This window comes from Grimontia marina, assembly GCF_900060185.1.
GTDB lineage: Bacteria > Pseudomonadota > Gammaproteobacteria > Enterobacterales > Vibrionaceae > Enterovibrio > Enterovibrio marinus.
Map to the genome: position 1 here is coordinate 1 of NZ_FIZY01000024.1, position 57,671 is coordinate 57,671.

Below are 57,671 nucleotides of genomic sequence, written 5' to 3' on the forward strand. Positions count from 1 at the left end.
GAACTGAGTGCCGTCGACTGAAAGTAAACTTAGGCCAAACCATTTGTCATCGCTATCTTCCTGCTGGGTCCAATGGGCTGCTGTCAGTTTAAAAAGCGCTTCCAAAGGTTGGGCGGTGAGGCGCTTTCTCGCTTGAGGGATAGCACTTGGTGCAACAGAATCCCCTAAGTGGTTGGAAAGCTTGAGGTCTAATTTATCTAAAACTTCCGTGATGGGTTTATCCCGATACAAGCCAATACCGACAATCAACCAAACGACAAGTTCGGCGGGTAACTTACGCCGTCTCATACTGGCTTTGTTGGTCGAATCAAGGGCTTGCTCTATCCATTCGAGCGGGAGTTCTTTTTGGAAGAGGGCCATTGATTCGGGTGCAGCAAACGTATCGACATCAATCAGCCAGTGAGCCAACATAAAAAATACCCTCAGCAATTAGTGTACTGAGGGTATTGTTAACCATCTGTAGGATCGTTCAACTGATCAATGCCTTAACTGATCGGTGTTAGCTTACCAGCCGCTTTTTCTCTTTGAGGAAAAAGTTACTTAACGAACTCTTCGCCCAGTTGGATATCTTTACGCAGTGTATCCAGCATGCTGTCCAGTGCGTTTTGCTCGAAAGCACTCAGTGGGCCGTGATCCAGGATCTCTTCCACACCGTTTTTGCCCAGACGCACTGGTTGAGCGAAAAAGCGTGCATATTTGCCATCGCCTTCCACATAAGCACACTCGACAACGTCTTGTTCGCCTTGAGCTGCACGAACCAGCGCCAGACCAAAGCGACACGCTGCTTGCCCCATAGACAGGGTCGCAGAACCGCCACCCGCTTTCGCTTCGACGACTTCAGTACCCGCATCTTGGATACGTGGCGTCAGTGCAGCCACTTCTTCTTCAGTGAACTCAACACCCTCAACCTGAGACAGCAGCGGCAGGATGGTGACACCAGAGTGACCACCGATAACCGGTACACGAACATCGCTTGGATCTTTACCTTTCAGCTCAGCCACAAAGGTTTCAGAACGGATGATATCCAACGTGGTCACACCGAAAAGGCGGTTCTTATCGTAAACACCCTTTGCTTTCAGCACTTCTGCTGCGATAGCAACAGTGGTGTTCACTGGGTTAGTTATAATACCGATCAGTGCTTTCGGGCATACATCAGCAATTCTTTCACTCAGAGAACGAACGATACCTGCGTTCACGTTGAACAGATCAGAGCGATCCATACCTGGCTTACGCGCTACACCAGCCGAGATCAGAACAACGTCAGCACCTTCCAGCGCAGGCGTTGGATCTTCACCGCTGTAACCTTTGATCGATACTGGGGTAGGGATGTGGCTAAGATCGACCGCAACACCTGGTGTTACAGGTGCAATGTCATACAGAGCCAAATCAGAACCCGCAGGCAGACGGTTTTTCAAAAGCAGGGCTAAAGCTTGACCAATGCCACCAGCGGCGCCAATCACAGCAACTTTCATCTCGTTCTCCTTATTTACGATTTTATTATTTCAGACCTTGGATACGAGGCAAGTCAGCAATAAGGTGGTTTACTTAAATCCACTGACAACCCCGCATGCATAACGGACCTCTGCGCATGATACGTTCCCATCATAGATAACCACAAGCTTATCAACCTGAGGATAAGCCGCGCTTCTCATTTTTATCTTCAAAGCCATCAAGGCCTGTTGAAAGGTGATAGGTGCGTCACTTTACCGCTGATTTTATTGCTCACGAGTGAATCACTATGCAAGAATGCGCCATCCTGAGACGGGGAAGAAAGAAGATATATGCGCAATTCAGATAAACAAGATCAATTGGTGAAGGCTTTTAAAGCCATCCTGAAAGAAGAAAAGTTCAGCTCTCAAGGCGAAATCGTAGATGCTCTGAAAGCGCAAGGCTTTGAGAACATTAATCAATCTAAAGTCTCTCGCATGCTGACGAAGTTTGGCGCTGTGCGCACCCGAAACGCAAAAATGGAAATGGTGTACTGCCTGCCGGTAGAACTTGGCGTACCCACCACAAGCAGCCCACTGAAAGAGTTGGTGATGGATATCGATTACAACGACGCATTGGTTGTTATCCACACAGGTCCAGGTGCAGCGCAGCTTATCGCGCGCCTGCTGGACTCTCTGGGTAAAGCAGAAGGTATTCTTGGCGTGGTTGCCGGTGACGATACCATCTTCATCACTCCAACGCGCTCTACCACCACTGTGCGACTGTTTGAAGCCGTTTGCGGACTTTTCGATTACTCCCGCTAATTCAAACTGAAAGTCCTTCAAAATTGGCAGGATAATTATCCGATAATCCTGCCAGCTTCCTTATCCAACTATTCACACCCTGAGACATTATTTTGTCTCACTAATGAGGCTGCCCCGCTTTTATCTCCCCCTACGCCTCAATTCGATGCGAAAGACCATGACAAAATATTTCACTAGTTTTAAATTTTGGAAACAGGTTTGTTATCATCCATAATCAAAGAATTCTAAATACACACAATAAATTGAGTCTTACACAAGACCTTACAAAGCAGTACTCGTCATTAGGTGAAGACAATAAAGGCGTATAAAACGCGCTGTGGAGATAGCCCGCTTTGTTGCGGGTTATCCGCATCTGATGTCAGGTTTTTTTACACTTTTACTTGCCGATTAAAGGACAATGGCATGACGAAGACGACCGAGACACCGCAAGAAGCGCAGGATATTGTCGCTCAAGCGGACACCGGAGCCCGCGCTCCGTCAGGTTTACCAGGAAAAATCCTCTGGTTTGTTCCCTTGTGCTGGTCTATTTTCCAGCTCTGGTATGCCTCACCATTTACTGTCGCGCTCAATGATACCGAGGCACGATCGATTCACTTGGCGTTTGCTATCTTTCTGGCATTCACCGCTTACCCCGCTCTGAAAAACTCTCCACGAGACCGTATTCCTCTCCAGGATTGGATTTTTGCGGCCGCAGGAAGCTTCTCAGCCGGGTACCTCTTCCTTTTCTATACCGAACTCGCTTCCCGCGCTGGTGCTCCAACAAGCTTTGATATCGTTGTTGCAGTCACAGGTATGATTTTGCTGCTGGAAGCAACACGACGTGCCCTTGGCCCACCGTTGATGGTCGTCGCGCTGGTATTTCTTATCTATACCTTCGCAGGCCCCTACATGCCCGATGTTATCGCGCACAAAGGAGCAAGCCTGAACAAAGCCATGTCCCATATGTGGCTGACCACTGAAGGTGTATTTGGTGTCGCACTGGGTGTGTCAACGTCTTTTGTCTTCCTGTTTGTACTCTTCGGTGCCTTGCTTGATCGTGCCGGTGCAGGTGGCTACTTCATCAAAGTGGCTTTCTCTATGCTCGGTCATATGCGTGGAGGTCCGGCAAAAGCTGCAGTTGTGGCTTCTGGTCTGTCGGGCCTTATCTCAGGTTCATCTATCGCAAACGTCGTGACGACCGGGGTTTTCACCATTCCACTGATGAAACGTGTCGGTTTCCCGGGAACCAAAGCGGGTGCGGTAGAGGTTGCAGCGTCAACCAATGGCCAACTTACACCACCTATCATGGGGGCAGCGGCCTTCCTGATGGTGGAATACGTCGGCATTCCTTACATTGAAGTGATTAAAGCGGCGATTTTACCTGCCATCATTTCTTACATTGCGCTTATCTATATTGTCCACCTCGAAGCCTGTAAGGCGGGAATGACAGGTCTGCCGCGTCGCCACCAATCGACACTGGTGCAGTTTCTGCTGAGCTTCCTGACTATTGTGATTGGCATCTGTGTGCTTAGCTTTGCGGTCTACTATGGCATTGGCTGGACGAAAAATGTGTTCGGTGCAGCGGCGAGCCCAATCATTGCTGTAGCGATTTTCATTGCCTACGTCGCGTTGGTTCGCTATTCAGCGCAATACAAGAAAGAGGCTGTAGAAGACCCAGCAGATACCGATCTCTCTGAGCTCCCTGATCCAGGTCCAACCGCACGTTCAGGTCTTTACTACCTACTCCCAATCGTGGTGCTGGTATGGTGTCTGATGGTTGAACGCTTCTCACCAGGCCTGTCCGCATTTTGGGCAACCCTTTTCATGATGTTCATCGTGGTGACCCAACGCCCGCTGTTTGCTTTCTTCCATGGCGAGTCTAACTTCGGCGAAGAAATCAAAAACGGTTTCATCGACTTGGCAGAAGGCTTTGTCGCCGGTGCACGTAACATGATTGGTATCGGTGTAGCGACTGCTGCAGCGGGCATTGTGGTAGGTGTGGTCACACTGACGGGTATTGGTTTGGTGATGACTGACTTCGTTGAGTTCATCTCCGGCGGTAACATCATGCTGATGCTGCTGTTCACCGCAATCATCAGCCTGATCTTGGGTATGGGTCTACCAACCACAGCAAACTATATCGTGGTATCTACCCTGATGGCCCCAGTTATTGTGACGTTAGGTGCACAAGAAGGTCTTATCATCCCACTAATCGCCGTTCATCTGTTCGTGTTCTACTTCGGTATTCTGGCAGATGATACCCCACCGGTAGGTCTTGCAGCCTTCGCAGCGGCGGCGATTGCGAAATCTGACCCAATCAAAACCGGTATCCAGGGTTTCACCTACGATATTCGTACCGCGATCCTGCCGTTTATGTTCATTTTCAACACCCAACTGTTGTTAATGGACATCGAAGGTCCAGTGCATCTTTTACTGACTATTGGCTCAGCCGTGATCGCCATGCTCGCCTTCTCAGCCGCGACGCAAGGTTGGTGGTTCACCAAGAACAAATGGTGGGAGACACTGCTGCTGGTGCTGATCACTTTCTCACTGTTCCGTCCAGGTTACTGGTGGGATCAAGTTTATCCCGCAACCAATGATTACCCAGGTTCTTCTATTATCGAAGTGGCAGAAAAGCTGCCCGATGGCCAAACGCTTAACCTACAAGTTCGTGGTGAAACCATCGACGGTGATATCGTCACCAAACACGTTCACTTGCCCATTGACTATGCACAGGCAGAAGGTCTGGCCCGAGTCATGTCTACTGGCCTGGAACTGCGTGATGAAGAAGGCGCGAAACTGGTCGATATGGTTCAGTGGGGTAGCCCGGCATCAGATGCCGGTATCGATTTCGACTGGGAAATCGTTCAGGTGAGTACACCCGCGGAGCGGCCGTCAAAAGAGTGGGTATTCGTCCCTACCTTGCTTCTTCTTGCGGCTATGGCCTGGAACCAGCGCCGCCGCATCAAAAGATCAGAACAACAAACAGCGTAATCAGTCCGGGGCATTACGCCCCGGTCACTACCAAACAAGAGAGTAGACGATATGTATAAACACATTCTGGTCCCTGTTGATTTGAATGATGAAAGCTTTGCTGATAAAGCAGTAGAGCACGCTGTTTGGCTGGCAGGACAAACCGGTGCTACTTTGCACCTGTTGACTGCGCTGCCGGGAATTCATAACTCCATGGTACAGTCATACTTCCCGGAAGATGCAGCCCGCCAGATGAAACAGGACGTACGTAACAACCTTAAAGCCTTTGCTGAGCGCATTGTGCCGGAAGGCATCTCGTATGATTTGTCTGTAGCTGAAGGCAAGCCTTACAAGGCCATCGTCAAAACCGCTGACAGCCTTGGCTGCGATTTAATCGTGATGCCAAGCCACAAGCGCTCTAAAGCCAACAAGCTTATCATTGGCTCAGTAGCATCCAAGGTGCTGGAGCAATCAAAAGTCAACGTGTTGATCATGAAGCCTCAAGGCTGATAGCGATACCAAGATCTAAAAAGGGCGGTATCGATACCGCCCTTTTTCTTTATCTGAATGAGAGTTACTTATCGCGCTGGTCATAGCCCCATCGCGGCACCAAGACCTGCTCAACCCCAAGATGATCGAGAATACGTGCCACCATAAAGTCCACCAGATCATCGATAGACTTTGGTTGGTGATAAAACCCCGGTGCAGCAGGCATGATGGTCACGCCCATTTGCGATAACTTCAGCATATTCTCTAGGTGAAGAGTGGAGAATGGCGTTTCACGCACCACCAATAGTAGTTGGCCACGCTCTTTCAGCACCACATCTGCAGCGCGTTCTGCCAGATTATCCGACATGCCATGGGCAATCGCAGCTAGCGAGCCAGCCGAACAGGGGCACACCACCATTTTCTTAGGTGCCGCAGAGCCCGATGCAACGGGCGAGAACCAATCCTCTTTGCTACATACGATCAACTTGTCAGTCGGCGCATTGAGATGTTTTACCAAGGCTTCTTTCGCCGCGTCGGGACCAGATGGCAGTTTTATACCATGCTCGGTGGCGAACACCACGCGTGCGGCGGATGACACCAGCAAATAGACTTCATAGTCTGCCGCCAGCAAGCACTCCAGCAGGCGAAGTCCATAGGGCGCGCCTGATGCACCACTCCAAGCCAGTGTAATGCGTTTGTCGCTCATTGAAGTTGCCATGTGTTCCTTATTGTTGTTCCAACTTGGCTTTCAGTTTGTCGTGAATGCCACCAAAACCACCGTTACTCATCACCAGTATAACGTCGTCTACCTTGGCCCCACTGGCAATGCCTGAAACCAGTGCATCAATCTCGTCAAAGGTTTGCGCTGGTGCTTTGCACGCTTCCGCTACCTCTTTGACAGACCATTCGATATGCTCCGGCTGGAAAAGCAATACCTCATCGGCAGCATCCAGTGACGGTGCAATCTCGTCTTTATGTACGCCAAGCTTCATGGTGTTGGATCTCGGCTCCAACACCGCAAGGATACGACGCTCACCCACTTTGGCACGTAGGCCTTCCAGTGTGGTTTTAATTGCAGTTGGGTGATGGGCGAAATCGTCATAGACAGTCACACCGTTAAAGTCGCCTTTGTGCTCCAGACGCCGTTTGGTGTTGATGAAACGCCCCAAGGCTTCACAAGCCAGATCCGGTGTGACACCGACGTGACGTACAGCAGCAATAGCCATCAATGCATTACTGACATTGTGATCGCCAATCAGATCCCACTTAACCGTACCGACCGACTCGCCTTCAAAACACACATCAAATTTACTACCATCAGCTACGCGTTTCTCGGCTTTCCAAGTACCGTCTTCACCGGCAAACTCCAGCTCGCTCCAGCAACCCATCTCCAGCGTCGATTTAATGTTTTCATCATTCGAAGGCACAATGATGCGGCCGATTCCCGGCACTGTCCGCACCAAATGATGGAATTGACGTTTAATCGCATTCAGATCGTCGAAGATGTCAGCATGATCGAACTCAAGATTGTTCATGACCAGCGTGCGTGGATGGTAATGCACGAACTTAGAGCGCTTATCGAAAAAAGCACTGTCGTATTCATCCGCTTCGACCACAAAGAACATGGTTTCACCCAAACGGGCAGATACGCCAAAGTTACCCGGTACGCCACCAATCAAAAAGCCTGGCTGATAGCCGCAATCTTCCAAAACCCAAGCCAGCATACTCGCTGTCGTGGTTTTACCATGCGTACCTGCTACCGCCAGTACCCAGCGATCTTTAAGCAGGAACTCCAACAGCCATTGGGGGCCGGAAGTGTAATTGAGGTTTTTATTCAGCACATATTCCACGCACGGATTGCCGCGGCTCATAGCATTTCCAACCACCACCAGATCCGGTGCCGGATCAAGCTGAGAAGGATCGTAGCCCTGAATGATCTCTATACCCTGAGATTCCAACAGTGTGCTCATTGGCGGGTAAACATTGGCGTCACAACCTGTCACTTTATGACCCAGTTGTCTCGCCAGAATGGCTGCGCCGCCCATAAAGGTGCCGCAAATCCCTAAAATGTGTATATGCATAAGGTTCCGTCAGCTTAAAACCGTCGTTCTGCATCTCCAAGGATCACAGTTCCCGACATGTCCAAATTACTTCGATACGAATAAAAAGTTCTACACTATAAAATGTGTAACAAGTTGATTTTTTGTCCGGTTGTGACGTTACGTTTTTGGCAAAAACTTTTGCCTGCCGTCCAAGCGATGCACCGAACACTTCGAATCAACCGGGAAAGTAAAGGCCTTATTGCACTCCGCTTGTGACTTTGCTTCCCAGCATCTTACCCAAGAAACCAATAACAGACATCAAAAGGATCTGGAATGTCCGATATGCGTACACTTGGCGAGTTCATTGTTGAAAAACAACATGAATATCCTAGCGCCAGTGGAGAACTCAGCTCACTACTCTCCTCTATCCGACTGGCCGCCAAAATCGTTAACCGTGAAATCAACAAAGCCGGTTTGGCTGATATCACTGGCGCATTTGGTGGCGAGAACGTCCAAGGCGAAGAACAACAAAAACTGGACGTCTACGCGAACGAAAAATTCAAAGCTGCCATGGCGGCACGCGATCAAGTGTGTGGTGTAGCCAGTGAGGAAGAAGATGACGCGGTTATCTTCGACACCGAACTTGGCCGCAACGCCAAGTATGTCATCTTGATGGATCCACTCGATGGCTCCTCCAACATTGACGTTAATGTCTCCGTTGGCACCATCTTCTCCATCTACCGCCGTGTTTCCCCTATCGGCCAACCGGCCACCATGGAAGATTTCCTCCAACCGGGTAACCGGCAGGTGGCGGCGGGTTACATCATCTACGGTTCCTCTACCATGTTGGTTTACACCACAGGTAACGGCGTACACGGCTTCACCTACGATCCATCCATCGGCGCGTTCTGCTTATCCCATGAGAACATGACCATCCCGCAAGATGGTAAAATCTACTCCATCAACGAAGGGAACTACATTCGCTTCCCACTTGGGGTGAAGAAGTACATCAAATACTGCCAGGAAAACGAGCCAACTGACGGCCGTCCTTACACTTCGCGCTACATCGGCTCATTGGTGTCCGATTTCCACCGTAATATGCTCAAAGGCGGTTTGTACTTATACCCAAGCACAGCGGCTTACCCAAGCGGAAAACTGCGCCTGCTTTATGAGTGCAACCCAATGGCTTTTATCATTGAGCAAGCGGGCGGGAAGGCGTCAGATGGTGCGCAACGCATCATGGATATCAAACCCACCGAGCTCCACCAGCGAGTACCGTTTTTTGTGGGTTCCACCCACATGGTTGAGAAAGTCGAAGAGTTTCTTGAGAACTTCCCAGACGAAGAGTAAGTGTCTAAAAAGAAAGCCCGGTTTCAATACCGGGCTTTTTGTTTTTGGGTTACTTGATACTGAACTGGTAAAGCAGGTCGACCGCATTGTCTGCGCCGGAAACCGCCTCGACATAAAGATCTGACAGTAACCGGTAGCGCACTGTGAATTCCGGCAAACTGGTAAAGATACCCACACCATATTTCACCTGAAGTCCTGGCAGAATGTAGCCAGAGACCTCTACTTTCTCGTCATTACCGCTGCCCGAGGTATCTACCGACAGATCCTGTACACCAAACGCTTCACCGATTTGTCCCACCAGCTTACCACTCTGAGAAAGACCGAGGCCGATCAACATCGACGTCATGGCGTTGCCGTCAGATTCGCTGTCCAGATTCCGTCCACGCGTCAAGTAAGACAAGGCGTTTGCCTGAGGCATGGCCGGATCTGAGAACACCTGCACTTCCGGCGCATCCGCAGGGCCGGTCACTCGGATACCTGCTTCGACGCCATCTTCAATAGCGTCTGGATTGCGGATCGCCTCCACTTGCAGGTAAGGCTGTTCAGGCGGACCATTGAACAAGATCTGACCTTTTTTGATTTGGAGATCCTGACCAAATGAACGATATGTTCCCTCTTCCAGATTGATCTCGCCGTTAACGCTTGGTCCTTTACGGTTACTGGCAACGTCAAGCTTACCGACTAAATTGGTTCTCAGGCCAAAGGCTTCAAGGCGGACATCATCACCAATATTGACGGCGATATTGGCATTGACTGTGATGGGGTTCGTCTCTTCTTCAGAAACGGGTTTGAGATCATCGTTAAGGATCACTACGTCACTGGAAACATGCACCGCCGATTCTGGCAAGTTCTCTACAACAATGCGTCCCCAAGGCACTGACACATTACCTTTTACATTCACTGATTTTGGTGAGGCATTCAGCGTCATGTCAGGGCTCACCTCCAGCGCAACCATTGGTGGAACCACTACCTTCAGCCTCTGCCCCTTTACATTCAGCGATGCAAGCCAGGCGTTAAGATCTTTCCAGTCAGCTTTACCAGTGATCACTAAGTCGCCATCCGGCGTTTTGATATCACCATTGATACGACCATTTGTACCATTGAGCAGCGCAGTGATCCTACCATCACTTACTTCCACAGGCGCAACAAGGCTCTGTAATTTCAGGCCACTCAGCTCAATGCTGCCATTGGCAGTTGGCGCCTCCAGATCGCCATTGAGGATGACATTACCGCTGAGCATCCCCGCCAACTTGGTATCTTCGCCCAGCGCGGGGGCCAGGATATCGAGGTCAATATTATCAATGTCGAAGGTACTTTTGAGGGTCCTTTTCTGGCTTTCAAGATTACCCATGACTGCTTTGAGAGTCACCTTGCCGTTGTCAGTCAATGCCAGCAATACATCGGCGTTCAAAGTGTTATCAGCAAGTGTTGCATCCAGATTGACCGCGTCCCATGAAATGGTCAGCGGCGCCTCAAGCTGTTCCGTCACCTTACCCTTTGACAAATCCACGGATGCTTTCAACTCTGGTAAAGCATTGGGTTTCCACGCCACATTGGCTTTGGCATTTACCGTCCCTTCAATCGTGGTCGTGACAGGTAGAAAGGACTGCACCACATCGAGATTAAAATCGACGATAGAAAGCTGTGCTTCCCCACTGTCAGCCACTTTCGCTGGCTTATCCAGACAGATTTGGCTTTGGTTTTGCGTCCAGCAGAATGCGCCGATATCGACCACACCGGATTTGAAATTCACGCTCAGCGGCACATCATTCACCAGCTTCCAAGGTCCGATAGGTGTTTTTACAGCGGAAGAATACAGGGTTCCCTTCCAGCCTTTTTCCCTGTCTAAACTGCCTCGAACGGAAAGGTTTGCACTGACAGGCTTACCATCAACCTTTAGGTTTACTGTTTGATCTTTTTCATCCCCAGACGCACGAAGAGCGAGCGTTTTCACTTCTACGCCTTCTGCTTTCACGCCATTCACATCAACAATTAGACCGCCACCAATCACGGGAAGTGGAGTGACAGAACCTCGGATGCTGATATCCTGCACAGTCACCAACTCTTCCCAACGCAAAGCATTGGCATTGACTTGCAGTGCAGCTTCCGGCTTTTCCAGCGTACCTGAAAGACCGATATTACCTTTAATACTGCCGCCAGCCTGCGGTACCGAAGCGGAGAGCTTGGGAAGGTTGAGATTGAGTTTCAGCGCCAGCGCTTTATCCACCTTGCCCGACACATCAATCTGGTTTGGGCCATGGCGGAGGGAAAGTCCTTTGGTTTCAAACAGCAGGTCGCCTTTGCCTTTTACATCAGAAGCGTTGAGCTGGCCGCTTAGATCCAATGCCTGATCGCGGATGATGCCCTCAATGTCGAGTTCTGGCAGTCGCACTAACCAACCGCCCTGCTCGTTAATCTCACCACTGTTTTGCACTTCACCTGAAAGCTTACCTTCCGCTTCAGGCCACTGAAGTCCAGGCTGAATATCAGAAAAAGCCAGTCGGGTTTGCCATTTGACCTGCTTGGTCCAGTCGACGCTCGCCCAACCATCAATACCGCCACCAAGTGTTTTCAATGAGATATCCCCCAGCATCACTTTGCCGAGATCACCCGTTAGCTTAGTCGACAAGTCGATAACCGGAATCGCTTCACCCGTGGCTTGGGTTTTTACCGAAGCGCTGTACTTTTTCAGGCTACCGCTGGCATTGATAGCCGTTGATGTCAGCTTGTATTCCGCGTTACTGTCAACCGGCCACTGCAGGTTCTTGCTGGTCAGCAGCAAGTTAAACGGTAGGTTGGGATCAAGCACATCCAGCTTGCCGGAAAGCGCGGCCAGCAATACACCTTTAAGGTTGGCTTTAATCGCTAAATCGCGAAGGTCCCCCTTCGCATCCAGCGTCAGTGAGTGTCCTTGAAGCGGTTCCATTCTTACCTTGGCATTTGCAGCAAGGTTCAGCGGATAATCATCTTTCAGCGAGATATCACCATTGAGTGAAACCTTGCCCTGCTCTGCGTCGAGGCGTACATCTTCAAGTACGATGTCAGGACCACCCGCTTTTCCTTTCACAAAGAACTCGTGAATCACCTGTTTTTGCGGCAACATGAGTAGTACATCTTTCAGCGCAAACCCCTCAATCACAACATTGAGTGGGATATTCACGGCAGGCAATTCAATCGGCGTGCCACTTGTAGAAGTGGCTTCTGGTTTCGCCGGTTTCTCTTCGCTTTGGGCAAGTTCGACCTTGATACCTTTCCATTCGGTAGGCTTTAACGTCACTGTGTTGCCCTGCATCTGGGCGGCGGTAGTCAGGCTGTCCCAATGCACCTTGGTGCCGAGAATATCGAGGGAGATATCAGAGAGTGCCACACCGCTGAGAAACAGTGGCACTGGCGTCTTAATTTCGGTCAGTGGCTCAGACGGCGGCGATGCCGGCGCAGGTTCAGTTTCACCAACCACCACTTTAATGCCATCCCCCGTCAGCGACTCCACACATAGAGCTGGGCCGCTCAGGCACTTACTGTTGATATCAAGAGAGAGGGATTTACCTGACAGCGAAAAGCCGTCCATGCTGAAGGCTACGCCTTCCAGCGCAAATCCGTTCAACAGCGCCCCACGGCTTTTTTCTATTGTTAACTCCGGCAGAGCTTCTTGCGCCCCCCAAACCGCAAGCTTAACGCCGGCGGGTGTCAGCAACACCGCAAACACTCCAGCAACAACCAGAAACAACAACAATACGATAGCGATAACGAATAGCTTAAACCAACGCATCATAGTTCTGGCCCAAGACTAAAATGGATCATGAAATCATCGTCTTGGTTCTCAAAACCGTGGGCAATATCAAATCGGATAGGGCCTACTGGCGATTCCCATCTCACGCCCACACCAGCTGAGGTTTTCCATTCCGGATCGCTGCTTGTCCAGGCGTCACCGCCGTCGACAAACAGCGCGCCCCACCAGTTTCCGGTCACGCGGTAGTTATATTCCAGCGAGCCCGTTGTCATGTAGGCACCGCCTTCGAGCTTGCCTTCACTGTCACGGGGTGAAATCGATTCATAACTATAACCACGGATGCTGTTATCACCACCAGCGAAGAAGCGAAGAGATGGCGGCACGCGCTCAAATTCAGTGGTAAAAATACCGCCCGCATTCACGCGAGTCAGGAAGCGGTTGTCGCTGTTCAGACTGCGGATCCACGCAGTTTGCCCGACCGCGCGGAAGAGACTGATGTCTGAGAGCAACGCCGGATCACCTGCTTCAAAGGTAATAGATTGCTTATCACCCCAATATGGCATCGCACCGCCACGGCTTCGCACCCGGGAGAAGTTTACCCCCGGTAAAATCAGGTTAGAGATGTTCGAGACACTGCCCTGGGTATAGTCCGAGTAGAGCCAGCGAAGGTAAAGCGCACGCTGCCAGCCAGTGTCATACTTCCAGTGGCGGGAAATGGAAGAGGTTAACTCAAGGCTGGTTGTGTCATTATTATCGAGGTTTTCAAGGCCAACCTGCACCTGATAGTACTCGCGCTGCACATCCTCCAGCGGAATCTTATAGGTTGATTCCAGTGTTTGCTTAGGCTTGGAAACGTATAAGTCCGTGTTCAAACTATGGCCACGACTGTTAAACCAGGGCTTCTTCCATCCGATTTTGACGCGCGGCCCCACGTCGGTGGAATAACCAATACCGGTTTCAAACTGATTTCGAGGGGAGGGCTCAAGGTTCACCGAAATCGGCACACGATCGTCGCGAAGATCATCAATCCCCGCTTCAACGAGCACCGAGGAAAACCAGCCAGTGTTGGATAGGGATTGGTTAAACGCGCCAAGGTCAGACACGAGATACGGGTCGCCTTCTTTAAACGTCAACATACTGTCGAGGCGTTCTTCGTTGATTTGGCTATTGTGGTATATAACTTGACCAAAGTGATAACGTGTCCCACTGCTAAAATGCAGGCGAATAAAGGCCTGATAGCGTCCTGGAGCCACCTCCAGTCTTGAGAGGGTATATTCAGCATCGAAGTAACCGCGACGCACAGCAAGGCTCTGAATCGACGATTTGAGGGCATCATATTGCCCCTGATTAAGTACATCGCCCACTTTTGGCGCTGTTTTCAGAAGTTCGGTAAACGCCTCATCAGTTTTGGCATCCCCCATCAGTTCGACATCCACTTCTGCAATACGCACAGGTTCACCGGATGCGATATCCAACACCACAGTGGCATCGTCGACTGACTTTTTATCTTCGAGCTTATAGCTAATCGTTGGGTCGTAATATCCCAGAGCCTGCAGCGCTTTTTCTATTTCGTCTGTAACGCGGGACTGAAACCGGAAAGTCAGCCGTCGCTCGCTATCAGGGATGGCGTCTAGGTAAACGGAAACATTTTTCTCCAGGGCATCATCCAGCCCTTTGATTTCAAAGTCCACATCAGCGATTGCCACCCCAGGCACCCATATTGCTGTGACTAAAACCCAAGGTATTAATCGTTTCTTAATCATCAACCGTATACTTTTCTCTCACCCTGAGAGCCTGTTAAAAATAGAATAGTGACAGTATGACCGTCCATGTGTTCGGTTGTTCTGTTGCAAATATGCATCAAAGCAAGGAAAGATGTCCTCAACGGATCACTTTGAATGCACTGCAGAGTCGTCATCTTACGCAAGTACCTTATGAGGATTCGGGCATCAGTGAAAGAACAAGCCCATTGTGCCGTTCTTTAGTTTTCCTGCCTGTTCAGTTATGTTTGTGGACACCTAACAAAAAACAGGCGCAATCCAGACACGACAAGGAGTCGATTTATGCTTATCAACCAAAAGCAACTCTCCATCACCGCGGATCAGGCGTTGCCAGATCGACTCGAGGAAATTATTCCGGCTGAAGCGCATGCCGTCAATGGCTCAATGTTGAGTAAAGAGGCACCTGAAGGCCAAGCTCAAATTCTTTTGGGCATGGGTTGTTTCTGGGGCGCAGAGCGGCTGTTCTGGAAACTTGATGGCGTAAAATCCACGTCAGTCGGCTACAGCGGTGGCTTTACCGTGAACCCCACATACAGAGACGTATGCAGCGCCCAGACGGGTCACACCGAAGTGGTGCAGGTCGTTTTCGACCCTTCACGTATTTCACTGGAAGAAATCCTGACACAATTTTGGCAGAGCCACGATCCAACGCAAGGTATGCGTCAGGGAAATGACAAGGGTACCCAGTACCGATCGGCAATCTATTATTTCGGTGATGACCAGAAAGCCGCAGCACTAGCCAGTCGAGATGCTTATCAGGCTGCTTTGGACGCAGAAGGTAAAGCGGAGATCACTACAGAGATCGCTCATGCTGGTCCCTACTATTTTGCCGAAACCTATCATCAGCAGTATCTGGAGAAGAATCCAAACGGTTACTGTGGCATTGGAGGTACTGGTGTTTGCCTGCCTCCTTGGGAAAGATAATCCACCGGAAAAAGCAGCACTTTAAACGAAAAACGCCCGTCAAATGACGGGCGTTCTTGTATGTTCTTTTGATTAAGTCAGGCGGCAACTGCCATGGCCTTGATTTCATTGTTTACTTCGGTCATCACCGCCAGTGCGCGTTTGTCTTTTTTGTGCGGTGGCAGCAATCTCCCCCTGTCGAATTCAAAGGCCCCCACGCCATCGATGTAGACTCTACCGCGAAAAAAGCCTTTCACATAACGTGCAACCTGACGAGGGCGGTATTGGTGAAAAATACGCAACATTGATGAACTCCTCCATGCCTATGATAAAAGACCTGCATCACACACCAATACTTTCGGCATTGGCTGACATTTGCACGATGCAATCTAAATGCCAAGTGTTCAGGATAGTTGCCATCACTTTTTCGACAACAAAATCGACAAAGGTTTCCCAAACAAACCTAAACAATCACAAGCCGAAGACTGTTTAGCTATTCAATCACAACTAAATAAGCGTAGACAAAAATCCTCACATGGCAAAATTACGACACACTGTCTTGAAAAAGATTCAATTTGAACTGGGTTGAATTTCTCATTTTGAGTGGTTGGGCCAGTTATTGGTTCGGGCTCACTTCCTGTATCAGCTATATTCAATACCGTACCCCGTAAACTGAACAAATTCAGAGGGGTTACGCATAAAAACAAATACATCAATGAACAGGAAATAATCACTCATGCGTCGTATTAAAACACTAGCCTTGGCGACTGCTCTCATCTCAACCTTTGCCTCGGCTCACAATCTCTCAAACGGCCAAGCATTACCATCTGTCTCCGTCGAAAAGCACGGTGAACTTACCCTAAATGGCGACAAGATAGGTTACGAAACCTGGGACAGTGCAAACCTGACAGGCAAGGTCCGTATCATTCAAGCTATTGCTGGCCGCAGTAGCGCAAAGGAAATGAATGCCCCTTTGATTGAAGCGGTAAAAGTTGCTGATTTCCCGCGCGATAAATACCAGACCACGACCATCATCAATCAGGATGATGCAATCTGGGGGACCGGTGGTTTCGTGAAATCTTCAGCCGCAGACAGCAAAAAAGAATTCAGTTGGTCGTCCATTGTTTTGGATGAAAACGGCACTGTTGCTGACGCGTGGCGATTACAGGATGAAAGTTCAGCCATTGTTGTACTGGACAATGAAGGTACCGTCCGTTTTGTCAAAGAAGGCGCACTAAGCGAAGCTGAAATCACTCAAGTCATTGATTTGGTGAACAAGCTAATGAAGTGATCTTGCTCACTCCTTGAAACGAAAAAAACCCGCTAGGTGCGGGTTTTTTTAATGTTTAACGGAAATTAGCCGATAAACTGAGAAAGATAGAGTAGCGTGGCAATATAAAACACGACAAGCAGGATATTGACGGAATTCATTTTGAACTTCTTCACTTCAATCATCCTCCTTTCGCTTCCATAACATGGATTAAATGTTAACAAATTTAATTTAATTTTAACATGGTTGATTGCGCGCGTTTTGCCCTAAATCATCGCAAAAACATTACCTTAACGTGTTCAAAGCGGGAACAGCATGGCCGAACCAAACAAACCTGTCGTGATTGATGCGGAAAGCGTCGAAAAAGAGAACTCGAAGCGTGGTGACAAATCACAAAGCCAGCAAGAGAGCCATATCAAATCCAGCCAGCACCGCCTTGCCGCCATTGCTGCCTCTCACCACATTGATGCAAAATTGCACGATATTGAACACGATACGCTGACGTCCCGAGCGGCTTTCCGCCAGTTAGAGATCAAACAGAAACAGCAGGAAAACCTAGAGCAAGTCATCAAGACCTGTCACGATCTTTGCCACGATGAAACCGCCAGCTCGCCGGATCCGGACTGGCTGTACCGTTTTTTTGAAATGGCCAAAAACACCTACGGCGCTGGCATGCAGAACCTGTGGGCACGGATCCTGAAACAGGAAATTATCAAACCCGGCAGTACTTCGCTCAAAGCCTTGTCTTTGCTGGAAACAATGACACAACGCGAAGCACAGGCTCTACAACGCGCCTGCGCATTGGCCTGTACATTCGGCAGCGACAGCAGCAACAAACTCATTACGGGATTTAGAAAGCCGGAAGACGGTATGAAGCGATACTTCAAACCGGATATTGCCGAGCGTTTGGCGCTGGGGAATTTCAAATTGCCATTCACGGATCTGATGCTGTTGATGGATTTAGGCCTCATATTGAGAACCGAATTGGAATCTGGCTTGCTTGAGCCACCGGCCTCATTTCCGCTGTTGGGTCAAAACAAAACCTTTATGCTCACGCCACTGAAAAAAGGCATTCGGATTTACTACTATCGCTTCAGCCCAACAGGCAATGAGCTGGCAAAACTGGTGGGTCAAAAAGCGCACCCCGAGTATATCGATGCCCTGATGGTACTGCTTTCAAAAGCCTTTAATGTGGAAAGTGATGTTGGCTCGACAGTGAATGAAAAAGCCTAATCTTCTTCATATTTTGGCGATGAAAAATTGAAAGAAAAAGAGAAAACGGCCGGGAAATCCCAGCCGTTTTTTGTTTCGCGACTATCAATGTCAGCCGATGATACTGGCCTGACGTAGTGATGCAATACACTGATCGACTAGGACTTCGACAGAATGATTGTCAGTTTGAAGATGCACTTCCGGCGTTTCCGGCGCTTCGTACGCAGAGCTGATACCGGTGAAGGCTTTGATCTCACCCGCTCGGGCTTTTTTGTATAGGCCTTTTGGGTCTCGTGATTCACATACTTCCAGCGGCGTATCTACAAACACCTCAAAGAACTCACCTTCCGGTAAAAGTTCACGCACCAGTCGACGCTCTTCACGAAATGGGGAGATAAACGCGGAGAACACAATCAGGCCAGCGTCGGTCATCAGCTTTGCCACTTCACCCACGCGACGAATGTTCTCACGGCGGTCGTGATCGGAAAAACCTAGGTCGCGGCAAAGGCCATGACGCACGTTATCACCATCAAGCAGGTAGGTGTGATAGCCCATCTGCGCCAACTTGCTTTCCAGCGCGCCAGCCACGGTGGATTTTCCAGAGCCTGAAAGGCCGGTAAACCAAAGCAGCGCCGGACGCTGTTTTTTCTGTTCTGCGCGGTATTGTTTGTCGATAACGTGTTTATGCCAAACGACGTTTTCATCCGGATGCGGCGTATCCGCTGCACTCATAACTCAATCCTTTGTTGACCTCATCTCAGGCTCTATTGGCCTTTGAGGTGATTAAAATGGAAAAAACAGAGGGATAAGACCCAACACCAATGCGGAGTACACCAACGACAACGGCAATCCAATCCGCAGGTAATCCGTTAACTGATAATTACCCACACTGTAGACCAGAAGGTTAGTCTGGTAGCCATATGGCGAAATAAAGCTCGCACTGGCACCAAACAAGACTGCCATAATAAATGGCATCGGATCTACGCCATATCCGAGAGCAAGGCTATATCCGATCGGAAATGACAGTGCAGCCGCGGCATTGTTGGTCACAAGCTCCGTTAACACCAGCGTCAGCAAATAGGTGGCAATCAGCGCGCCATAAACGCCCCAGCCATTAAACCAGTAGATAAACAGCTCACCCATTTGCTCAGAAAGCCCAGATTGGATCATCAACTGCGCAAGACTTAACGCACTGCCGACAATCACCACAATCTCAACCGGGAAGCGGCGTTTCAACTCCACCAGGTTCACAACACCTGTCAGCAAAAGCACAGTCAGATAGGCCGCCAAGCCATTCAGCAGTGGCATCCACTCCATCAAAGCAGAACCAATTACTGCGGCAAAACCTGCCAGCACCCAAGTGCTCATTTTGCTATCGAGGCGCGCACTGGAGTCCAACCCATTTACCAGCACGAACTCGCGCTGCATGCGTTGTTGCTCTTTCGCAAATCCTTTACCTGGGACAATCACCAAAGTGTCACCGGCAAGCAGAGTAATATTGCCTAAACCGCCTTCGAGCTTTTCATGACCGCGACGGATAGCGACGACGACCGCATCAAAGTTTTCACGGAATTTGGCCTCTTTCAGCGTTTTACCCAGAATCGATGCACTGTGGCTCACCACCACTTCAAGCAAGTTCTGTCCGTTGATGTGATGCTGACCAAACAGCGCTATACCTTCGATTTCCTGTAAGGTTGCCACACTTTCCACATCGCCACAGAACTGCAGCTTGTCCCCTTCGCGCATCACAGTATCCGGGCAAACCGGGGCGATAAGCTCACCATCGCGTACGATTTCCGCCAGATACAAACGGCGAAGCGCACGCAACCCATTTTCAGACACGGTTTTACCCGCTAATGGCGAGCCCCTTTTGACTTCTGCTTCCAGTACGTATGGCAAATCGTCATCACTGTCGTCGTCATAGTTAGGAAGGAGATAACAAAACGGGATCAACACAAGAAGACCACCTGCCAATACAGCAAGGCCAATCGTCGATGGCGCAAAGAAGCTCAGGGCAGGCAAACCCGCACTTTCAACAAAGCTGTTGATAATGAGGTTTGTCGAGGTGCCGATCAGGGTTAATGTGCCGCCAAGAATGGCTGCGTAAGAAAGAGGAATCAGCAGTCGTGATGGCGCATGACGGCGGTTACGTTTCACCGCGCCAATCAGGGAAACCACGACAGCGGTGTTGTTGGTAAACGAGCTTAGAAACGCGGTCGAGACACCTAACTTAGCGACGACAGTTCCTAAACGTCCGCTGGCAAGTTGCCCACTGACCCAACTGACCAAACGTGTTTTTTCCAGTGCCGCAGAGGCAAGGATGAGAAGTACCAGCGTTAACAGGGAACTGTTGGTGAAGTTCCCTGCCATCGCTTCCACCGATACCAGTCCGGATTGAAATGCAACGAAAGCTGCGCCTGCGAAGAGTACGGCAGGTTTGATTTTGGTAAACACCAAACCTGCCACAATCGCCAGCAGCAATCCCAATACCAGAGACTGATCCCAGCTCATTGGAATTACCCCAGAAGCTTACTGATGTCGCGTGCATTCCAGTGTGGGAAGTGCTTGCGGATCAGCGCGTTGAGTTCTACCTCAAACGCAGAGATGTCAGTACCTGAAGTTTGTGCAACGCTGTCTTCGAGCAGCTCGCTGATCATACCTGCACCCACGGTCACGTTGGTCAGGCGATCAATCAGGATGAAGCCACCGGTGTCGGCGCAATCCGTGTAAACGTCGAGCGGCACGGACTCAGTCAGTTCAACCTCACACTCAGCAATGCCGTTTAGTGGCAGGCTTTCAGTGTCGAACGTTTCCAGCGAGTTGATGTCCACCTGATGGCGGATTTTACTCACGGCACCAACAGTTTTCTTGCCCGCGACTTTGACGTCATACTGACGGCCCACTTCCAGCGGTTGCTCAGCCATCCAAACAATGCGCGCAGCCAGTTTGTTGGTCGCTTGCTGGGTGTCAGCAGCAGGTACAATCAAATCACCGCGGCTGATGTCGATTTCATCAGTCAGGGTAATGGTCACTGCCTGACCTGCGTGAGCGTAATCCAGGTCACCATCAAAGGTCACGATACGCGCAACTGTCGAGGTTTTGCCCGATGGCAGCACTTTGATTTCATCACCTGGGCGCACTTCACCACCAGAGATGGTGCCGGAGAAACCACGGAAGTCGAGGTTTGGACGGTTCACGTACTGCACTGGGAAACGGAATGCACCGTTGTCTTTCTCCGCAGTCACGTTTACATCTTCCAGCAAGGTCAGCAGGGTCTCGCCGTCATACCAAGGGGTGCTTGGACTGCGATCTACCACGTTGTCGCCTTCCAGCGCTGACAGTGGCACCAGTTTGATGTCGATGTCCGCATTCAGCTTTTCAGCAAATGCCAGGTAATCATCACGGATGCTTTCAAAACGTGCCTGATCGAAATCCACCAGATCCATTTTGTTCACCGCAACCACAAAGTGGCGGATGCCCAACGAGCTCGCGATAAACGAGTGACGACGGGTTTGATCCAATACGCCTTTACGTGCATCAATCAAGATAACCGCCAGATCACAGGTCGACGCACCGGTCGCCATGTTACGGGTGTACTGCTCATGTCCCGGGGTATCCGCGATAATGAACTTACGTTTTTTGGTCGAGAAGTAGCGATATGCCACGTCGATGGTGATGCCCTGCTCGCGTTCAGCGGCCAGACCATCTACCAACAGCGCCAGATCCGGTTTTTCACCTGTGGTGCCCACTTTCTGGCTGTCTGCGTGGATCGCTGCCAGCTGATCTTCATAAATTTGCTTAGAGTCATGTAGCAGGCGGCCGATAAGCGTACTTTTGCCGTCATCCACCGAGCCACAAGTCAGAAAACGCAGCAGGGATTTGTTCTGATGTTGGTCCAGATAGGCCTCGATACCCAACTCGGCCACTTGTTGTTCAATAGCACTATTCATGTTTAATCCCTTAGAAGTATCCCTGACGTTTCTTCAATTCCATGGAGGCGGACTGATCGTGGTCGATCGCACGTCCCTGACGCTCACTCGAGGTCGCCACCAGCATCTCTTCAATAATCCCTGTCAGGGTGTTGGCTTCCGACTCCACAGCACCGGTCAGTGGGTAACAACCCAGGGTGCGGAAACGGACGCTCTTGTGTTCAATTTCCTCGCCTTCCTGCAGCTTCATACGGTCGTCATCAACCATGATCAGCATGCCATCACGTTCCACCACTGGGCGCACGTCAGACAGGTACAGCGGCACGATATCGATGCCTTCGAGGTAGATGTATTGCCAGATATCCAGCTCGGTCCAGTTCGACAGCGGGAACACGCGGATGCTTTCGCCTTTGTTCACCTGACCGTTGTAGGTGTGCCACAGCTCAGGACGCTGATTCTTTGGATCCCAAACGTGGTTCTTGTCGCGGAAGCTGTAAACACGCTCTTTAGCGCGGCTTTTCTCTTCGTCACGACGCGCACCGCCGAATGCTGCATCAAAACCGTATTTGTTTAGCGCCTGCTTCAAACCCTGAGTTTTCATGATGTCGGTGTGCTTGGAAGAACCATGGTCAAACGGGTTGATGCCCGCAGCCAGACCTTCTGGGTTTTTGTGTACCAGAAGTTCGAAGCCATATTTCTTCGCCGTTTCATCGCGGAACTTGATCATTTCCTTGAACTTCCAGTCAGTGTCGACGTGCAGAAGAGGGAAAGGGATCTTGCCCGGATAGAAGGCTTTACGAGCCAGGTGAAGCATCACGGAACTGTCTTTACCGATGGAGTACATCATCACCGGGTTATCGAATTCCGCCGCCACTTCACGAATGATGTGGATACTTTCTGCCTCAAGCTGTTTGAGGTGGGTAAGAGTTTTGGCTTCCATTCTATGTTGTTTCCTTAGCCTAAATTAACCACGGACGGTGCACGAACATCACCTACCGCTTCGAATGATTGCTTTCCGTACCAGTTCAACTGGTCTGCGAGCTGCACCACTTCGCCGACGACGATCAATGCAGGGGAACCTACACCTTCCGCCAGCGATTCCAGCTCGTTGAGTTTTCCTTTATAGATTTTCTGATTGGTACGCGTGCCGTTTTCTATGATTGCGACCGGGGTCTCCGGGTCACGTCCATGCTGAATTAATTGCTGCTGAATATGGGCGCTTTTCATCAGACCCATGTAAATCACCAGCGTCTGGCGACCACGCGCAAGTGTCGCCCAGCGGAAGCTGTCGTCTTCTGTCTTAAGGTGTCCGGTAATGAACATCGCCGTTTGCGCATAATCGCGGTGTGTCAGCGGAATGCCGGCATAAGCGGTTGCACCGGCTGCGGCGGTTATGCCCGGTACTACCTGAAACGGAACGCCCGCTTCCTGCAGAACTTGTAGCTCTTCACCGCCACGGCCAAACATGAAGGGGTCACCGCCTTTGAGGCGCACCACACGGTGTCCTTTCAGCGCGTATTTCACCAACATGGCGTTGGTTTCTTCCTGCGATACGCTGTGATAGCTCGCGCGCTTACCAACGCAAATCAGCTCGGCATCACGGCGGCAAAGCTCCATGATTTCGTCAGAGACCAGATAGTCGTATAGCACCACGTCGGCTTGCTGCATCAGTTGCAGCGCACGCAGGGTAAGAAGACCCGGGTCGCCCGGACCAGCACCGATCAGCGCCACTTCACCTTGCAGGGAAACGCCGTCAGTCAGTCGCTCGAGCTCTGCTTTGGCACCCTCTTCGTCGCCTGAAGCAACCAATGAGGAAAAACGGCCATCAAATGCCATTTCCCAGAACTTACGACGACCATTCAGGGTCGAGATTTTCTGTTTTAAGGTGTCGCGGAAATCGCCAGCCAGTTTAGCCATACGGCCAACGTGCGACGGGATCAGGGTTTCGAGTTTCTCTCGGATGAGTCTTGCTAACACCGGTGATTTACCGGCAGAAGAAATCGCAATCACAATTGGGCTGCGATCAACAATAGAGGGAACAATGAAGCTGCACTTCGGGGTGTCATCCACCACGTTCGCCAGCACGCGACGTTTGTCGGCAGCCTTGGATACCAGCTCATTCACCAGCGGGTTATCAGTGGCAGCAATCACCAGAAACACGTTGTCGAGGTGCTCCGGTTTAAAGCCTTCTTTCAGCCACACCAGCTCGCCATTTTCAGCCGCTTCAATAACTTCGTGATCCGCTTCAGGCGCCACAATGGTGACAGACGCCCCAGCTTTCATCAGCATGCGCGTTTTGCGCCAAGCGACTTCACCGCCGCCGACGACCAGACAAGCACGTCCTTCAAGCTTTGCGAAAATTGGCAAGTAATCCATAGTGTCAGCCCTTTCAATCCATTGAGGCCACTATAGAGAGTTGATGTTATTACTTGAAATTCTAAAAATTCATTTTTTATAACGTTATGGCTATTAGACCTTCACTCTCATAGCGACGAAATTTTCTCCAACCGCCGCGAAGCCGCGCCAGCACTGCATTCGATTACATATCACTTAATCAAGTCATAGATCACAGTTAGAGATGAAATGTAACTATTCCTAGTCGTCGATATGCAAAATACAGGCACATTTCTGTCCTTGGGAGATAATCATGACTCTTTCAGCCCGTCCGCTTTCTATCGCTGTTCTGACCGGTATGCTTACCATGGCAGGCCCAGCAATGGCGGACACCATTAAACTGCGCATCATCGAGACCACCGACATTCACACCAATGTGATGGATTACGACTACTACAAGGACAAGCCGAGTGAAAAAATCGGTCTGGTGCGCACTGCAACGCTCGTTAAGGCTGCACAAGAAGAGGTCGAAAACAGCGTATTGGTCGATAATGGTGACCTAATACAGGGCAGCCCTATGGGTGACTACATGGCGGCCAAAGGTATTGAGAAAGGCGAAGTTCATCCTGTCTACAAGGCAATGAACCTGCTGGACTACGATGTGGGTAACATCGGTAACCACGAATTCAACTATGGCCTCGACTTCCTCGACCGCTCGTTGGAAGGCGCGAAATTCCCGTATATCTCCGCCAACGTGATTGATGCCAACACCGGTAAGCACTACTTCAATCCTTACATCATCAAAGAGCACACCTTCAAAGACACCGACGGCAACGCTCATCTGGTGAAAGTCGGTTATATCGGTTTTGTACCGCCGCAAATCATGGTTTGGGACAAGAAGAACCTTGAAGGCAAGGTGATTGCTGAAGACATCAAAGCCAGCGCGGAAAAGCTGGTACCTGAGATGAAAGCCAAAGGCGCAGATGTGATTGTGGCTGTGCCGCACTCAGGCCTGTCGCAAGACGAATATAAAGCCATGGCGGAAAACTCGGTGTACTACCTTGCCGACGTTGACGGTATTGATGCCATCGCCTTCGGCCACTCCCACGCTGTGTTCCCGGGCAAAGGCTTTGACAACATTAAAGGCGTCGATAACCAAAAAGGCACCATCAAAGGCGTAGCAGCTGTGATGCCAGGTCGTTGGGGCAGCCATGTCGGTATCATGGATCTGCAACTCGACAAGCAAGGCGATGAATGGGTTGTCACGCCGGTACAAAGCGAATCACGCCCTATCTTTGACGGCAAATCACTGGCTGACGCTGACGTTGAAATGCGTAAAGTGTTAGAGCATGACCACAAAGGCACCCGCGATTTCGTCAACCAGCCTATCGGTAAAGCCAATGACGTCATGTACAGCTTCCTCTCGCTGGTGCAGGACGACCCAACGGTACAAATTGTTAACCTGGCTCAGAAAGATTACGTCGAACGCTTCATTCAGGGTGACCCGGATCTGGACGGTATTCCTGTGCTATCAGCAGCGGCGCCTTTTAAAGCCGGTGGCCGTAAGAATGACCCGGCGAATTTCACCGAAGTGGAAGCAGGCGAACTGACGTTCCGAAATGCAGCGGATCTCTACCTCTATCCAAACACGCTGGTGACACTGAAAGTGACCGGTAAAGAAGTGAAAGAGTGGCTGGAGTGCAGCGCGGGTCAGTTTAACCACATCGACCCTCAATCCAGCGCCCAGCAATCCTTAATTAACTGGGATGGCTTCCGCACTTACAACTTCGACGTGATTGATGGCGTGAACTATCAGATGGATATCACCCAGCCAGCGCGTTATGACGGTGACTGCAACCTGGTCAACGCGGATGCAGAGCGTATCCGGAACCTGACCTTCAACGGTAAGCCAGTTGATATGGCGCAGCCATTTCTGATTGCGACCAACAATTACCGTGCATACCTGGGTAAATTCCCTGGCACAGGTAATGACTTCATCGCCTTCGCCTCACCGGACGAAAACCGTACCGTAGTCGCCAACTACATCAGTGCGGTGACCAAAGAGAACGGTGTTGTTACCCCAACGGCTGATAATAATTGGTCGTTTGCCCCAATCGAAACCGACGCTGATCTGAACGTGGTGTTTGAAACCTCACCAAGTGACAAAGCCGCTGATTTTGTGAAGGCAAAGGGTCAGTACCCAATGGAGAAAGTGGGCACAGATGATGTGGGCTTCGCGCAATATCGCATTGACCTGAAAAAATGATTAAACATTGGTTAACCCAATGTTTAATTATTGAAAATCCCCAAAATTGATACAGAAAAACCGCGGCTTTGATCGCGGTTTTTTTATAAGTTATCCGGCTACCCAAAGGGAAATGGGCTATGAAAAAAGTAGCCTAAGAGATTTTTAAAAATCAGGAATAACAATAATGCAATGGATAACCCTGACCTTTGGTCAGTTGTCGACCCGGCAACTCTATGACCTATTGAGGTTGCGCACCGACGTGTTTGTTGTAGAACAGAACTGTCCGTATCCGGAGCTGGACGGTCACGATACCCATCCCGAAACCCGACATTTACTGGGTTACCGTGATGACAAAATGACAGCCTACGCCCGCATTCTGCCAGCCGGCCTCACCTATCCGGAAATGAGTATCGGGCGCATTGTGACCGCCAATACCGAACGCGGAAACGGCTGCGGCAGTGAACTGGTCAAACAGGCCATCATTCAGGCGCATGACGTGTGGCCAAAAGCGCCGATCACCATTGGTGCTCAATATCACCTACGGGAGTTCTATCGTCGCCACGGCTTTGAAGAAATTTCCGAGCAGTATCTGGAAGACGGCATTCCGCACATCGACATGCGCCGCGTCGCTGCCTAATAGGCGGTAAACAGAGATAAAAAAGGCTGCCCTCTTCCGTTTTCAGACATTATTTACGGCGGACAAAGCTGCCATCTGACAGCCTGAAGAAAATCACTGACGCCCCTGACGTCTCAATCTGCAGCATGTCCAAGGTACCTTGGTCATTACGCTTAAAGTGAAGCAGTTGTCCCGGCTGGATTCGGCTGAGAGGCTTATCGTCACCCTCAATAGCTGAGATTGCATAAAGGTCTGGCAGCGGCAAGTCCTGTGCACGGAAGATGTTAGACAGCGTATCACCGCCTTTCACCTCATAGTTCACCCAGTCCGTATTCACGGTTTGTGCGCCCACTGTCTGCGTGGCGATGACTTGCTCACCGTCGGCATCAAAGCCTTCATCGTTGCTGGCTTCCTGCTGCCCAACCGCAAGTGGCACGGATACGCGTTCACCAGCCGTATTAGTCTCCGGCAGAGAATCCTCGCTTGATGGCCAGATTAAAAGCACGACCAACAACGCGCCCAACACTGAAATCGCCGTGCGGTGCAGTTTTGGCAAGGAATGCCAGTAAGGTTGAACACGTTCAACCAGCGGGCTCAGCGAGGCCTTCGCTTTTTCTAATGCGCTTTTGATTGCCTCGCCCAGGGGCGGCGTGGCGGATGCTGTTCCTTTTTCGCGCTTTCCTTTCAAGGTCATTACCTCTCCCAATTTCCTCATGGGGTAGTTCCAGTATCTCAGTCAATCCAATAACTCTGAATACTAGATCTGCAATATCAGCAAAATGTCAGCCAGTCGGCTTAACCTGAACAATTGTCTGACATTTGTACTTTCAAAGAATTCCGTCTGAATTACAACCTTGCGACTGTAAACCGATTTGTCCCAGATAGCTTGAAACTGTTATCCTTGCCCACTTTAAACCCGCAAATAAAGAGAGACGACATGTCTGATGTAAAACTGGAAACCGTAGAGCAGAAAGCTAGCTACGGCATCGGTCTGCAAATGGGTCAGCAACTGGCAGGTTCTGGTCTGGAAGGTCTGAACGTAGATGCAATCGCGAAAGGTATCGCAACCGCTCTGGCGGGTAACATGCCTGAGATTGAGATCGACGAGATCAACAACGCACTGCGTGAACTGCACACCCAAGCAGAAGAAGTTCGCCAAGCGGCAGCAAAAGAAGCGGCAGCAGAAGGCGAAGCTTTCCTGGCTGAGAACGCGAAGCGTGACGAAGTGACCGTGACCGAGTCTGGCCTGCAGTACGAAGTACTGGTTGAAGGTAACGGCGAAATCCCGACTTCTGACAAGCAAGTACGCGTTCACTACCACGGTACCCTGACTGACGGCACTAAGTTCGACAGCTCTGTAGAGCGCGGCCAGCCAGCAGAATTCCCAGTGACCGGCGTGATCAAAGGTTGGGTTGAAGCTCTGCAAATGATGCCTGTAGGTTCTAAGTGGAAACTGTACATTCCACAAGACCTGGCATACGGCGAGCGCGGTGCGGGTGCAGCGATCCCTCCTTTCGCAGCACTGGTATTCGAAGTAGAACTGCTGGATATCCTGTAAGTTCTGCGAAAAAGAAAGCCAGCTTTCACGCTGGCTTTTTTTGTGCCTGTTGTGCAGCATTATACCAATCGTAGTCAATATCTGCTCATCCTAGCTTGTTAAAATGCTCGATAACTGCGTTGAAAAATTTGATTGTAGAATAACCACTTATCGAAATTTTCCGCCTTGTTCTCGAGCATTTTCCCTGCGCTATTTCTGATCAGCTACTTACTGTGATTGGTATTATCCCGCCGCTTCACGATGCTCATCGTCATTGTCTGGATGCTCTTCTGCCATCCAGGGTAAGTGGTGCTGGAAGTGATCAGAAAGGAAGTCCACAAACAACCTGACCTTGGCTGACAGATTTCGGTTAAACGGATACACCGCCCAGACTGCAGAATCCGGCGCTTGGTAATCCGACAACACTTCCACCAGCTCACCACTCAGAATTTTCTGGTTCACGTAGTAATCCGGCAACTGGGCAAGTCCCAATCCACGAAGTGTTGCGTCCAACACCGCACTGCCACTGTTTCCGTGCCAACGTCCATGCGGCTTGATGTTGACCGCATTACTTCCGTCCTGAAAACTCCAGGTATCCACCAGCCCGACCAGGCAATTGTGATTCTGCAGTTCGTCTAAATTGGCAGGTGCACCGAACTCCCTAAGGTAGGCAGGGGAAGCACAAACGAAAAGCTTGCGCGGCGCAAGCTTTTTCGCCATCAGGGTACTGTCTTTCAGATCCCCAGTGCGAATCGCCAGGTCATAACCGTCATGCACCAAATCCACCACGTCATTGGTGAAATGGAACTCCACACTGAGCTTAGGGTGCACCTCAATGAAATCGTTCGCGAGCGGCGCAATGAACTTCTCACCAAACACCGACGGTGCCGTGATCTTCAATGTGCCAACCGGTTCGGTCTGCATTTGGGTGACCAGTGCTTCTACCTCTGCGAATTTCTCAATGAGGTCGTTACATTGCTCAAAGTACATTTTGCCGACTTCAGTCAGCGTGATTTGTCGTGTTGTACGGTAAAGCAAACGGGTACTCAGCCGACATTCCAGTGCATCGATACGACGACTGACATGGGAAGTCGACACGCCCAGCTTGCGTGCGGCGGCGGTAAAACTGCCACTGTTGACAACTTCAACAAATTCTTCAACACCACTCCAACGGTTCATCTTTGCCCCACTGAAAAGAAGTTTATTGATGGCTGCAACAATAAAACCCGCCCCTTGACGGTCTGATTGTTATCCTAATGTTAACCCATAATGTGTAGTGCTCTGCCCACCTCCTACTAAGGTATGAGCATTATCAGAATAAAGTAGTATGAGCATCCTTAAAATCACCAAGGAAATCAGTTTCATATGCGTGATATTGTGTAGCTTAAAAGCCACTAGCATCAGTGCTGGAACAGTTCCGGAACCCAAAGACTACCGCACAGAGAATTATCGGGCGGCAGTTCCAGCAACATTAACCGGTGGTCTGGTTATCGAGTCTGCCGAACAACTGGTTGCCTTTATCAAAACGCGACATCCTGTGCTGATTGATGTCTACCCTGCTCCGAACAAACCCGACAACCTTTCACCCGATACGCTTTGGATAGAGCCTTCACGTGAGACCTTGCCGAATGCCCTATGGCTTGCCAATGTCGGTCACGGGATTGCACCGGACTCCCTCATCCAACTGCTGAAAAACCAGCTGCCTGATGACGCCCCCGTAGTGGTGTTTTGCGAGCCCAATTGCTGGCATTCGTGGAATGCCGGAAAACGGGCGATTGAGCTGGGAGCTAAAGAAGTCTATTGGTACCGAGCGGGTGTTAAAGGCTGGAAAAAGGCAGGTTATGCGCTCGAAACGCAGTATCCGGTAAGACCATGAATCGTCTGCTGGTCATGCTTTTTCTGATGCTTCCATTCTCCGTTCAAGCATCGCTGGAACTTTCGTTTAGTGAAGTTGCCCCCGGTGTTTTCATGCATCAGGGCAAACTTGCGGATCTGTTTACCGTCGACAGCGATCCGGTCGCCAACATCACCTTTATTGTCGGAGATGAAGCCGTTGCTGTGATTGATACAGGCGGCAGCAAGCGGGCGGGCAATGCGGTGCTTCGCGCCATTAGACAGCAAACTGATTTGCCTATCGGCTTTGTGATCAATACGCATGTCCATCCCGATCATCACTTCGGCAACATCGCCTTTGTCGATGAAAAGCCCGAGTTTGTCGCCCATGCCCGCTATCCCGGCGACTTTGACGCCAAATCCGGTTATTACCTGCAACGGCTGACCAACCCATGGTTTACCGGCACCACACCGATTGGGGCAACGCGGGTGATCAATGAAACTACAGAGCTTGATCTCGGCAACCGCACGTTAGTACTTACGCCCCATGAACGGGCGCACACCCGTCACGATCTCTCAGTATTAGATCAAAACTCAGGGACGCTGATCACTGGCGATCTGCTGTTTATCGATCACCTGCCAACCTTGGATGGCAACCTGATGGGTTGGCTGGCTGAAACGGAAAAACTGGAAGCCATGCCGTTTCGCCAAGTGATCCCGGGGCATGGCCCCTTACAAAAATCAAAACAAGCTTTTGAAAAGCAAACGCGCTATCTCTCTTCTCTGGCACAGGCTGTTCGTGCCGCTATCAACGACAACATCGATATCAACACTGCCAGCACCACCGTCATGCCGTCTCCGGGCGACTGGAAGCTTTACGAAGCCTTTCATCCTCGCAATGTGATTCAGGCTTACAAGGAGTTGGAATGGGAATAATGAGAGGTATCTCCTATGAAAATCACCACCCTGCTACTGTCGGCATTGCTCACTGCGCTGCCACTGCAAAGCTTTGCTGAAGCTGAATCCGACAGTGCCACCTGGCCACTGATCCGTGACAGCCTGTTTCCCGACTCGCCTGACATTGTAGAAAGTGAGGAGATTGTCTCTCTCACCGCACCGAAGCGTGCGATTGATGCCGCGCTGGTACCACTTGAAGTCAAGGTCAATGTCCGTCAGGACGATACAAACCCTATTGAGCGCATACACCTTATCGTCGACAACAATCCTTCACCGATTGTCGGCAGCTTTGACATGAGCCCGAATAATGGGGTCGCTAACATCGCTACCCGCGTCAGGATCAATGCTTATAGCCCGGTTAGAGTGATAGCCCAAACCGCCGATGGCAAACTGTATATGCACAGTCAGTTCGTGAAAGCTTCGGGCGGTTGCTCAGCCCCCGCAGGTGCCGATGACATGCTGGCACGCCAGCGAATGGGCAAAATGAAGCTGAAAGATCTGGCGGGGGATGATTCGCGCATGATGCAACTGTTGATCAGCCACCCCAACTATAGCGGGCTGCAAATCGATCAGCTCACACGCCACTGGATCCCATCTGATTATGTGAGTGATGTGAATATTACGCTCGAAGGTGAACCTGTCATGCGCTTTAACGGAGGTATCTCCATCAGTGAGAATCCCACCTTTACCTTTCATCTGGATAAAGGCAAAAGCGGCAAGTTGAAAGCTGATGTGAAAGACTCCACGGGTCGTGAATTTTCCAGTGAGTGGGACATTTGATATCAGCCTTGCGAAGTCTCAGACAAAAGGCAGTGCCGTATCCTAATGACTTTTAAGGATATGGCACCTGGCGCTTATGCCATCCATTGATATCATTCCCCAAAATAAGACATATAAAGTGCCAGGTTTTTCTGGGACTTAGCCACACAATCCCACCCCTTAAACATTGTTGCCCGCGGACAAAAGTGTTGTGTCCTTTTCCTCCTCACACAACCTCTAAAGCTGCCATACACTCAATTCACGACGTTTTCACCTCACGATGCGGCACGGCTGCCCGCGCCATTTCGTTGAAGTGAAATGATCTTTGGATTCATTCAATAAACGCGAAACCGCCTAAGTTGTAGATCGTGAATGTCGCCAAACACGCCACGAAGGGTTGAGAGACAGAGCGAGCATTGGCCAGCATAGCGTCCCCACAACTCCGCGGAACACGCAGACAAATTGAGTCAATAAAGCCGAAGTCAGGATGCCCTTGGTGTCCGGCTTAACGTGCTGTCACGGAGGAAGTAAATATGATAGGTGCTGTAAGGTTACGCCGCTGCTTAGCAGCAGTCGCCACACTCTCCCTTACGCTGCTGTTTCCCGCAGCGTCGCAAGCGAATGACGAACTCATCAAGCTGCAGGAAGACCCGAATCAATGGGTCATGTGGGGCGGTGATTACTCGGGTACACGCTATAGCCCACTCAATCAGATCAACGCAGAGAATGCCAAAAACCTTCAGGTTGCCTGGACGTTTTCAACCGGCGTGCTGCGGGGTCATGAAGGGGGGCCACTTGTGTTGGGGGACACCATGTATATCCACACCCCTTTCCCCAACAAAGTGTTCGCCATTGACCTGAAAACCAAAGCCCTCAAATGGGAATATGAACCGAAACAGGATGCGTCGGTTATCGCTGTGATGTGTTGTGACACAGTCAACCGTGGTCTTGCCTACGCTGACGGCAAGATCTTCCTGCAACAAGCGGATACCACCCTCGTCGCGCTGGATCAGAACACCGGTAAAGTGGTTTGGAAAGTGGTGAATGGCGACCCGAAAGTCGGTGCGACCAACACCAACGCCCCACTGGTGGTAAAAGACAAAATCATCACGGGTATCAGTGGTGGTGAATTCGGTGTCCGTGGTTATCTCACCGCCTACAACATCAAAGACGGCAGCGTCGCCTGGCGTGCATACAGCACGGGTCCAGACGAAGAAATGCTGGTCGACCCTGAAAAAACCACCGAAATGCTCAAACCTATTGGCAAGGATTCAAGTCTTGAGTCATGGGAAGGCGATCAGTGGAAAATCGGTGGCGGTACCACCTGGGGTTGGTTTAGCTACGACCCTGAGCTGAATCTTATCTACTACGGTACGGGTAACCCTAGTACCTGGAACCCGTCACAACGTCCCGGTGACAACAAGTACTCCATGACCATCATGGCGCGCGATGCAGACACAGGTATGGCGAAATGGCTCTACCAAATGACACCGCACGATGAGTGGGATTACGACGGCGTCAACGAGATGATTCTGGTTGATAAGAAGTTCAAGGGTAAGGACCGCAAACTGCTGGTGCACTTTGACCGTAACGGCTTCGGTTACACACTCGACCGTGAAACTGGTGAGCTGCTGGTCGCAGAAAAATTTGACCCTGCAGTGAACTGGGCAACCCACGTGGATATGGAAACAGGTCGCCCTCAAGTTGTCGCTAAATACTCGACCGCGCAAAACGGTGAGGATGTCGACACCAAAGGCATTTGTCCTGCTGCACTTGGTTCAAAAGACCAACAACCAGCAACCTATAGCCCTCGCACCGGTCTTTTCTATGTGCCAACCAACCATGTGTGCATGAACTACGAACCGTTCGAAGTCTCCTACACGGCAGGCCAGCCTTATGTGGGTGCAACCCTTTCTATGTTCCCTGCACCAGACAGCCATGGCGGTCTGGGTAACTTTATTGCCTGGGATGCAGAAAAAGGCGAGATCGTCTGGTCACTGCCGGAGCCATTCTCCGTATGGAGTGGCGCGCTGGCAACAGGTGGTGGCGTGGTGTTCTATGGCACGCTGGAAGGCTACCTGAAAGCCGTGGATGAGAAGACAGGTAAAGAGCTTTATCGCTTCAAAACCCCATCAGGCATTATCGGCAACGTGAATACCTACATGCATGATGGCAAGCAATATGTGGCAGTTTTGTCAGGTATTGGTGGCTGGGCTGGCATAGGTATGGCCGCCGGACTTGAAGGCGATACTGATGGTCTTGGTGCAGTAGGTGCCTACCGCAAACTGTCTGATTACACACAACTGGGTGGCGTGTTGACGGTATTTGCTTTGCCTAACTAAACCAAAAACAACAACGAAGGGGAGTATCTACTCCCCTTTCTCATCTCTGACGCACTGCATCAGGTTGAATCGCCTTTGGGGCATCTACACTCAACAAGTAGCAAAAGGATAATGCGTATGGCTAAGAAGTTAGTAGGTTCACTCTTATTGTTTTTGGGACTGGTAAGTAACGCTTTTGCAGAAGAATACGAAGTGCGCGCCGTCGGCGTGAAATTCGACCCCATGATCGTCATTCTCCAACCGGGAGACAGGGTGAGCTGGACGAATATGCCCGCCCATCTCATTGAAACTATTGACGCCATGGTGCCGGAAGGCACAGAGAAAATTCAGACTGAACTCGGCGTAGACGTGAGTTTTGTCTTCGATAATGAAGGCGTCTACGTCTACAAATGCACCCCACACTGGGGCGCCCGCATGGGTGGCATTTTACTGGTCGGTAACCCTTCCGACATTGAAGGCACCATTGAGGCCTACTTCGCCGAAATTGAAAAAGACAAATCCCTGCTCCCTGCCAAAGGGCTGCTGAAGAAATTCAAAAAACATCTTCAGGCTGAAGGTGTTTTGTAGAGGAGTCAGCTTATGCAAGCAGTTAAAAGAATAAGCGCACTTATCGTCCCCGCCCTGTTACTACTGGCGACACCAGCCAGCGCCAATGACTTTCCCACCCTTGAACGTGTGAAATACGTGCAGGAATGCATGGCATTAAAAGGCGGGCCAACCTATGTGAACATGTATGGTTGCAGCTGCGTGATCGACAAGATTGCCAGCGAGATGTCCTTCGAGGACTATGTCCATGCCGATGCATTCGTGCGCCTTCGAAACATGCGGGGAGAGCGGGGAGGTTACTTCCGCTCATCCAAAGATAGTCGCAGTGCGCGTAAAGGGCTTCTCACCATTCGTGAGGAAGCAGAGCAAGCGTGCTTTGTGTCCCAACAAGTCACCGCTGCGGCTAATTAGGAGGTACGTATGAAGTCTTTTTATCCCCTCCTTGTCCTTGGTTTTTCCTTGGTTTTCGGCAGTCATGCAGTGGCTGCTGACATCAGTTTCCCTTCACCACTGCCGGATAAACTCCGTGTGTGTGCAGACCCTAACAACCTGCCCTATTCCAACCGCGAACAGCAGGGGTTCGAGAACAAAATTGCCGAGCAACTGGGCGATTACTTCGGGCTTGATGTGGAATACGTCTGGTTTCCCCAGCGTATGGGCTTTATCCGCAACACCCTGAAAAATTGGTCTGACGATAACGGTCGTTTCGCCTGCGATTTAGTTATCGGTGTACCGGTGCAGTTCGACATTGCAGCGACCACCAAGCCCTATTACCGCTCCGCCTATTCCCTCTTGTTCAAAAAAGAAGGGGCATTGGCAGAGGTGGATAACCAGCAGGCGCTCGCCGCCTTGCCAGAAGCGGTGAAGCAGTCACTGAAAATTGCTGCGTTTGCCCCTTCCCCCGCAGTGTCATGGCTGCGTGAAAATGGGTTTAAAGACAACACATCGTTTTACCGCATCATGAATGGCGATCCGGAAGATTACCCGGGGAAGATGGTCAACCGCGTCGCGGAGGGTGAATTCGACGTTTTGGTGATTTGGGGGCCGATTGCGGGGTACTTTGCCAAAACTCAGCCCGATATTGCCGTTATCCCCATGATATCCGAGGGCAGTAAGGTCTTTGATTTCGCCATCTCCATGGGCGTGCGATATGGCGAGGGACCATGGAAAGAAACCGTCGAAATGGCGATGGATGCCAACGCGCCGCAAATCGCGATGATACTCCAGGATTATGGTGTGCCTATAGTGGAAGCTTCATCCAAACCAAGACGTGATGATGACGACGACTAACCTCAATACGGGCAGCCTCGCTGCCCGTTTTTTCTTTGGTTTCCAGCTATTCCTTCTGGTGACAACACTGTTTTTCAGTGCATCCCTTTTCGCTTCCAGTATTGCCGTCCTCGACTTTGAACTTGCCGATTTAACCCAAGTCGACGATAACAGCGAAGAGGTCAAACGCACCGCCAGTCTTGCTCCTATGCTGAGAAAGGCACTCACCGATGAGCATGAGCACACTGCATTGACGGTTCCGACCGACATCTACCAAAACACCAACCAGGGCTTTGGCTATTTATTTGAACATACAGACGCCGCTGCACAGTTAGGCCACAGCGTCGGAGCGGACTGGGTTGTCATCACACGTCTTCACAAACCGAGCTTTTTGTTCTCGTACCTGATTGTGCAGGTCGTCAATGTGAAAACCCAACTCGCCTACCCAGAGCTGGTCGTCGAAATCAAAGGCCAGCAAAACGAGATGAATGAGCGGGGCATCAAAAAGATGGCGGAGAAAATACACAGCCAGATAACGCGCTTATCCCGGATCTCACCTCAATAATTCTCAAAACTGATGGTTGAACTCCAGTCGCCAATCACGGGTCGAGCCGGCAATATCTGAATCAGAGAAGTTGCCAAACAATCGAACATTCTGACGTGGGTTGATTTGATAACTGGCAGCGACTTCATGATGCCAACCATCCATCACCCCTTTCATATAACTATTGTCGTTCAAGGTGTTCACGTACATCGGGTTGTAATTCAACCAGATATCATCGGTGAGAGTTAGCTTCGAATAAGACCCTACAACAAGGTAAGAAGACGGAATGGCATACCCCACACTGCCAATCGGTAGTTCATTTCCCCTGATCTCTGCCGTGTCTGACACCGTCAAGCCTGCACCAGCCAAAGGGTATAACTGAAGTGCACCCATTGCTGGCAATGCGCGGATTTTACTGTATGAAGCGCTCCCCAAACTGTTGTCGAAATCCCAACTGATGTCAATCTGAGAGCCCCAACCCGTCTGGGTATCAAGGCCAAAGTTACGGAACCGAACGGAATCAAAACTGTCGTCGCCACCAAGGTGTAAAAAATCCCCTAACAGCCCTTTCAGTTCGATAATGCTCATCCCCATGGTGGTATCAATGCCGGTATCGTAGGTCATACCCATTTTGAAGTTCAGACCATTATTCGTCACTCCAACGCCCGCCTGCGTATATACGGCCAGCGGGTCAGACATATCCTGCAGGTCACTTTCTTCAGCATGCACCTGAAACGTGAGTCCAAAGGCAACCAAAGGAGTGAGTAACAAGCCTTGGCGGGTGGAGCTGAAGAAATGGTGGGAAGCATCCAAGACGCACTTGTTGGCACTGCGGACAGCACAAGGGTTAATCATCATCTATCTCCATCGCAATCTGTGATTCATCTAATGGAGAGACATTACCGCCTTGACATATAATGAAAAATAAAGTCAATTTTAATTAAAATATAATCAATTGTTATGTATTTACTATGACTAAACCCGACTTCAATTTGCTGTCCGTTTTTCTCACTGTTTATGAGCTTCGGTCGATAACCACTGCGGCCGAATCGCTCAACATGACCCAACCGGGTGTCAGTACGGCGTTGAAACGTCTGAAGAAGCAAATTGGGGTGGAGTTATTTGTCCGTGAAGGAAGGGGAATTAGCCCCACACACGCAGCTGTTCAATTGGCCAATGACATTCGTCCGGCCCTCGAACAGATGTCCCGTGCCTTATTACACATTAATCATTTCACTCCCCAAACTGAGCGCACCTTTAACGTATTGGTTAACGAAGTGGCCTTGCAGTTACTGCACCCTAAAGTCGAAAAAAGTCTATTGTTCGAAAAGTGCCGAATCCAGTTTAATCCAGTCCCCCGAACAGAAAGCCGTTTGCTGGAAATGCTTAGTCTACAAAAGGCTGATCTCGCGATAGATGTGGGTAAAGTCAATGGACAATCGTTCCAGACACTGCCGCTTTTTAACGAGGAACTTCGCCTTATCTGCGCCAAAAGCCACCCTCGGATTGATGACAAGATTTCAGCCACTCAGTATTATGCGGAGAAACACATCACGCTTCGGCTCAGACGCTCAAATCTGTTTGCAGCAGACTATTTTACAAAGGAAAACCTCAGTGAACGCATTATCAGCGCAGAGTGCGAGTCCCTCTCATCCATGATGGCGCTGGTTGGGGAAAGTGAATGTGTTGGCATGACTGGTCATTTGTTCGCAGAAAAGTACGCTAAGCTCCACGACCTTAAAGTGCTTGAATCTCCCTTTACCGGCGAAAACATTGTTCATCAGTTAATTTGGCACAAACGTAACCAACATAGTCCTGCCAACCTGTGGCTGAGAAATGCACTTTGCGAATTAATCAAAGATTCGGCAGTCTAGGCAAAAAATGGCGTTGAGAGAGTAGATATGAAAGCCGTGTTGATCGCCACCAGCTTGTTGCTCATTACTGGGTGTACCGCCGAAGTTGGCCGTAAAATGGCGGAAGATGAATGCTACCAAATCCAAAACAATGTAGACAGAGAGCAGTGCTTTAAAGACGTTAAGCGTACGTTCAAAAATTATTGATTCGTCACGAGTGACAATAAAAAAGCGATGCTATCTAGCATCGCTTTTTTCGTTCTGTTTAGACGTTAAATGCCCGCGCCGTCGCTCACGTCGTCTTCATGCAGACCACATTCGCGTTTCAGGCCAAAGAAGCGGGTTTCTTCTTCTGACATGCCATCTTCCAGCTTACGGGTAGTGTGCACATCACCGACCGACACATAGCCTTGGTCCCACAGTGGGTGGTAAGGCAGATCGTTATCTTTCAGATAGTAATGCACGTCTTTGTTCGTCCAGTCGATGACTGGCAGGAACTTAAACACACCGTTCTGGATACCCAGAATAGGCAGTGTTTTACGCGAACCAGACTGATCGCGGCGAAGGCCTGAGAACCAGGTTCCGACATTCAGCTCGTCCAATGCGCGGCGCATTGGCTCCACCTTGTTGAGGCGGTTGTAGCGCTCAATGCCCTCGACACCTTGCTCCCAAAGCTTACCGTACTGCGCTTCCTGCCATGCGGAACTCTGCTCTGCGCGGTAGACGCGAAGGTCGAGTTTCAGGCGCTCTGTCAGTTCATCAATAAACTGATAGGTTTCCGGAAACAGGTAGCCAGTGTCTGTCAGAATCACCGGGGTGTCCGGCTTTTCCTTCGTCACCAGGTGCAACATCACCGCAGCCTGAATACCAAAGCTTGATGACAGGGCGAACTCGCCCTGCAGGTTTTCCAACGCCCAGCGAACCCGCTCCTGCGCTGACATGCTTTCAAGCTCAGCATTGATTGGCGCCAGTTCTAAGATTTGCTCAGCCTTGGTTCGGCCAAGCAGATCGGACAGTTGAAATTTAGGCATAGAAATCCCTCTTAGAGACTTTCACTTCCGCAATAATGCCAGCGCGGATAACAAAATCACCGAAGCCTTCGCCGTCGTTGCGCTCGGTTGCCCAGCGGCCAACCAGTGCATCGATCTCTTCAAGGATCTGAGCGTCGGTAATGTTCTCTTTGTACATTTTAGGCACTCGGGTACCTTCACGGTTACCACCCAGGTGCAGGTTGTATCGACCCGGCGCTTTACCCACCAGACCAATCTCAGCCAGCATGGCGCGGCCACAACCATTTGGACAGCCAGTGACACGGAAGATGATGTGATCATCACCTACGCCGTGCTTCTCCAGCACGCCTTCAATCTCGGTCACAAAGCCTGGCAGAAAGCGCTCAGCTTCAGCCATCGCCAACGGACAGGTTGGGAAAGCCACACACGCCATCGAGTTCTTACGCTGCTCGCTTACGCCGTCATCCATCAGGCCATGCTCACGCGCGATCTTCTCGATTTTCGCTTTGTTAGACTTCGACACACCCGCGATGATCAGGTTCTGGTTCGCGGTCATGCGGAAATCGCCTTTGTGGATTTTCGCAATCTCAGCCACACCGGTTTTTAGCGGCTTGCCTGGGTAATCCAGTAAGCGACCATTTTCGATAAACAGCGCTAAGTGATGCTTACCGTCGATGCCTTCAACCCAACCCAGACGGTCACCACGGTCAGTGAACTCGTACGGACGACTTGCTTCGAACTTCACGTCTGCGCGCTTTTCCACTTCCGCCTTGAACACGTCAGTGCCAACGCGATCCAGTGTGTATTTGGTTTTCGCGTTCTTACGGTTAGAACGGTTACCCCAATCGCGCTGTGTGGTCACAACAGCCGCCGCGACATCCAGTGTTTTATCCAGAGGAATAAAGCCCAGATCGTCCGCTTTACGCGGGTAAGTGCTGGTATCGCCGTGGGTCATCGCAAGGCCACCACCGACCAATACGTTAAAACCAACCAGCTTGCCGTTATCTGCAATCGCCACGAAGTTCAGGTCATTTGCATGCACATCCACATCATTTTGCGGTGGGATGACGACAGTGGTTTTAAATTTACGTGGCAGGTAGTTTGAGCCCAGGATCGGTTCTTCATCCTGATGGCCTTCTACCTTCTCACCGTCCAGCCAGATTTCCGCGTAAGCGCGGGTTTTTGGCAGAAGGTGCTCACTGATCTTCGCCGCCCACTCATAGGCTTCCTGATGCAGCTCAGATTCCACAGGGTTCGTAGTACACAGCACGTTACGGTTCACGTCACCCGCTGTTGCAATGGAATCGATACCGATTTTGTTCAGCGTCTGGTGCATCAGCTTGATGTTTGGCTTCAACACACCGTGGAACTGGAACGTCTGGCGCGTAGTCAGACGGATACTGCCGTACATGGTGTGTTCAGTCGCGAATTCATCAATCGCCAACCACTGTTTTGGCGTGATAATACCGCCCGGCATACGGGCACGCAGCATCACATTGTGCAGCGGCTCCAGCTTCTGCTTTTGACGCTCTGCGCGAATATCGCGGTCGTCCTGCTGATACATGCCGTGGAATCGAATCAGCTGGAAGTTGTCTGCGGTAAAACCACCTGTCACTGGATCAGACAGATCCTGCTCGATGGTGCCGCGAAGAAAATCACTTTCGCGCTTCAGACGTTCGTTATCTGACAATGGACCTAGCTCTTGGCCCAACACGACTTGCTTGTCACTCATTAATACACATCCTTTTGATAGCGCTTCGCCTTACGCAGTTCGTTCAAATAGTTTTCTGCGTCTTCTCGGCTCTTACCGCCCTGCTCCTGGGCAACCGTAATCAATGCTTCATGAACGTCTTTGGCCATGTAGGTCGCGTCACCACAGATGTAGAGGTAAGCGCCGTCTTGCAGCCATTGCCATACTTCTTTGCCTTGCTCGACAATCTTATGCTGAACATACACTTTCTCAGCTTGATCGCGGCTAAAGGCGAGGTCGATTTTGCTCAGCAGACCGTCTTTGAGGAATTTCTGCCACTCGACTTGATACAGGAAGTCTTGAGTGAAGGTACGGTCGCCAAAGAACAACCAGTTCTTGCCTTCTGCACCGCGAGCATCTCGCTCTTGCATGAAAGCACGGAATGGCGCAATACCCGTACCTGGGCCGACCATGATGACAGGTGCGTTGTCGTCTGCTGGCAGTTTGAAGTTGTTGTTGTGCTCGATGAACACTTTCACAGACTCTGCGTCTTCAGCACGCTGCGACAGGAAGCCTGACGCACCACCAAAGCGGGTGTTGTCACCGTTTTGGAACTCCACCAGACCCACAGTCAGGTGCACTTCTTCACCCACTTCTTCCTGGCTTGAAGCAATCGAGTACAAGCGAGGCGTCAGCTTACGAAGCAGGCCAGCCAGTTGCTCAGCGGTCAGCTTGGTTTTCTTCTCGCCCAGCACATCAGCCACTTGGGTGTTGTTGGCGTATTGGCGCAGCTTGTCTTTGTCCTCTGCCAGTTTTTGCAGTTTTTTGCTGCCAGAAAGTTCTGCAATCGCAGCCACTTGCTGTGGGTTCGCTGAAGTGATCTCAAACTTCTCGATCAGCGCCTGGCGCAGTGGAAGGGATTCACCCGCCACTTCAACCATTTCATCACCAGTTAAACCCACTTTCGCGAGAATCTCGTCTGCAAGCTCAGGGCTGTTGGTGTAGTAGACACCCAGCGCATCACCCGGCTGGTAAGTCAGACCTGAGTCGCTCAGATCAATTTCGATATGGCGAACGTCTTTGCCTGAATCACGGCCTGTGATCTTCTGGTTTGCTACCAGCTCTGCCGCATAAGGGTTTTGTTTGTTATAGGCAGAAGCCGCACCCGCAGTAGTTGCAGCATGCAGTGGCACCACCACTTCATCTACATTACCGCCGATAGTTTCTTTCACTTTCGCCAGAACGTCACCGCTCCAAGCTTCTGCTTCCGCTTCGTAATCCACGTCACAGTCAATTCGAGGTGTAATCGCTTTGGCACCCAGTTTGGACAGGAAAGTGTCGAAGTCTTTACCAGTCTGACAGAAGAATTCGTAGCTGGAGTCACCCAAACCCAGTACCGCGTATTGCAGTTTGTCGAGTTTTGGTGCTTTCTTCGATTGCAGGAACTCGTGCAGAGAAATCGCATTGTCAGGCGGCTCGCCTTCACCATTGGTCGACGCCACGATGATAAGGTGGGTTTCTTTCGCCAGATCGCGCGGTTTGTAATCATCTGCTGAATACAGAGAAACCTCTACGCCATCCGCCTTGGCTTTTGCTTCCAAAGCTTCCGCCACGCCTTTTGCGTTGCCGGTTTGAGAGGCATAAATAATAGTCAGCTTACCCGCAGGTTTCGCCGCAGTGGCAACCGCTTGGGCAAGAGGTTGAGGGTTAGCCGCCAACCCAGCTTGGTTTTGGGCCGCCGGAGTTTGGCTCAAACCCCAGAAATAACCGCTGATCCAAGCCAGCTGTTGTGGCGACAACTCTGCCACAGCCTGCTGCAGTTGACCGATCTGCTGGTCATTAAGCGGACTCGCCAGCGCAGAAAGTTCCTTGAGTAACATGTCACGACATTCCTTTATTATTGCGTGAGCATAGATTAGCTATTCGCTGTAATAACTAGAAAGAATAGAAATGCATGTTTTATAACCTTGCGTTAGATCACATGGTCATATAGAAATGTATCGGATTCACTGTCCAACTGAGATCTATGAGGATTCGCGGGTAAGGAGAAAACCGGAGTAACACCAGGTACAGTTCATAGAAAGCTTGGCAAAAGATATTTGCTAGAAGGAAACCCTACGGGTCAATCAGGCGTCGACGATTCGTACCTGATGAAAACCGACATCCAATGCGTTTTCCGTCGCCATATCGACATCACCAAAGCATTGTTCAATACCGTTGCCATCTGTTAAAGGGACCAATCCACCACGGGCATGGCGAAATTCGACAATCCATCCATCACTGGACAGAGATGGCTCGACTACGGCCTCCACCAGCATTTGCTGAGAATAGAGATTACGAAGTTCTGATTTTGTCATCGCACTTTCCTGCTGCCTTGCCAAATCAAAGCGTTACGCCACCATTGATGTAACAATAACCACACGTTTCGTTAGGAAAAGCATAGACCCGCACCGTACGATGTGCCATAGCAGGATCTATCGATTGTGAAACGTCCCTATTCTAGAGTCTTTTGACCTTCGCTGGTCAACAGACCCGAACAGAAACAGGGTCGGCCTGCTCACCCGCGAGGAGGTGAACCATGGTCATTTTCAAACGCATCGGCGACACAGGTTTATGCATAACCAAATAGCCGCAATCACGTGCCTGATGCTGAAGCTCTTCACTGCGGTTTGCAGTCACAATCACCGTGGGCACCTTTTGCATACGCTGCTGATTGATGGATTTAGCCAAGGACAACCCCGTCATATCATTGTCGAGATGATAATCCACAATCAGGAGCTCTACCGGACTTTGCACCGTGTCACAGCTGATTTGCAGCTCTTCAAGCGAACCGGCACTCGTCACTTCACAACCCCAGCGTTGCAGCAGTTCTTCCATCGCGCGGCAGATATTCGGGTCATTATCAATCACCCAAACCCGTGCTCCCTGAAGCACCACACTGTTATCAGAAACCAGCGATTCCACATTACGAAGGCTTTGTCTTTCGGGCCTGCCATAGGGCACCAGTACAGAAAATCGCGAGCCTGAACCCGGTATAGAATCGACCGTCACTGTATGGCCTAACACGCTGGCAATCTTGTCGACAATCGCCAACCCCAGACCAAGTTGGGTATGACTTTTGTCCTGCTCAGAGGTAAGGCGCTTGAACTCCTGGAAGATTTCATTCTTTTTGTCTTCCGGAATTCCCACTCCGGTATCCAACACCTCGATACGAAGCCCTTCTTTGCAGCGGCGGCTACCCAGCAAAATTTTCCCGCTTGGCGTGTAGCGGAGTGCATTGGTCATCAGGTTACGGACAATCCGCGCCAGTAATTGAGAGTCGGTATAGACATAGGTAGAGCTATGCACATAGCGTACCTCCACGCTGGTACCTTCTGCTGCGTGGCTAAAGTCGTCGGCGATGTTATCGAGCAGATCGCTGATCGGAAAAGATTGTTTGTCAGCCCGCACCACCCCAGCATCGAGTTTGGAAATATCCACCAGCGTGGTGATAAGGGATTCCACATCTTCCAGCGAGTGCGCCAGTGAACTCACCAGTTTTCTCGCGGATGGCGACATACGGTGACTGAGTAGAGAACCGAGATAGAGTTGCGCCGCATTTAGCGGTTGCAGCAAATCATGGCTGATGGCAGCAAGGAACTTGGTTTTGGAAAGATTCGCCCGCTCGGCTTCTTTCTTGGTTTCCAGCAGGCGTTCCTGAATCACACGGCGCTCTTCCACCTCATCCTGAAGCTGGTCGTTCAGGGTTTGCAGCTGCGCCGTCCGCTCCTGAACTCGGTGTTCCATGGTCTGGTAAGCTTGCTCAAGCTCTTCGGCATTTTGCTTGCGTTCAGTAATATCCCAGTTGAGCACAAACAGTCCGGTGATTTTGCCGTTGGAGGCCTGATTCGGTACATAACTTTTCACCACATAACGCGCTTCTCCAGAGGCGTTATACTCCTCAATTTCAAACACCACAGACTCGCCATCCAGCGCGCGCTCGACATAAGGACGCAACGCTTCAAACGTCGATGAACGGCGAGAGACCGAGATATGTTTGCCTATCAGCTCACCACGCGGGAAGCCATACCATTCGTCGTAAGCACGGTTAGTGAACTGGTAGTGAAGATCATCGCCAACATAAGCAATCAGCGCGGGCACATTGTCAGTGATCAGCCTCAGCCACTGCTCGGTTTCGCGCAGCTCTTTGGCATCAAGATAACGCTGGGTGATGTCAGTGTATGTATTCACATAGCCCTGATCTTCCATAGCATGGCTACGCACTTCAATCACGCGGCCATCAGGCAGGGTTTGTACCCGGATCCCTTCCGGTGGGCGGATACCACCGCGGCCAATACGCCACAATGTGACTGGAGATTCTTCCGTTAACGGTTCAATTTGCGCTCCAATCAAACGGGATTGCTCAAAACCGCTCATGTCGAGGAAACGTTGGTTAAACACCTGTACTTCGCCGCTATTACTGACCATCAATACCCCCTGGGACAGGTTATCCACCATGTTCTGCAGGATGCGGCTTTTTTCGGCCATGGCCGCCTCGAAGCGCGCGGTTTCAGCCAGCTTTAGTTGAGTAATGTCTGAATAGAGCATTACCACCCCACCATCGCTGGTCCGGCGCTCTTTGATTTGCAGCCAGCGGCCATTTTGCAACTTCAATGTATGCCCATTCAGGTTTCCAGCCACTTCACGTACGATCAGACCACGGTCTTTGGCAAGTTGCTGGATTTTTTCAGGGGTTAGGGACGGCGTGTTGAGCGAGATGGCATTGTCTTGCCAATAGAGTTGGAAGCGGCTGTTGGAGTACACCAGCTCCCGGTTAGGATCGTAAAGGGCAAAACCGTCAGAGATAGATTCGATGGCATCGATAAAACGCTGATGGGCCAGCTCTGCTTGCTGGTTGGCCTGGGTCAACTGGCGATTGGTGGATTCAATGGAATGCAGCGCATGGTTCAACTCTTCAGTCTTTTCACGCACCTGATCGGCAAGCACCACGGAATGCTGAAATGCTCCCCATGCATCAACTTGGCCACTGCCACCTTGCTCCGCCCGCTTGACCAGCGCCTCAATCATTTTCTTCTGGCGTGCGTTTTCTTCCTTCAACGCGGCAATTTGCTGTTCTAGCGACACATCCTTTTCAGCCACTAATCACCCTGCCTTACGGTCGACTGTCATCGGCATTTCCAGCGGTTGAGTAGGTGGTTTACCAATCATCACACCCGTCAGGGTCTGGTTCATATGGATGCCATTGAGCTGCTCACCATAGGTGTTAAAGCCAACAAAATTGAAGCGACGGAACATCATCTTGGCCTTATCACGCATGAGCTTCTGCTCAATCTCGAGGCGCCGCAGGAAACAGTCACAGGCCAGTGTGAGTTCCGGTTCACCAATCCGTTCTTGAATCGCGCTGAGCTTGGCTTCCATATCGGCAAACAGATCACCCGGACGCATAGCGGTCACAACAATGCCATCGTCTACCGCACAGTAGAAATCAAGGCTCAGATCTTCATTCACTTTCTGGATAGAGCGGACGTAGTACTGATCGCCAATCAAGACCGCAAGAGGGTGAAGGGCATAGATTTCGGGACGCAAATCTTGCAGCGAGATACCGGCTTCACGGGCATAAACTTCTGCGGCAGGCTCAGCATTGAACTCGTGAACCCGGCGAGCAGTACAATCGGCGTCCGTCACCACCAACTTACTATCAAGGCTTTGAATATGGTGAGTGGTAAAGACTTCGAACGGACAATGGGTATTGAACATCACCACGATGGCAGACTCGCTGTGAAACGCGCCTTCGCTATAAACATGGGTATTGGCAAGATTGACATCATCCCCTGCTGACCCGCCAAAGTGAGGCAAACGGCCAAGTGCGGTATCTAGAGTCACTAGAAAACGCTCTTCATTCGGCGAGAGACCATCAATCAGGGTTAAGACAAAAGTATTGGTGTTGATGGGGGCTTTGAGATCTTGCTGGCAGGCATCCATCAGGTCGCTGACGCAAAGCTGTGCAGATTGAAGGTCGAAGCCATCAAGCGAAACCCGTTGCCCACTCACTTTGAAGTCCTGCCGCGAAAAGCCAAGTGCGCTGATACTGCTTTTGGCATAACCGGAAGGCATCAGTTCACCCGCAGTGGTGCAGCCCATGACTTCACAGTGAGAAAAAGCCTGGTTCATTTCGCGCCCGAGGGCATCTAGATCGTAAGCGGCTGAGCAGAAGAAAAGCACAAAGCCAATATCTTCATCATCAAGCTGCATCGCCAGTTCATGTGCTGCTTTGGTAGCGTCTAACTGGTATGTTGCCGCACTGAAAATAGCACGGTGCTGCGTGGAAGGTTGAAGTGCTACCATAGGCTCTCCTGCTCACTTAAAAACAACTTAACATGACACCCTTATGGAGTGCATATGACTTAAGTTTAATCGCTCGCAGGTCGTAGTAATGTCATACTTAGGAAGGATTTTTACAAAATTGCAAACTTTGCATATCAAAAGTTTCAAGAATGTGACACCCAGACCAACACAAATGGAATCAGGGTCACTACACTGAATAGCAAGCAAAACCTTAGGGAATGAACGGCTTTTCATTGACTCCTCATCGGGTCATTTTTGATGTGACACGCGTCGGGATGGCGGTGTTTGCAGTATTAAAAAGGATTGAATCATGTACAAATTTCTCGTTGCAGACGACCACCCGCTGTTTCGTGACGCATTGATTGCGGTGATACGTGGGCGTTTCGAAGAGTGTGACATTCTGCAGTCGGAAGACATTGAACGTACACTGGATGTAGCTGAGAAAAATCCGGACCTTGACCTTATCCTTCTTGATCTGAATATGCCCGGTATGGCGGGACTCAAAGGGTTACTTGAGCTTCGAAACCAGCACCCCACTATCCCCGTCGCCATTATCTCTGCCGAAACCAACAAACAGATTATCCTGCAAACCATCGCCTATGGCGCGGTGGGCTTTATCGCCAAGAGTGCACCGCGTGAAAAGATGCGAGAAGCGTTCGAACAAATTCTGGATGGGCACGTTTATTTGCCTGCTGATATCATCCGTGCGGAAGGGGAAAGTGAAAACTCTCACCGCCGAAAAGAAGACCCTCAATTTTCATCGGAAATGCTCCATACACTGACACGCCGCCAATTACTGGTCCTAAAGTCTATGGCGCAGGGTGCAGCCAATAAACAGATTGCCTACGATCTGAATATATCGGAAACCACAGTGAAGTCACACGTATCTGCGATATTAAAAAAGCTTGGCGTTCACAATCGTATTCAGGCAGTGGTGGGGGTCACCAATATCGATTTTGACCGCTATCTGAAGCGATGATATTCAGGTATCAGTGTACGGTAGGATGTTTGAGCGCAGCCAATACACTGGTGGCGAGGTGTGTCAGACTGGCAGGGGTGACTGTGCTGAAATCTACTGCCGTTGACTGCCCTACCGTTTCCAGCAACGCGGTGTGGAAACGGGCATGGGATTTCCGGTAACGCGCAGACACCAAACCCAAGCCCCCCTGACAACGCTTTTCCAGATCCTCCCATTCCAAAGGCTCTGTCAGTCCTTCTATTGCGTTTAGCAAAGCGATAAAGCTGACGCTGGGGTCACTGTCTGCCACTGTGTCGAACGCGAGTTCATAGGTCATCAAATCAATCGACACCCCAAAGCTGTAACAACGTCCGCCAAGGCGACGTTTTTTCACCATGTCGCTCGCCATCACTGCCTGACCAAAGGTCGCGATGTCGCCTGCTTCCAAGGAGTGGGGAAACGAGAGCGTCACATGCATCGCTCCTTCTTCGTCTTTATGGCTGGCCATGATACTGCCAGCACGAAAGACCGGTGTACTTTGTGTGACGTAAAATTCTATGCCATTTCGGGTGTACTGCCATTCGCCGTCCAGCACATTGATTTCATCGGCACTCAGGTGATGGTGCCAGAAATTTCGTAGGACTCCGGCCTGTTCGAGGGATAGATCCACAGTGTACCCCAGCACTAAAGCGTTGGCACAATGCCATTCTCCCATGCTACCCAGTACGGGTTTTCCCTGCATCCATGCCCAACGTAATGTACGTTGTTGACAGAGGATCAGCCAGCGCTCCAGCGACGCTTTGGTTTCCTCATCCCGTGCATTACAGCGACATAGGATTGCCATACGTGTAAGTGATTTACAAGGAGAAAGCCACTCTGCATTGGCAATCGATGACGTCGTATCTTCGAGCAACGGCTCACTGACATCGCCTTTCAGGAAAGAGGGGGCAAACGGGGTCACTGAAAAATCATGGTAAAGCCGCTGAAGACCATCGCCCCAACGCCTGGCCATATCCCGACCTTGCTGGAGCGAGAAGTAGCCGAATTGCCAACTAACACGCCGTGAAGGCATGCGCCTTGCCACCTCCTCAACATGGCGGTACAGAGCGTCTAGATCGGCGTTGGAATCCAACTGAAAGCGCAAAGTAGGCACCGGCTGAAAGTCGGTAATAAGTGGCAAAAGTGTGGCACCATGCACTTTCATCATCTGCTGATTTCTCAGCGAACAAAGCGTGGGATAAAGCGCCGCCGCCCAATGTGGTGAGTAAGATAAAGTTTCGATAGTCGAGTCTTTGTCCGGGGCGATGTCAGCCAGCAATGAAAGCCCAGGCACTTCCGTCGGCAGCGGTTTTCCAACATTACTAAGGGATTGGGAAATTTGTCGCCAAAACGCCACCATGGGCCAATTTCCAGATGTGAGGATCACCATTGATTCCGGCCGATAGTAATGATTGTGATAACGCCTAAGATCATTGATATCAAGTAGTGGCACAGTCTCGGGCATGCCGCCATAAAGCGGTGCACGGGGCTCACTCCTCACCGCCTGAGCAGTGGATTGCTGAAAACGCTCATAGCGCATGTATTCACCAAGCTCCCGGAACAGCGCACCATCGTGGCCACTTTCTTCTTCCCGCACAATTTCATCGTCAAAATCATCGTCGGCAAGCTGCGGAGACAATACGGCGTCCGCCATGAATCCAATGCCACGCAGCACAGAATGGGGGTCGTATCCGGTAAGGTGAAAACGGGTGCTTTCTTTCTGGGTGGTGGCGTTAAATTCGAGCAAGGCCAGTTCTGCACGCAGGGTGAGAAAGGTGTCCGGTTCGGGATAGCGGGCTGAACCACGGAGCACCATATGTTCCAGCGCGTGAGTGATTCCGCTGTCATCGTCGGCAGGGGTGGGAAACACAATCGCTGCGCTTAACCTGTCCTCTTCTGATACTGCGTGATGCCAGTGCATGGCACCGCTGACATGACGATATCCAACCCAGCCTGTTTCCAGTTGCTGTTCATCTGGCGGTAACAGCAGCCAGTCTGGCGCAGTGGGATGCGGTTTCGCCATTGCAGTTCCTCACTCTTGTGGCTCACCAAGCCTCAGGGTTTGACGGACAGAATTATCTGGCTGTTCTTCACGGTTCTCGCTAACGCTGCACTGTGGCAGCCCTGATTGGCTTTCGCCACCGCCTCTTCAATCACATGATGATGCGGTGATTTGCTGCATACCGGATCAGCGTTCGCCGGATCGCCAGTCAAAAGCATCGCCTGACAGCGACAGCCACCGAAGTCATTTTCCTTCTCATTACAGCTTCGGCAAGGTTCCCGCATCCAGTCAAATCCTCGGAAGTGATTAAAGCTCTCCGACTCCTGCCAGATGTATGAAAGTGAGTGTTCCTTCACGTTTGGATGGGGTAAATCGAGCATCGCTGCACTGTGGCAAGGCAGGGCTTTACCGTCTGGCGCAATGTTGAGGAAAATGTTCCCCCAGCCACTCATGCAGGGCTTGGGACGGGATTCATGATAATCCGGCGTGACAAAGATGAATTTGGGCCCGATGCCTTGTTGGCTGTAACGAATCGCGTTCACCTTGGCTTCGGCTTCTTCAATTTGGGATTGGGATGGCAGCAGCGCATCGCGGTTATGCAGCGCCCAGCCATAATATTGCGAGGTGGCCAGCTCAACGAAGTCCGCTTCAAGCTCAATCGCAAGCGCCATAATCGCTTCAATCGATTCAATGTTCTGGCGGGTGATCACCACGTTCATTACCATGGGAAAACCGTTGTCTTTGACGGCTTTGAACATGGATTTTTTGTGCTCGAAAGCGTGACGCTTTCCGGCTATCGCATCGCTTAAATCCGGGTCGGCCGACTGAAAACTGATTTGGATATGATCGAGCCCTGCTTCTTTCAGCGCCAGAATCCGCTTTTCATTGAGTCCGACCGCAGAGGTAATCAGATTGGTGTAATAACCCAGCCCTTTGGCGTGGGCGACCAATTGTTCCAGATCTTTGCGCATCAAAGGTTCGCCACCGGAAAAGCCAAGCTGCACCGCACCCAGATCCCGACCTTCTTTCAGCACGCGGAACCAGTCATCTGTAGACAACTCGTCGTCAGGATCGCCAAGGTTTAACGGGTTGGCGCAATAGGCACAATGAAGCGGACAGCGATACGTCAGCTCTGCCAATAGCCAAAGTGGCGGATTAACAGGCTTCGAGCCACTTTTTGTCACAGGCGACCTCCACAAACTCGTTTACATCATCTGCCAGATCGACACCGGGGAATTTGTCTTCCAGCCTTGAAATCACTGTTTCTACTGAGCTTGGCGCATCAAATTGCATCAGGATCTCTGCGGCGCTTTCGCTCAGTTTCACCATCCCTTCCGGGTAGAGCAGTACGTGGCAGTCCTGTGCTGTCTCAAACTGCATCCGGAACATGCTGTTACGCTGATAGACGGTATCACTGCTCATGTCGCCTCCCTGCTTTAGTGTCGTCTTCTTGTTTTAATTATCTGTCGAGCGCATGGTGCCAGACAGGTTTGTCGGTAATGCCAACATAAGGTGGACGCTCAAATTCGTATGCCATGCTGATGGCATCGAGCAGCGACCAAAGGATATCGAGTTTAAATTGCAGAATGTTCAGGGCCTGCTCCTGTTGCTCAGCCGTCTGGAAATGATCAAGCGTAATGGACAACCCATGCTCCACATCGCGACGCGCCTGGCTGAGACGCTGGCGGAAATAGGTGAGCCCTTCCGGGTCAATCCAGGCGTAGTGATTCGGCCACGAATCAAGGCGGGACTGGTGAATTTCCGGTGCGAACAGCTCGGTCAGTGATGAGCAGGCCGCTTCCTGCCAAGTCGCGCGACGGGCAAAGTTCACATACGCATCCACCGCAAAACGCACGCCCGGCAGCACCCATTTTTCATCCAGAACTTCTTGTCTATCCAGACCAACGGCTTCGGCCAAACGCAACCAGGCTTCAATGCCACCCCATTTGCAATCCAGACTCTTATGACCATCGTGGTCGAGAATGCGCTGCACCCACTCGCGGCGGATTTCCGGATCGCGGCAATTGGCCATAATGGCAGCGTCCTTCACTGGAATAGAGGTTTGGTAATAAAAGCGGTTTGCTACCCAGGCTCTAATTTGCGCTTTAGTGCACTTGCCTGAGTACATGGCCTGATGGAACGGATGGTGAATATGGTAGTACTGCCCTTTGGCGAGCAGTGCCTGTTGGAATTCATCACGTGTCATTGGCTCTGCCATGGCGCCTCCCTGAATCAAATCTCAATCGTCATGCCGTCGAAGGCAATTTCCACGCCGGCATCCAGCACCGCCTGATGCTGCGGCGAGTCAGGGTCCAGTATGGGGTTGGTATTATTGATATGGATAAGCACCTTGCGTGGCTTAGTAAAATCTTCCATCAGCGCCAGCATGCCGTCGTCGCCAGAGACTGAAAGGTGGCCCATTTCCGAACCCAGCGAGGTGCCAAGACCTTCGCGGATCATTTCATCGTCGGTCCAGAGCGTGCCGTCCATCATCACGCAATCAGCATCGCGCATGGCTGCCAGCACAGCATCTTCCGGTGCGCCTAGACCCGGTGCGTAAAAGAGAGTGGCGCCAGTGCGGGTATCGACAATCTTGAGACCAATATTGTCTCCCGGGCGCGGACGGTTGCGGTAGGGCGAAAATGGAGGCGCATTGGACGAAAGGGAAATCGGGTGGAACTCGAGGTTCGGCACGGAAGGAATGCACCAGCCTTCCGGAGAATGGATATCAACGGTGTGAGTTTGGTAACCACCTTCCCAATGTTTCATCATCGACAAAATCGGGTAGCTGGTACTGAGCTCTTCCGCCACTTCCGGTGTGCAGTATAGCTCTAGTGGTAAACCTTCGCGGAGGATCAGCAAGCCCGTGGTGTGGTCAATCTGTGCATCCGTGACCACCACTGCGCTAATGGCAGAGCCTCTTGCTCCATCCGCTTTCGCGAGTTGCGGCGACGCATTGATTTGTTGACGGATATCGGGGGAAGCATTAATCACCACCCACTGTTCGCCATCATCGCTCACGGCAATCGAAGATTGGGTACGGGGCTCAGCGCGACTGGTACCATTTCGTACCGACTGACACATGCGACAGTGACAATTCCACTGAGGAAACCCGCCTCCGGCGGCTGAACCTAGCACAACAATTTGCATCCATTCACCTCGTCGATTGTTGTCCTGTCGACAAACAGCAGGGAATTAAAAACGGGATGCCCCTCAGTCAATCTGTGAAGGTGCATCCCGTTTGTCAGCTACTTAGCGGTTACTGATGTAAAGTGTTACTTCAAAACCGAGTCTGAGTTCTGTGTAGCTAGGTTTCTTCCACATACTGTCGCTCCTTGTACCGATACTTCGAGGCTCAATCTTGCCTCCTGAATTAGCCTAAGCACAAGACGGGGATCTACCAATCCTACTTTGTGATGATTTCTCTCATCTAAGACACTGATTTCATATCTCTGATCAGTGTTGTTTGATGTTTTCCAAAGGGTCACAGATTGCGACATGAATAGCATCGCTAGACGTCCTCGTTTTACGCCTTCGTTTACCGTATTTATCAGCCACGCATCGGGTGTTGTCATTGATGATTGACAAGCAGGCAAAACACTGCACGCACTCGTTATAATCTATCGCGCCATCTTTATGGATAGCATTGATCCCACAGTGCTTTTCACAAAGCCGACAGGGGCTTCCACACTCCTTTCTTCGGGTCAGCCAACTGAAGATCCTGAGCCTTCCAAGCACTGCTAAACCCGCTCCAAGAGGACACAAATACCGACAGTAAGCCTTGTGGATTTTGGCGCTGATCAGCAGCAGTAAAACCGCATAAATGACAAAGGGGGCGCTGCGCTCAAACATCAGGGTGACAGCCGTTTTAAAGGGCTCAATTTCGGCCATGGTTTCAGCTAAAGAAAGACTGTAAAAGGACGTTCCCACCAGCCCCAAAAGCACGCCATATTTCAGGTAAATCAATCGGCTATGAAGCACGTCATCGACCTTCCATTGCCGGATACGAAGCTTCTCAGCCGCCGCTGCGACCAGCTCCTGCATGGCGCCAAACGGGCATAGCCAGCCACAGAAAAGTCCCCTTCCCCATAGAAAAAGGCTGATAAACACGTAACTCCAGAGAATAAACAGCATGGGATCGAGCAAAAAGACTTGGATATCAAACCCTTGCCATAGCGATAACAGCAAGGTGTAGATGTTCACCACCGACAATTGCCCCTGGGTATAAAAGCCAATAAAAAGAACGATAAAACAGAGAGATACCAATCTTACCGGCGTCAAATATTGGCCGAATCTTGCCAGCCTGTGCTGAAAGACAAATGCCCCCGTAAGCAACACCAAATACGCAGCTAACACGCTGATTTCTAGCGTTCTATCCAGCCAGATACGTTGCCAGAATGGCAAAGGCGGCCTCTCCGGAGGATCAACTGGGGTTTGCACCGATTTGGGGAGTGAATAATCGGTGGAAACGGCGATTGTTTCCGATTCCAGAAAATTCTTTTTCACCTGAACTTTGATTCCAACGGTGATCGGAAGCGAAGGATCGAAGCCGCTTTGCTCTGAAAAGGTAAAAATATGGATGCGCTCGAATGGTGTCAGCGCAACGGAAAACGCAGGAGGTTGTGCATGGTACAAATCCGCATCCCGAAGGGCGAGCGGGCTGGCTTCCTGCTTCAAAGTCAGGCGCTGGGGAATGGTGCCCGCCACGAAATCTTCCGCCACATGATGATAGCCACCGCGAGAGCCCACCAGCACTGCCACTTCACCCGGCTCCAGTGTTGCCATAATACGGGCGTATTCCTCCTCCCCCAGCAGATTTTTTCCTATCAGCGGAGGGTTCAGAACTGCAAAGGTAAAATCCAAAAATGGCGCATCTTCATCTGCGTTATCTTCTCTCGCCTCGGCAATTCTGCCCGGTGAGGTGTTAAGGACAACCTCAGCCTCTTCACTCCCCATTTGCCATTGGAACAGCAGGCCTTCGCTTCGCAGTTCTTCTAGGGCTTTCGGGTGATAGCTTTCCGTGTTCAACATCGCCTGAGTCGCTGAGCCGAACCCGGAAAGCCGCGACTGCGCCACTTTCCTTGCCGCTGCGATGATGGTGTCATGCACTACCATCACTGACACGGTCGCCTTGGTTACACCGTCAAAGTAGGCGATGTCATCGCTCGCGATACGTTGTTGGTCGCTGCCTACCAGCACCTGTTGCTTCAACGACAATCCCTGATATTGGCTGATAAAATCAATCAGCGGCTTTTCGCCAAGGCCATGCAGGAATATCGGTTCGTGGTGACCGAGCAATAGCAGCCCCACAATACGCCCTTCGGTATCCAGCCCTACGCGCAAATTAATGGTATCGCCGGAAAAGCCTGGGAAATTGGTGAGATTATCGGTTTCGAAGACATAACCGATAGGCTGGTCGAGCTGATAGATTTCGGTGACGGGCAACGCATCTTCCGAGGCTTTCATCCGGGTCGCGCTCGGAAATAACGACGCTGCTTCCTCGCTCACTTCCAGCCAAGGGGAAGCTATCGAGAGGAAGGGTAATAGCATGAGAAGCAGCCACAAAACCAGAGCACTGCGCCAACGCATGGTACACCTCTATGCTCAAGCGCCAGAAAGCGCATGAGAACAACGGTCCTTTGAAAGAAAAAAGCGGAGCAAATGCCCCGCAAAAGCTCTCGCCTCAGGCAGCACCGGGAGGAAGGCTGCCCTCGGACAAGCGGATATCGAACAAACGGACTTAGACAAAGTACGTGTTGCTGCTTTTAGCTTTCACCTCCGGCCGCAACACGCCCTTAGACTTGCTTAGAAGAAACCCAATGGGTTGATGTCGTAGCTCACCAGCAGGTTCTTGGTTTGCTGGTAATGGTCGAGCATCATCTTATGGGTTTCGCGGCCGATACCGGATTTCTTGTAGCCACCGAATGCAGCATGCGCTGGGTAGAGGTGGTAACAGTTAGTCCAGACACGACCCGCTTCAATCGCGCGACCAACGCGATAAGCACGGTTGATGTCTCGGGTCCACAGGCCGGCACCTAAGCCGTATTCTGTGTCGTTGGCAATGGCCAGCGCTTCCGCTTCATCTTTGAAGGTCACCACGCTCACAACCGGACCGAAGATCTCTTCCTGGAATACACGCATGTGGTTTTCGCCTTTCAGGATGGTTGGCTGGATGTAGTAACCACCGCCGAAGTCAGCCGCGTCACCACCAATCAACACTTCAGCACCTTCCGCACGGCCAATGTCGAAGTAGCCTTTGATTTTCTCGAACTGCTCATTCGATGCCTGCGCACCCACCTGAGTTTCAGTATCCAGCGGGTTACCGTGTTTGATGGCTTTCGCGCGCTCAATGACTTTGGCAATAAAGTCTTCGTAGATGCTTTCCTGAACCAGAAGGCGTGAAGGACAAGTACACACTTCGCCTTGGTTGAAGAAGGCCAGCACACAACCTTCTACGGCTTTGCTGATGAACTCATCTTCTTGCTGCATCACGTCTTCGAAGTAGATGTTTGGCGACTTGCCGCCCAGCTCAACGGTGGATGGGATCAGGTTGTCAGCGGCGCAGCGCAGTACGTGGTTACCAATCGCGGTTGAACCAGTGAATGCGATTTTTGCAATGCGATCCGAAGTGGCCAGTGCCTGACCAGCTTCTGGGCCCATACCATTGACGACATTCAGTACGCCCGGTGGCAGCAGATCGCCGATGATTTCCATCAATAGAAGAATGGTGGTTGGGGTTTGCTCAGCAGGTTTCAGAACAATGCAGTTACCTGCAGCCAGTGCCGGTGCGAGTTTCCACGCAGCCATCAGCAGTGGGAAGTTCCATGGAATGATTTGACCGACTACACCAAGTGGCTCATGGATATGGTAGGCCACGGT

At 50.8% G+C, this 57,671-nt stretch carries 50 protein-coding genes (1 of these 50 running past the window's edge); 21 read left to right on the plus strand and 29 right to left on the minus strand.

Features of this window, described 5'->3' with window-relative positions:
* A partial coding sequence (locus GMA8713_RS13335) for a transposase domain-containing protein (RefSeq protein WP_198159441.1) occupies nucleotides 1-411 on the minus strand: 411 nt, incomplete at its 3' end.
* A 125-nt stretch (nucleotides 412-536) separates the two neighbouring features.
* On the minus strand, nucleotides 537-1,472 hold the full coding sequence (mdh, locus tag GMA8713_RS13340) for a malate dehydrogenase (protein ID WP_062710584.1): 936 nt from the start codon (nucleotides 1,470-1,472) through the stop codon (nucleotides 537-539).
* 309 nt (nucleotides 1,473-1,781) lie between these two features.
* Between mdh and argR the strand changes: the two genes are divergently transcribed.
* The 3 genes from argR to GMA8713_RS13355 all read left to right on the plus strand — a co-directional run bounded on the left by argR (nucleotide 1,782) and on the right by GMA8713_RS13355 (nucleotide 5,714).
* Complete coding sequence (argR, locus tag GMA8713_RS13345; RefSeq protein ID WP_002536488.1) at nucleotides 1,782-2,252, plus strand: transcriptional regulator ArgR; 471 nt, start codon at nucleotides 1,782-1,784, stop codon at nucleotides 2,250-2,252.
* 402 nt (nucleotides 2,253-2,654) lie between these two features.
* The gene (locus tag GMA8713_RS13350; RefSeq protein ID WP_062710587.1) at nucleotides 2,655-5,225 is read left to right on the plus strand and encodes a TRAP transporter permease; all 2,571 of its coding nucleotides are present in this window, start codon (nucleotides 2,655-2,657) and stop codon (nucleotides 5,223-5,225) included.
* A 51-nt stretch (nucleotides 5,226-5,276) separates the two neighbouring features.
* Complete coding sequence (locus GMA8713_RS13355; protein WP_062710590.1) at nucleotides 5,277-5,714, plus strand: universal stress protein; 438 nt, start codon at nucleotides 5,277-5,279, stop codon at nucleotides 5,712-5,714.
* Between the two features lie 64 nt (nucleotides 5,715-5,778).
* Here the strand turns inward: GMA8713_RS13355 and GMA8713_RS13360 are convergent, their stop codons facing one another.
* Both GMA8713_RS13360 and mpl read right to left on the minus strand, forming a co-directional pair.
* Nucleotides 5,779-6,411: a flavin prenyltransferase UbiX gene (locus tag GMA8713_RS13360; RefSeq protein WP_232314437.1), complete on the minus strand. Its 633-nt coding sequence runs from the start codon at nucleotides 6,409-6,411 to the stop codon at nucleotides 5,779-5,781.
* A 7-nt stretch (nucleotides 6,412-6,418) separates the two neighbouring features.
* Nucleotides 6,419-7,774, minus strand: coding sequence for a UDP-N-acetylmuramate:L-alanyl-gamma-D-glutamyl-meso-diaminopimelate ligase (gene mpl, locus GMA8713_RS13365; protein ID WP_084387729.1), 1,356 nt, complete (start codon nucleotides 7,772-7,774; stop codon nucleotides 6,419-6,421).
* Nucleotides 7,775-8,068: 294 nt separating this feature from the next.
* Here mpl and fbp point away from each other — a divergent pair, with 294 nt between their 5' ends.
* A complete protein-coding gene (fbp, locus tag GMA8713_RS13370; RefSeq protein WP_062710597.1) occupies nucleotides 8,069-9,085 on the plus strand; it encodes a class 1 fructose-bisphosphatase in 1,017 nt (338 codons plus the stop codon).
* A 49-nt stretch (nucleotides 9,086-9,134) separates the two neighbouring features.
* On the opposite strand, the gene tamB is transcribed toward fbp, so the two are convergent.
* Both tamB and tamA read right to left on the minus strand, forming a co-directional pair.
* Nucleotides 9,135-12,857, minus strand: coding sequence for an autotransporter assembly complex protein TamB (tamB, locus tag GMA8713_RS13375; protein ID WP_062710600.1), 3,723 nt, complete (start codon nucleotides 12,855-12,857; stop codon nucleotides 9,135-9,137).
* Nucleotides 12,854-14,578, minus strand: coding sequence for an autotransporter assembly complex protein TamA (gene tamA / locus GMA8713_RS13380; protein WP_062710602.1), 1,725 nt, complete (start codon nucleotides 14,576-14,578; stop codon nucleotides 12,854-12,856). The genes tamB and tamA overlap by 4 nt, the downstream gene beginning before the upstream one ends.
* A 306-nt stretch (nucleotides 14,579-14,884) precedes the next feature.
* Between tamA and msrA the strand changes: the two genes are divergently transcribed.
* Nucleotides 14,885-15,520 carry a peptide-methionine (S)-S-oxide reductase MsrA gene (gene msrA / locus GMA8713_RS13385; RefSeq protein WP_198159508.1) on the plus strand — a complete coding sequence of 212 codons (636 nt, stop codon included), beginning with the start codon at nucleotides 14,885-14,887 and terminating at the stop codon, nucleotides 15,518-15,520.
* Nucleotides 15,521-15,597: 77 nt separating this feature from the next.
* Here msrA and GMA8713_RS13390 read toward each other — a convergent pair whose 3' ends face one another.
* Entirely contained in the window at nucleotides 15,598-15,804 is a 207-nt protein-coding gene (locus tag GMA8713_RS13390) for a DUF1107 domain-containing protein (RefSeq protein ID WP_062710608.1), read from the minus strand.
* Between the two features lie 431 nt (nucleotides 15,805-16,235).
* Here GMA8713_RS13390 and GMA8713_RS13395 point away from each other — a divergent pair, with 431 nt between their 5' ends.
* The gene (locus tag GMA8713_RS13395) at nucleotides 16,236-16,790 is read left to right on the plus strand and encodes a YtfJ family protein (protein WP_062710611.1); all 555 of its coding nucleotides are present in this window, start codon (nucleotides 16,236-16,238) and stop codon (nucleotides 16,788-16,790) included.
* Nucleotides 16,791-17,084: 294 nt separating this feature from the next.
* Entirely contained in the window at nucleotides 17,085-18,002 is a 918-nt protein-coding gene (locus tag GMA8713_RS13400; protein ID WP_062710614.1) for a TIGR03899 family protein, read from the plus strand.
* 90 nt (nucleotides 18,003-18,092) lie between these two features.
* Here the strand turns inward: GMA8713_RS13400 and cysC are convergent, their stop codons facing one another.
* The 5 genes from cysC to cysG are packed head-to-tail and all read right to left on the minus strand — an operon-like array spanning nucleotide 18,093 to nucleotide 24,286.
* Complete coding sequence (gene cysC, locus GMA8713_RS13405; RefSeq protein WP_062710616.1) at nucleotides 18,093-18,713, minus strand: adenylyl-sulfate kinase; 621 nt, start codon at nucleotides 18,711-18,713, stop codon at nucleotides 18,093-18,095.
* Between the two features lie 51 nt (nucleotides 18,714-18,764).
* Complete coding sequence (locus tag GMA8713_RS13410; RefSeq protein WP_062710619.1) at nucleotides 18,765-20,492, minus strand: SLC13 family permease; 1,728 nt, start codon at nucleotides 20,490-20,492, stop codon at nucleotides 18,765-18,767.
* A 5-nt stretch (nucleotides 20,493-20,497) separates the two neighbouring features.
* Nucleotides 20,498-21,931 carry a sulfate adenylyltransferase subunit CysN gene (gene cysN, locus GMA8713_RS13415; protein WP_062710622.1) on the minus strand — a complete coding sequence of 478 codons (1,434 nt, stop codon included), beginning with the start codon at nucleotides 21,929-21,931 and terminating at the stop codon, nucleotides 20,498-20,500.
* A gap of 10 nt (nucleotides 21,932-21,941) precedes the next feature.
* Nucleotides 21,942-22,850, minus strand: a complete 909-nt coding sequence (gene cysD / locus GMA8713_RS13420) for a sulfate adenylyltransferase subunit CysD (RefSeq protein ID WP_002536513.1) — start codon at nucleotides 22,848-22,850, stop codon at nucleotides 21,942-21,944.
* A 14-nt stretch (nucleotides 22,851-22,864) separates the two neighbouring features.
* Nucleotides 22,865-24,286, minus strand: coding sequence for a siroheme synthase CysG (cysG, locus tag GMA8713_RS13425; RefSeq protein WP_062710625.1), 1,422 nt, complete (start codon nucleotides 24,284-24,286; stop codon nucleotides 22,865-22,867).
* Between the two features lie 271 nt (nucleotides 24,287-24,557).
* On the opposite strand from cysG, the gene GMA8713_RS13430 reads away from it, so the two are divergent.
* Both GMA8713_RS13430 and GMA8713_RS13435 read left to right on the plus strand, forming a co-directional pair.
* A complete protein-coding gene (locus tag GMA8713_RS13430) occupies nucleotides 24,558-26,510 on the plus strand; it encodes a bifunctional 2',3'-cyclic-nucleotide 2'-phosphodiesterase/3'-nucleotidase (RefSeq protein ID WP_062710627.1) in 1,953 nt (650 codons plus the stop codon).
* A 166-nt stretch (nucleotides 26,511-26,676) separates the two neighbouring features.
* On the plus strand, nucleotides 26,677-27,129 hold the full coding sequence (locus GMA8713_RS13435) for a GNAT family N-acetyltransferase (RefSeq protein ID WP_002536517.1): 453 nt from the start codon (nucleotides 26,677-26,679) through the stop codon (nucleotides 27,127-27,129).
* Nucleotides 27,130-27,178: 49 nt separating this feature from the next.
* Here GMA8713_RS13435 and GMA8713_RS13440 read toward each other — a convergent pair whose 3' ends face one another.
* A complete protein-coding gene (locus GMA8713_RS13440; RefSeq protein ID WP_062710630.1) occupies nucleotides 27,179-27,802 on the minus strand; it encodes a LysM-like peptidoglycan-binding domain-containing protein in 624 nt (207 codons plus the stop codon).
* Nucleotides 27,803-28,045: 243 nt separating this feature from the next.
* Here GMA8713_RS13440 and bamJ point away from each other — a divergent pair, with 243 nt between their 5' ends.
* Entirely contained in the window at nucleotides 28,046-28,666 is a 621-nt protein-coding gene (gene bamJ, locus GMA8713_RS13445; RefSeq protein ID WP_002539493.1) for a BamJ family beta-barrel-assembly machinery protein, read from the plus strand.
* A 222-nt stretch (nucleotides 28,667-28,888) separates the two neighbouring features.
* Here the strand turns inward: bamJ and GMA8713_RS13450 are convergent, their stop codons facing one another.
* Nucleotides 28,889-29,824: a LysR family transcriptional regulator gene (locus GMA8713_RS13450; RefSeq protein ID WP_062710633.1), complete on the minus strand. Its 936-nt coding sequence runs from the start codon at nucleotides 29,822-29,824 to the stop codon at nucleotides 28,889-28,891.
* 148 nt (nucleotides 29,825-29,972) lie between these two features.
* On the opposite strand from GMA8713_RS13450, the gene GMA8713_RS13455 reads away from it, so the two are divergent.
* The 8 genes from GMA8713_RS13455 (at nucleotide 29,973) to GMA8713_RS13490 (ending at nucleotide 36,916) form a co-directional block, all read left to right on the plus strand.
* Nucleotides 29,973-30,521: a rhodanese-like domain-containing protein gene (locus GMA8713_RS13455; protein WP_062710636.1), complete on the plus strand. Its 549-nt coding sequence runs from the start codon at nucleotides 29,973-29,975 to the stop codon at nucleotides 30,519-30,521.
* Entirely contained in the window at nucleotides 30,518-31,414 is an 897-nt protein-coding gene (locus GMA8713_RS13460; RefSeq protein WP_062710639.1) for a quinoprotein relay system zinc metallohydrolase 2, read from the plus strand. Before GMA8713_RS13455 ends, GMA8713_RS13460 begins: the two co-directional genes overlap by 4 nt.
* Nucleotides 31,415-31,429: 15 nt before the next feature.
* Nucleotides 31,430-32,215 (plus strand): quinoprotein dehydrogenase-associated SoxYZ-like carrier, encoded by a 786-nt coding sequence (locus GMA8713_RS13465; protein WP_062710642.1) that lies wholly within the window; start codon nucleotides 31,430-31,432, stop codon nucleotides 32,213-32,215.
* A 512-nt stretch (nucleotides 32,216-32,727) separates the two neighbouring features.
* Nucleotides 32,728-34,536: a methanol/ethanol family PQQ-dependent dehydrogenase gene (locus GMA8713_RS13470; protein WP_002539484.1), complete on the plus strand. Its 1,809-nt coding sequence runs from the start codon at nucleotides 32,728-32,730 to the stop codon at nucleotides 34,534-34,536.
* Between the two features lie 117 nt (nucleotides 34,537-34,653).
* Entirely contained in the window at nucleotides 34,654-35,103 is a 450-nt protein-coding gene (locus tag GMA8713_RS13475; protein ID WP_062710657.1) for a plastocyanin/azurin family copper-binding protein, read from the plus strand.
* A 12-nt stretch (nucleotides 35,104-35,115) separates the two neighbouring features.
* On the plus strand, nucleotides 35,116-35,493 hold the full coding sequence (locus tag GMA8713_RS13480; RefSeq protein WP_002539481.1) for a hypothetical protein: 378 nt from the start codon (nucleotides 35,116-35,118) through the stop codon (nucleotides 35,491-35,493).
* Nucleotides 35,494-35,502: 9 nt separating this feature from the next.
* Nucleotides 35,503-36,372, plus strand: a complete 870-nt coding sequence (locus GMA8713_RS13485) for a quinoprotein dehydrogenase-associated putative ABC transporter substrate-binding protein (protein ID WP_062710660.1) — start codon at nucleotides 35,503-35,505, stop codon at nucleotides 36,370-36,372.
* Entirely contained in the window at nucleotides 36,356-36,916 is a 561-nt protein-coding gene (locus tag GMA8713_RS13490; RefSeq protein ID WP_232314438.1) for a DUF2380 domain-containing protein, read from the plus strand. The genes GMA8713_RS13485 and GMA8713_RS13490 overlap by 17 nt, the downstream gene beginning before the upstream one ends.
* Nucleotides 36,917-36,919: 3 nt before the next feature.
* Here GMA8713_RS13490 and GMA8713_RS13495 read toward each other — a convergent pair whose 3' ends face one another.
* Nucleotides 36,920-37,753, minus strand: a complete 834-nt coding sequence (locus tag GMA8713_RS13495) for a hypothetical protein (RefSeq protein WP_232314439.1) — start codon at nucleotides 37,751-37,753, stop codon at nucleotides 36,920-36,922.
* Between the two features lie 113 nt (nucleotides 37,754-37,866).
* Between GMA8713_RS13495 and GMA8713_RS13500 the strand changes: the two genes are divergently transcribed.
* Both GMA8713_RS13500 and GMA8713_RS27725 read left to right on the plus strand, forming a co-directional pair.
* Nucleotides 37,867-38,769, plus strand: a complete 903-nt coding sequence (locus GMA8713_RS13500) for a LysR family transcriptional regulator (RefSeq protein ID WP_062710677.1) — start codon at nucleotides 37,867-37,869, stop codon at nucleotides 38,767-38,769.
* A gap of 27 nt (nucleotides 38,770-38,796) precedes the next feature.
* The gene (locus tag GMA8713_RS27725) at nucleotides 38,797-38,955 is read left to right on the plus strand and encodes a hypothetical protein (RefSeq protein ID WP_198159507.1); all 159 of its coding nucleotides are present in this window, start codon (nucleotides 38,797-38,799) and stop codon (nucleotides 38,953-38,955) included.
* A gap of 65 nt (nucleotides 38,956-39,020) precedes the next feature.
* On the opposite strand, the gene GMA8713_RS13505 is transcribed toward GMA8713_RS27725, so the two are convergent.
* The 6 genes from GMA8713_RS13505 to nosP form a co-directional block, all read right to left on the minus strand.
* Nucleotides 39,021-39,779, minus strand: a complete 759-nt coding sequence (locus GMA8713_RS13505; RefSeq protein WP_002539475.1) for a phosphoadenylyl-sulfate reductase — start codon at nucleotides 39,777-39,779, stop codon at nucleotides 39,021-39,023.
* On the minus strand, nucleotides 39,772-41,490 hold the full coding sequence (cysI, locus tag GMA8713_RS13510; RefSeq protein ID WP_046305652.1) for an assimilatory sulfite reductase (NADPH) hemoprotein subunit: 1,719 nt from the start codon (nucleotides 41,488-41,490) through the stop codon (nucleotides 39,772-39,774). The genes GMA8713_RS13505 and cysI overlap by 8 nt, the downstream gene beginning before the upstream one ends.
* Nucleotides 41,490-43,328: an assimilatory sulfite reductase (NADPH) flavoprotein subunit gene (locus GMA8713_RS13515; protein WP_062710680.1), complete on the minus strand. Its 1,839-nt coding sequence runs from the start codon at nucleotides 43,326-43,328 to the stop codon at nucleotides 41,490-41,492. Before GMA8713_RS13515 ends, cysI begins: the two co-directional genes overlap by 1 nt.
* 246 nt (nucleotides 43,329-43,574) lie before the next feature.
* Nucleotides 43,575-43,805: a hypothetical protein gene (locus GMA8713_RS13520; protein WP_062710684.1), complete on the minus strand. Its 231-nt coding sequence runs from the start codon at nucleotides 43,803-43,805 to the stop codon at nucleotides 43,575-43,577.
* A 166-nt stretch (nucleotides 43,806-43,971) separates the two neighbouring features.
* The gene (locus GMA8713_RS13525) at nucleotides 43,972-46,587 is read right to left on the minus strand and encodes a NahK/ErcS family hybrid sensor histidine kinase/response regulator (protein ID WP_062710686.1); all 2,616 of its coding nucleotides are present in this window, start codon (nucleotides 46,585-46,587) and stop codon (nucleotides 43,972-43,974) included.
* Nucleotides 46,588-46,590: 3 nt separating this feature from the next.
* Nucleotides 46,591-47,793 carry a nitric oxide-sensing protein NosP gene (gene nosP / locus GMA8713_RS13530; protein WP_062710689.1) on the minus strand — a complete coding sequence of 401 codons (1,203 nt, stop codon included), beginning with the start codon at nucleotides 47,791-47,793 and terminating at the stop codon, nucleotides 46,591-46,593.
* 310 nt (nucleotides 47,794-48,103) lie between these two features.
* On the opposite strand from nosP, the gene GMA8713_RS13535 reads away from it, so the two are divergent.
* A complete protein-coding gene (locus GMA8713_RS13535; RefSeq protein ID WP_062710692.1) occupies nucleotides 48,104-48,772 on the plus strand; it encodes a LuxR C-terminal-related transcriptional regulator in 669 nt (222 codons plus the stop codon).
* A 10-nt stretch (nucleotides 48,773-48,782) separates the two neighbouring features.
* Here GMA8713_RS13535 and GMA8713_RS13540 read toward each other — a convergent pair whose 3' ends face one another.
* The 8 genes from GMA8713_RS13540 to exaC form a co-directional block, all read right to left on the minus strand.
* Nucleotides 48,783-50,813 (minus strand): insulinase family protein, encoded by a 2,031-nt coding sequence (locus GMA8713_RS13540; protein WP_062710707.1) that lies wholly within the window; start codon nucleotides 50,811-50,813, stop codon nucleotides 48,783-48,785.
* A gap of 32 nt (nucleotides 50,814-50,845) precedes the next feature.
* A complete protein-coding gene (pqqE, locus tag GMA8713_RS13545; RefSeq protein ID WP_062710709.1) occupies nucleotides 50,846-51,976 on the minus strand; it encodes a pyrroloquinoline quinone biosynthesis protein PqqE in 1,131 nt (376 codons plus the stop codon).
* The gene (pqqD, locus tag GMA8713_RS13550) at nucleotides 51,948-52,214 is read right to left on the minus strand and encodes a pyrroloquinoline quinone biosynthesis peptide chaperone PqqD (protein WP_062710712.1); all 267 of its coding nucleotides are present in this window, start codon (nucleotides 52,212-52,214) and stop codon (nucleotides 51,948-51,950) included. Before pqqD ends, pqqE begins: the two co-directional genes overlap by 29 nt.
* Before the next feature lie 37 nt (nucleotides 52,215-52,251).
* A complete protein-coding gene (pqqC, locus tag GMA8713_RS13555; RefSeq protein ID WP_062710715.1) occupies nucleotides 52,252-53,010 on the minus strand; it encodes a pyrroloquinoline-quinone synthase PqqC in 759 nt (252 codons plus the stop codon).
* A gap of 14 nt (nucleotides 53,011-53,024) precedes the next feature.
* Nucleotides 53,025-53,942 (minus strand): pyrroloquinoline quinone biosynthesis protein PqqB, encoded by a 918-nt coding sequence (gene pqqB / locus GMA8713_RS13560; protein WP_062710718.1) that lies wholly within the window; start codon nucleotides 53,940-53,942, stop codon nucleotides 53,025-53,027.
* A gap of 102 nt (nucleotides 53,943-54,044) precedes the next feature.
* Nucleotides 54,045-54,116 (minus strand): pyrroloquinoline quinone precursor peptide PqqA, encoded by a 72-nt coding sequence (gene pqqA, locus GMA8713_RS28595; protein ID WP_081796241.1) that lies wholly within the window; start codon nucleotides 54,114-54,116, stop codon nucleotides 54,045-54,047.
* Between the two features lie 132 nt (nucleotides 54,117-54,248).
* The gene (locus GMA8713_RS13565; RefSeq protein WP_062710720.1) at nucleotides 54,249-56,381 is read right to left on the minus strand and encodes a NosR/NirI family protein; all 2,133 of its coding nucleotides are present in this window, start codon (nucleotides 56,379-56,381) and stop codon (nucleotides 54,249-54,251) included.
* 216 nt (nucleotides 56,382-56,597) lie between these two features.
* On the minus strand, nucleotides 56,598-57,671 hold the 3' portion of the coding sequence (gene exaC / locus GMA8713_RS13570; RefSeq protein ID WP_062710723.1) for an acetaldehyde dehydrogenase ExaC. It continues 435 nt past the right edge of the window; the window shows 1,074 of its 1,509 coding nt (coding positions 436-1,509); the start codon falls outside the window, past its right edge; its stop codon occupies nucleotides 56,598-56,600.

Bases quoted from the DNA above. Each gene is read 5' to 3' on its own strand.
- mdh (WP_062710584.1), bottom strand. From the start codon at position 1,472: ATGAAAGTTGCTGTGATTGGCGCCGCTGGTGGCATTGGTCAAGCTTTA.
- argR (WP_002536488.1), top strand. From the start codon at position 1,782: ATGCGCAATTCAGATAAACAAGATCAATTGGTGAAGGCTTTTAAAGCC.
- GMA8713_RS13350 (WP_062710587.1), top strand. From the start codon at position 2,655: ATGACGAAGACGACCGAGACACCGCAAGAAGCGCAGGATATTGTCGCT.
- GMA8713_RS13355 (WP_062710590.1), top strand. From the start codon at position 5,277: ATGTATAAACACATTCTGGTCCCTGTTGATTTGAATGATGAAAGCTTT.
- GMA8713_RS13360 (WP_232314437.1), bottom strand. From the start codon at position 6,411: ATGGCAACTTCAATGAGCGACAAACGCATTACACTGGCTTGGAGTGGT.
- mpl (WP_084387729.1), bottom strand. From the start codon at position 7,774: ATGCATATACACATTTTAGGGATTTGCGGCACCTTTATGGGCGGCGCA.
- fbp (WP_062710597.1), top strand. From the start codon at position 8,069: ATGTCCGATATGCGTACACTTGGCGAGTTCATTGTTGAAAAACAACAT.
- tamB (WP_062710600.1), bottom strand. From the start codon at position 12,857: ATGATGCGTTGGTTTAAGCTATTCGTTATCGCTATCGTATTGTTGTTG.
- tamA (WP_062710602.1), bottom strand. From the start codon at position 14,578: ATGATTAAGAAACGATTAATACCTTGGGTTTTAGTCACAGCAATATGG.
- GMA8713_RS13390 (WP_062710608.1), bottom strand. From the start codon at position 15,804: ATGTTGCGTATTTTTCACCAATACCGCCCTCGTCAGGTTGCACGTTAT.
- GMA8713_RS13395 (WP_062710611.1), top strand. From the start codon at position 16,236: ATGCGTCGTATTAAAACACTAGCCTTGGCGACTGCTCTCATCTCAACC.
- GMA8713_RS13400 (WP_062710614.1), top strand. From the start codon at position 17,085: ATGGCCGAACCAAACAAACCTGTCGTGATTGATGCGGAAAGCGTCGAA.
- cysC (WP_062710616.1), bottom strand. From the start codon at position 18,713: ATGAGTGCAGCGGATACGCCGCATCCGGATGAAAACGTCGTTTGGCAT.
- GMA8713_RS13410 (WP_062710619.1), bottom strand. From the start codon at position 20,492: ATGAGCTGGGATCAGTCTCTGGTATTGGGATTGCTGCTGGCGATTGTG.
- cysN (WP_062710622.1), bottom strand. From the start codon at position 21,931: ATGAATAGTGCTATTGAACAACAAGTGGCCGAGTTGGGTATCGAGGCC.
- cysD (WP_002536513.1), bottom strand. From the start codon at position 22,850: ATGGAAGCCAAAACTCTTACCCACCTCAAACAGCTTGAGGCAGAAAGT.
- cysG (WP_062710625.1), bottom strand. From the start codon at position 24,286: ATGGATTACTTGCCAATTTTCGCAAAGCTTGAAGGACGTGCTTGTCTG.
- GMA8713_RS13430 (WP_062710627.1), top strand. From the start codon at position 24,558: ATGACTCTTTCAGCCCGTCCGCTTTCTATCGCTGTTCTGACCGGTATG.
- GMA8713_RS13435 (WP_002536517.1), top strand. From the start codon at position 26,677: ATGCAATGGATAACCCTGACCTTTGGTCAGTTGTCGACCCGGCAACTC.
- GMA8713_RS13440 (WP_062710630.1), bottom strand. From the start codon at position 27,802: ATGACCTTGAAAGGAAAGCGCGAAAAAGGAACAGCATCCGCCACGCCG.
- bamJ (WP_002539493.1), top strand. From the start codon at position 28,046: ATGTCTGATGTAAAACTGGAAACCGTAGAGCAGAAAGCTAGCTACGGC.
- GMA8713_RS13450 (WP_062710633.1), bottom strand. From the start codon at position 29,824: ATGAACCGTTGGAGTGGTGTTGAAGAATTTGTTGAAGTTGTCAACAGT.
- GMA8713_RS13455 (WP_062710636.1), top strand. From the start codon at position 29,973: ATGAGCATCCTTAAAATCACCAAGGAAATCAGTTTCATATGCGTGATA.
- GMA8713_RS13460 (WP_062710639.1), top strand. From the start codon at position 30,518: ATGAATCGTCTGCTGGTCATGCTTTTTCTGATGCTTCCATTCTCCGTT.
- GMA8713_RS13465 (WP_062710642.1), top strand. From the start codon at position 31,430: ATGAAAATCACCACCCTGCTACTGTCGGCATTGCTCACTGCGCTGCCA.
- GMA8713_RS13470 (WP_002539484.1), top strand. From the start codon at position 32,728: ATGATAGGTGCTGTAAGGTTACGCCGCTGCTTAGCAGCAGTCGCCACA.
- GMA8713_RS13475 (WP_062710657.1), top strand. From the start codon at position 34,654: ATGGCTAAGAAGTTAGTAGGTTCACTCTTATTGTTTTTGGGACTGGTA.
- GMA8713_RS13480 (WP_002539481.1), top strand. From the start codon at position 35,116: ATGCAAGCAGTTAAAAGAATAAGCGCACTTATCGTCCCCGCCCTGTTA.
- GMA8713_RS13485 (WP_062710660.1), top strand. From the start codon at position 35,503: ATGAAGTCTTTTTATCCCCTCCTTGTCCTTGGTTTTTCCTTGGTTTTC.
- GMA8713_RS13490 (WP_232314438.1), top strand. From the start codon at position 36,356: ATGATGACGACGACTAACCTCAATACGGGCAGCCTCGCTGCCCGTTTT.
- GMA8713_RS13495 (WP_232314439.1), bottom strand. From the start codon at position 37,753: ATGATGATTAACCCTTGTGCTGTCCGCAGTGCCAACAAGTGCGTCTTG.
- GMA8713_RS13500 (WP_062710677.1), top strand. From the start codon at position 37,867: ATGACTAAACCCGACTTCAATTTGCTGTCCGTTTTTCTCACTGTTTAT.
- GMA8713_RS27725 (WP_198159507.1), top strand. From the start codon at position 38,797: ATGAAAGCCGTGTTGATCGCCACCAGCTTGTTGCTCATTACTGGGTGT.
- GMA8713_RS13505 (WP_002539475.1), bottom strand. From the start codon at position 39,779: ATGCCTAAATTTCAACTGTCCGATCTGCTTGGCCGAACCAAGGCTGAG.
- cysI (WP_046305652.1), bottom strand. From the start codon at position 41,490: ATGAGTGACAAGCAAGTCGTGTTGGGCCAAGAGCTAGGTCCATTGTCA.
- GMA8713_RS13515 (WP_062710680.1), bottom strand. From the start codon at position 43,328: ATGTTACTCAAGGAACTTTCTGCGCTGGCGAGTCCGCTTAATGACCAG.
- GMA8713_RS13520 (WP_062710684.1), bottom strand. From the start codon at position 43,805: ATGACAAAATCAGAACTTCGTAATCTCTATTCTCAGCAAATGCTGGTG.
- nosP (WP_062710689.1), bottom strand. From the start codon at position 47,793: ATGGTAGCACTTCAACCTTCCACGCAGCACCGTGCTATTTTCAGTGCG.
- GMA8713_RS13535 (WP_062710692.1), top strand. From the start codon at position 48,104: ATGTACAAATTTCTCGTTGCAGACGACCACCCGCTGTTTCGTGACGCA.
- GMA8713_RS13540 (WP_062710707.1), bottom strand. From the start codon at position 50,813: ATGGCGAAACCGCATCCCACTGCGCCAGACTGGCTGCTGTTACCGCCA.
- pqqD (WP_062710712.1), bottom strand. From the start codon at position 52,214: ATGAGCAGTGATACCGTCTATCAGCGTAACAGCATGTTCCGGATGCAG.
- pqqC (WP_062710715.1), bottom strand. From the start codon at position 53,010: ATGGCAGAGCCAATGACACGTGATGAATTCCAACAGGCACTGCTCGCC.
- pqqB (WP_062710718.1), bottom strand. From the start codon at position 53,942: ATGCAAATTGTTGTGCTAGGTTCAGCCGCCGGAGGCGGGTTTCCTCAG.
- GMA8713_RS13565 (WP_062710720.1), bottom strand. From the start codon at position 56,381: ATGCGTTGGCGCAGTGCTCTGGTTTTGTGGCTGCTTCTCATGCTATTA.